The organism is Mycobacterium sp. NGS50 (assembly GCF_059812545.1).
The window spans coordinates 1-43,198 of sequence record NZ_JCALCW010000042.1; the positions used below are offsets into that span (position 1 = coordinate 1).

The 43,198-nt window shown below is 68.5% G+C and carries 37 protein-coding genes, 3 tRNA genes and 1 pseudogene; 19 read left to right on the forward strand and 22 right to left on the reverse strand.

Features of this window, described 5'->3' with window-relative positions:
* Positions 1 to 707: 707 nt before the first annotated feature.
* Positions 708 to 1,235, reverse strand: a complete 528-nt coding sequence (locus AC5Y36_RS22610; protein ID WP_500043207.1) for a MarR family winged helix-turn-helix transcriptional regulator — start codon at positions 1,233 to 1,235, stop codon at positions 708 to 710.
* A 185-nt stretch (positions 1,236 to 1,420) separates the two neighbouring features.
* A tRNA-Leu gene (locus AC5Y36_RS22615) sits at positions 1,421 to 1,506 on the reverse strand.
* A 234-nt stretch (positions 1,507 to 1,740) separates the two neighbouring features.
* Here AC5Y36_RS22615 and AC5Y36_RS22620 point away from each other — a divergent pair.
* From AC5Y36_RS22620 to pknB, 7 genes and pseudogenes are all read left to right on the forward strand, one after another.
* Positions 1,741 to 3,417 (forward strand): FHA domain-containing protein, encoded by a 1,677-nt coding sequence (locus AC5Y36_RS22620; RefSeq protein WP_500043208.1) that lies wholly within the window; start codon positions 1,741 to 1,743, stop codon positions 3,415 to 3,417.
* Positions 3,418 to 3,544: 127 nt separating this feature from the next.
* The gene (locus AC5Y36_RS22625) at positions 3,545 to 4,012 is read left to right on the forward strand and encodes an FHA domain-containing protein FhaB/FipA (RefSeq protein WP_500043209.1); all 468 of its coding nucleotides are present in this window, start codon (positions 3,545 to 3,547) and stop codon (positions 4,010 to 4,012) included.
* Entirely contained in the window at positions 4,009 to 5,496 is a 1,488-nt protein-coding gene (locus tag AC5Y36_RS22630) for a PP2C family protein-serine/threonine phosphatase (protein WP_500043210.1), read from the forward strand. Before AC5Y36_RS22625 ends, AC5Y36_RS22630 begins: the two co-directional genes overlap by 4 nt.
* Positions 5,493 to 6,938, forward strand: coding sequence for an FtsW/RodA/SpoVE family cell cycle protein (locus AC5Y36_RS22635; protein WP_500043211.1), 1,446 nt, complete (start codon positions 5,493 to 5,495; stop codon positions 6,936 to 6,938). The genes AC5Y36_RS22630 and AC5Y36_RS22635 overlap by 4 nt, the downstream gene beginning before the upstream one ends.
* Positions 6,935 to 8,410 (forward strand): D,D-transpeptidase PbpA, encoded by a 1,476-nt coding sequence (gene pbpA, locus AC5Y36_RS22640; RefSeq protein ID WP_500043212.1) that lies wholly within the window; start codon positions 6,935 to 6,937, stop codon positions 8,408 to 8,410. Before AC5Y36_RS22635 ends, pbpA begins: the two co-directional genes overlap by 4 nt.
* Positions 8,407 to 9,573 (forward strand): annotated as a pseudogene (locus AC5Y36_RS22645) (protein kinase domain-containing protein); the annotation flags it as partial. The gene pbpA and the pseudogene AC5Y36_RS22645, both read left to right, overlap by 4 nt.
* Positions 9,573 to 11,453, forward strand: coding sequence for a Stk1 family PASTA domain-containing Ser/Thr kinase (gene pknB / locus AC5Y36_RS22650; RefSeq protein ID WP_500043213.1), 1,881 nt, complete (start codon positions 9,573 to 9,575; stop codon positions 11,451 to 11,453). The pseudogene AC5Y36_RS22645 and the gene pknB, both read left to right, overlap by 1 nt.
* Here pknB and AC5Y36_RS22655 read toward each other — a convergent pair.
* Positions 11,431 to 12,114 (reverse strand): aminodeoxychorismate/anthranilate synthase component II, encoded by a 684-nt coding sequence (locus AC5Y36_RS22655; RefSeq protein ID WP_500043214.1) that lies wholly within the window; start codon positions 12,112 to 12,114, stop codon positions 11,431 to 11,433. The genes pknB and AC5Y36_RS22655 overlap by 23 nt on opposite strands.
* Positions 12,115 to 12,128: 14 nt before the next feature.
* Complete coding sequence (locus tag AC5Y36_RS22660) at positions 12,129 to 12,869, reverse strand: DUF881 domain-containing protein (RefSeq protein WP_500043215.1); 741 nt, start codon at positions 12,867 to 12,869, stop codon at positions 12,129 to 12,131.
* Between the two features lie 78 nt (positions 12,870 to 12,947).
* On the opposite strand from AC5Y36_RS22660, the gene crgA reads away from it, so the two are divergent.
* On the forward strand, positions 12,948 to 13,229 hold the full coding sequence (gene crgA, locus AC5Y36_RS22665) for a cell division protein CrgA (protein ID WP_500043216.1): 282 nt from the start codon (positions 12,948 to 12,950) through the stop codon (positions 13,227 to 13,229).
* A 144-nt stretch (positions 13,230 to 13,373) separates the two neighbouring features.
* Entirely contained in the window at positions 13,374 to 13,787 is a 414-nt protein-coding gene (locus AC5Y36_RS22670) for a PH domain-containing protein (RefSeq protein ID WP_500043217.1), read from the forward strand.
* A 59-nt stretch (positions 13,788 to 13,846) separates the two neighbouring features.
* Here AC5Y36_RS22670 and AC5Y36_RS22675 read toward each other — a convergent pair whose 3' ends face one another.
* Positions 13,847 to 14,395: a peptidylprolyl isomerase gene (locus AC5Y36_RS22675; protein ID WP_500043240.1), complete on the reverse strand. Its 549-nt coding sequence runs from the start codon at positions 14,393 to 14,395 to the stop codon at positions 13,847 to 13,849.
* Between the two features lie 108 nt (positions 14,396 to 14,503).
* Between AC5Y36_RS22675 and cwsA the strand changes: the two genes are divergently transcribed.
* Positions 14,504 to 14,932, forward strand: coding sequence for a cell wall synthesis protein CwsA (gene cwsA / locus AC5Y36_RS22680; protein WP_500043218.1), 429 nt, complete (start codon positions 14,504 to 14,506; stop codon positions 14,930 to 14,932).
* A gap of 126 nt (positions 14,933 to 15,058) precedes the next feature.
* Here the strand turns inward: cwsA and AC5Y36_RS22685 are convergent.
* The 9 genes from AC5Y36_RS22685 to dnaA all read right to left on the reverse strand — a co-directional run bounded on the left by AC5Y36_RS22685 (position 15,059) and on the right by dnaA (position 25,852).
* Positions 15,059 to 15,131: transfer RNA gene (locus AC5Y36_RS22685), tRNA-Ala, on the reverse strand.
* Positions 15,132 to 15,272: 141 nt separating this feature from the next.
* Positions 15,273 to 15,346, reverse strand: a tRNA-Ile gene (locus AC5Y36_RS22690).
* 60 nt (positions 15,347 to 15,406) lie between these two features.
* Complete coding sequence (locus AC5Y36_RS22695; protein ID WP_500043219.1) at positions 15,407 to 16,147, reverse strand: DUF3566 domain-containing protein; 741 nt, start codon at positions 16,145 to 16,147, stop codon at positions 15,407 to 15,409.
* Between the two features lie 27 nt (positions 16,148 to 16,174).
* Entirely contained in the window at positions 16,175 to 18,685 is a 2,511-nt protein-coding gene (gene gyrA / locus AC5Y36_RS22700; RefSeq protein WP_500043220.1) for a DNA gyrase subunit A, read from the reverse strand.
* Between the two features lie 44 nt (positions 18,686 to 18,729).
* Positions 18,730 to 20,760, reverse strand: a complete 2,031-nt coding sequence (gene gyrB / locus AC5Y36_RS22705; RefSeq protein WP_500043221.1) for a DNA topoisomerase (ATP-hydrolyzing) subunit B — start codon at positions 20,758 to 20,760, stop codon at positions 18,730 to 18,732.
* Positions 20,761 to 20,984: 224 nt separating this feature from the next.
* Positions 20,985 to 21,491, reverse strand: a complete 507-nt coding sequence (locus tag AC5Y36_RS22710) for a DUF721 family protein (RefSeq protein WP_500043241.1) — start codon at positions 21,489 to 21,491, stop codon at positions 20,985 to 20,987.
* 14 nt (positions 21,492 to 21,505) lie between these two features.
* On the reverse strand, positions 21,506 to 22,651 hold the full coding sequence (recF, locus tag AC5Y36_RS22715) for a DNA replication/repair protein RecF (protein WP_500043222.1): 1,146 nt from the start codon (positions 22,649 to 22,651) through the stop codon (positions 21,506 to 21,508).
* Between the two features lie 20 nt (positions 22,652 to 22,671).
* Complete coding sequence (gene dnaN / locus AC5Y36_RS22720; protein WP_500043223.1) at positions 22,672 to 23,871, reverse strand: DNA polymerase III subunit beta; 1,200 nt, start codon at positions 23,869 to 23,871, stop codon at positions 22,672 to 22,674.
* A 532-nt stretch (positions 23,872 to 24,403) separates the two neighbouring features.
* Positions 24,404 to 25,852, reverse strand: coding sequence for a chromosomal replication initiator protein DnaA (gene dnaA, locus AC5Y36_RS22725; protein ID WP_500043242.1), 1,449 nt, complete (start codon positions 25,850 to 25,852; stop codon positions 24,404 to 24,406).
* A gap of 523 nt (positions 25,853 to 26,375) precedes the next feature.
* Between dnaA and rpmH the strand changes: the two genes are divergently transcribed.
* The 9 genes from rpmH (at position 26,376) to AC5Y36_RS22770 (ending at position 32,583) form a co-directional block, all read left to right on the forward strand.
* Positions 26,376 to 26,519, forward strand: a complete 144-nt coding sequence (gene rpmH, locus AC5Y36_RS22730; protein WP_500043224.1) for a 50S ribosomal protein L34 — start codon at positions 26,376 to 26,378, stop codon at positions 26,517 to 26,519.
* A gap of 16 nt (positions 26,520 to 26,535) precedes the next feature.
* Entirely contained in the window at positions 26,536 to 26,907 is a 372-nt protein-coding gene (gene rnpA, locus AC5Y36_RS22735) for a ribonuclease P protein component (protein WP_500043225.1), read from the forward strand.
* The gene (yidD, locus tag AC5Y36_RS22740; protein ID WP_500043226.1) at positions 26,904 to 27,203 is read left to right on the forward strand and encodes a membrane protein insertion efficiency factor YidD; all 300 of its coding nucleotides are present in this window, start codon (positions 26,904 to 26,906) and stop codon (positions 27,201 to 27,203) included. Before rnpA ends, yidD begins: the two co-directional genes overlap by 4 nt.
* Before the next feature lie 43 nt (positions 27,204 to 27,246).
* Positions 27,247 to 28,266, forward strand: a complete 1,020-nt coding sequence (gene yidC, locus AC5Y36_RS22745) for a membrane protein insertase YidC (protein ID WP_500043243.1) — start codon at positions 27,247 to 27,249, stop codon at positions 28,264 to 28,266.
* A 46-nt stretch (positions 28,267 to 28,312) separates the two neighbouring features.
* Positions 28,313 to 28,846, forward strand: a complete 534-nt coding sequence (locus AC5Y36_RS22750; protein ID WP_500043227.1) for a Jag family protein — start codon at positions 28,313 to 28,315, stop codon at positions 28,844 to 28,846.
* Between the two features lie 57 nt (positions 28,847 to 28,903).
* Positions 28,904 to 29,614 carry a 16S rRNA (guanine(527)-N(7))-methyltransferase RsmG gene (gene rsmG / locus AC5Y36_RS22755; RefSeq protein ID WP_500043228.1) on the forward strand — a complete coding sequence of 237 codons (711 nt, stop codon included), beginning with the start codon at positions 28,904 to 28,906 and terminating at the stop codon, positions 29,612 to 29,614.
* Entirely contained in the window at positions 29,611 to 30,564 is a 954-nt protein-coding gene (locus AC5Y36_RS22760) for a ParA family protein (protein ID WP_500043229.1), read from the forward strand. Before rsmG ends, AC5Y36_RS22760 begins: the two co-directional genes overlap by 4 nt.
* 40 nt (positions 30,565 to 30,604) lie before the next feature.
* On the forward strand, positions 30,605 to 31,579 hold the full coding sequence (locus AC5Y36_RS22765; RefSeq protein WP_500043230.1) for a ParB/RepB/Spo0J family partition protein: 975 nt from the start codon (positions 30,605 to 30,607) through the stop codon (positions 31,577 to 31,579).
* A 287-nt stretch (positions 31,580 to 31,866) separates the two neighbouring features.
* On the forward strand, positions 31,867 to 32,583 hold the full coding sequence (locus AC5Y36_RS22770; protein WP_500043231.1) for an acetyltransferase: 717 nt from the start codon (positions 31,867 to 31,869) through the stop codon (positions 32,581 to 32,583).
* Here AC5Y36_RS22770 and AC5Y36_RS22775 read toward each other — a convergent pair.
* From AC5Y36_RS22775 to AC5Y36_RS22810, 8 genes are all read right to left on the reverse strand, one after another.
* On the reverse strand, positions 32,570 to 33,793 hold the full coding sequence (locus AC5Y36_RS22775; RefSeq protein WP_500043232.1) for an N-acetylmuramoyl-L-alanine amidase: 1,224 nt from the start codon (positions 33,791 to 33,793) through the stop codon (positions 32,570 to 32,572). The genes AC5Y36_RS22770 and AC5Y36_RS22775 overlap by 14 nt on opposite strands.
* A 151-nt stretch (positions 33,794 to 33,944) precedes the next feature.
* On the reverse strand, positions 33,945 to 34,283 hold the full coding sequence (trxA, locus tag AC5Y36_RS22780; protein ID WP_500043233.1) for a thioredoxin: 339 nt from the start codon (positions 34,281 to 34,283) through the stop codon (positions 33,945 to 33,947).
* On the reverse strand, positions 34,280 to 35,251 hold the full coding sequence (gene trxB / locus AC5Y36_RS22785; protein ID WP_500043234.1) for a thioredoxin-disulfide reductase: 972 nt from the start codon (positions 35,249 to 35,251) through the stop codon (positions 34,280 to 34,282). Before trxB ends, trxA begins: the two co-directional genes overlap by 4 nt.
* A 122-nt stretch (positions 35,252 to 35,373) precedes the next feature.
* Positions 35,374 to 35,871 (reverse strand): RsmA family anti-sigma factor, encoded by a 498-nt coding sequence (locus tag AC5Y36_RS22790; RefSeq protein WP_500043235.1) that lies wholly within the window; start codon positions 35,869 to 35,871, stop codon positions 35,374 to 35,376.
* A gap of 16 nt (positions 35,872 to 35,887) precedes the next feature.
* Positions 35,888 to 36,442: an RNA polymerase sigma factor SigM gene (gene sigM, locus AC5Y36_RS22795; RefSeq protein WP_500043236.1), complete on the reverse strand. Its 555-nt coding sequence runs from the start codon at positions 36,440 to 36,442 to the stop codon at positions 35,888 to 35,890.
* Positions 36,443 to 36,495: 53 nt separating this feature from the next.
* The gene (gene murJ, locus AC5Y36_RS22800) at positions 36,496 to 39,933 is read right to left on the reverse strand and encodes a murein biosynthesis integral membrane protein MurJ (protein ID WP_500043237.1); all 3,438 of its coding nucleotides are present in this window, start codon (positions 39,931 to 39,933) and stop codon (positions 36,496 to 36,498) included.
* Positions 39,933 to 42,290 (reverse strand): hypothetical protein, encoded by a 2,358-nt coding sequence (locus tag AC5Y36_RS22805; protein ID WP_500043238.1) that lies wholly within the window; start codon positions 42,288 to 42,290, stop codon positions 39,933 to 39,935. Before AC5Y36_RS22805 ends, murJ begins: the two co-directional genes overlap by 1 nt.
* Positions 42,287 to 43,054: an NUDIX hydrolase gene (locus tag AC5Y36_RS22810; protein WP_500043239.1), complete on the reverse strand. Its 768-nt coding sequence runs from the start codon at positions 43,052 to 43,054 to the stop codon at positions 42,287 to 42,289. Before AC5Y36_RS22810 ends, AC5Y36_RS22805 begins: the two co-directional genes overlap by 4 nt.
* Between the last annotated feature and the right edge of the window lie 144 nt (positions 43,055 to 43,198).

The window sequence follows — 43,198 nt, forward strand, 5'->3', positions numbered from 1 at the left end:
ACCCGTGAGCTGCACAGCCGGGGACACAAGCTCAGCCAACGGCACCACCACCGGCGTAACCGCGAACAAACCACTCCCGGCCAGAACAAGCCCGGCAGTGACATAGGGACGAAGGGTGCGTTGCAAGACAGTCTCCTAAGCGAGTGGTTTGGTATCGCTGCTGAGCGACGAAATTAGCTGAGGAGACTCTGAGCGTCGAGAATTACGGCCCGTTGCGCGGTGATCCGTTCCGATACGACGACAACAGCTACCTCGCACCGTTCCAGGACGCACTGGTCATGACCTGTCTTTCACGCTGTCCGCGAACAGCGAAATAGGCCCGATTATTTCAAGTGGTAATTACCGGTGGGTAATACTGAAACGTGTTCACACCGCCCCCGGTTTCTCTGGCTGCTTCGTTTAGCTCGTGGTTCACCGCGGTGAACGTACTCGCCGGCGCAATCGCGCACGAACGCCCGTCGCAGCCCCGGCGAGACCGCGTTCGCGGTCGAGATAGCGAATTGTGCAAACGAGCGTTCTTAACATGCGTCTGTTCTATCGGGCGTAATAGGACCTCCGCACGCGCACGTTGGGAGACCTCGGTGTTTCCGATCGCAAACACATTCAGGGGCTGAGACACAGTTAAGAAGGAAGCCGGGTCGCTCGCCGCAGCGGCGCGCTGTCAGCAACCTAGCGCGGACAACCACCGTCGCGCCCGGGACGGCGCCTCAGTCCGCGGGGCCCACGGCCTGCAGCGCTTCATTGATGCGCCAGCAGTTCGTCGCGATGGTGCCGACCTGGCGGGCCGACAGCGATCCGACCAGATGGGTCTGAATGCCGTGCGCGTACGTTACTCTCGCCTCGCCGACCATCGCCCGGCCGTCGTCGGTAATGACGGCGACGACACCGCGGCGGTCCTGCGGATCCGGCCGGCGCCGCACCAGGCCTCGCTCCGCGAGGCGGTCGATCCGCTTCGTCATCTGCCGCGGTGTCGCAGCCAATGCCCCGGCGAGGTCACCCATGCGTGCGGATCCGTCCGCGGACTTGGCCAGGATGTCCAGCACCCGCAGGTCGATCACCGACAGGTGGTGCGACTCGGTCAACATCTGGTTCAGTGCCGCGTCGAACCGCAGCACGGCATCCAAATAGTGTTGCCACGACTGCCGCTCGGCGAGATCCAGGCCCGGCAGGTCGCTCCCCGTCCGACGGTGGTCACGGCGCTGCACGGCGTAATGGTAAACGACATCGCGGATCACGCGGTCGGATTCGCCGCCAGTAGCTGCCGGGACTAACGGCATCCCCGACGCAGAGATTCACTGTGCGGGCATGGCCCGATCTCGGCGGCAGATCCCGCCCTCAGCGCACAGTCGACGGCGGAATCACGCCAAGAGGCCGCCGCCAAAACAGAAAACCCCGGCCAGGGGCCGGGGTGATCCGTTCATGGTGGGCGAAGGGGGACTTGAACCCCCACGTCCCGAAGGACACTGGCACCTGAAGCCAGCGCGTCTGCCATTCCGCCACTCGCCCAGAACGACCGCTGGAGCCTATCAGGTGGCGACGGCGCCTCCCAAACCGTCGCTGACCACCTCCGACCGCAGCCGAATCGTGACCTGCGCGGACCGATTCTCAGAGTTTGCACGGTGCCGCCCCGCTGCGCAGTCCCGATACCATTCCTGTGGCGATACGGGTAGTGCGACACGCGGAGACGCTGTCCACCCGACAAGGCGAGAACCCAGAACGGTGGGTGAGACAGGCGGTGAGATGGGCAGCCACAAAGGGCTGGTGGAACGCCTCGAGCGCAAACTCGAGACCGCGGTTGACGACGCCTTCGCCCGCGTCTTCGGCGGTTCGGCCGTTCCCGAAGAACTCCAGACCGCGCTACGCCGCGAAGCGGCCGACGGAGTGCGCTCGCTGCCAGGCAATACCCTGTTGGCACCCAATGAATACGTTATTACCCTCAGCGGGCACGATTACGGCAAAGTGGTCGCGGACCGAGGCGTCACCGCCAGCACGTTTAACGAGCACTTGGCGGGATACATCAGTGAGCGAGGGTGGCAAACTTATGGTGAGTTGGTCGTCCGGTTCGAGCCGTCAGCGAACCTGCACACCGGCCAGTTCCGCGTTCACGGCACGGTCAACCCCGACGTCAACCCGGCACAAACGAAGCATCATGCGTCTCACGCAGAAACAGGAGCAGCGCCGATGACCGACAACCCGAGCTACCACACCGGCCAAGGCCAGGGGCGGCCCGGCGAGGAGCACTACGACGACCGTTACGGTCGGCAGCAGGACGATCCGCGCGGCGGACCCGACCCGCGCGGTGCTTACCCCCCTCCCCCTCCCCAGCAGGCTCCTCCGCAGCAGGGCGGCTACCCGCCTCCTCCCGGCCAGGGCTACCCGCCGCCCGACCAGGGCTACGGCGATCAGGGTGGCTACCAGCAGCAGTCCTATGAGCAGCGCCCGCCCGCCGGCTACGGCGGCGGCCAAGGCTACGACCAGGGATACGGCCAGCCACCCGCCGGCTACGGCCCGCCCACCGGCGGCCAGCAGGGCTACGGCGACTACGGCCGCGGCCCGGCGCGGCCCGACGACTCCGGCTACGGCCAGCCCGAGCAGCGCTCCTACCAGGAGCACGGCGGCTACGACCAGGGCGGGCATGACCAGGGCGGCTACGATCAAGGCGGTCACGACCAGGGCGGCTACGGTCAAGGTGGCTACGACCAGGGTGGCTACGACCAGGGCGGCGCCTCCTATGGCGGCCAGCCGGACTACAGCCAGCAGGACTACGCCCAGCCCGACTACAGCCGCGGCCAGGCCGGCGGCGGCTACGGCCAGCCTCCCGCGAGCGGCTACGACTACGGTCAGCCTCCGGCCAGCGACTACGGCCAGCCCAGCGGCGGCTACCCGCAGGCACCCGCCGGCGACTACGGGCAGCCCAGCGGTGGCTACGGCCAGCCCCCGGCCAGCGACTACGGCCAGCAGAGCGGCTACGGCGGCCCGCCCACCATGGGCGGCTACGGCCAGCCCCCGGCCACCGACTACGGCCAGCAGAGCGGCTACGGCGGCCCGCCCACCATGGGCGGCTACAACGAGCCCGCCGCTTATAACGAGCCGGCCGGTTACAGCGACTACGGGCAGGGCTCCTACTCGTCGACCAACGTCACCCTGCAACTCGACGACGGCAGCGGCCGCACCTATCAGCTGCGCGAAGGCACCAACGTCGTCGGCCGCGGACAGGACGCCCAGTTCCGGCTTCCCGACACCGGGGTTTCACGCCGTCACCTGGAAATCCGGTGGGACGGGCAGGTCGCGCTGCTGTCCGACCTGAACTCCACCAACGGCACCACGGTGAACAACGCACCGGTGCAGGAATGGCAGTTGGCCGACGGCGACGTGATCCGGCTGGGTCATTCCGAGATCGTCGTCCGAGTCCACTGACATCGCAGCTCAAGGCGAACTCGCCCGCTTCCACCCGCGTCGACCACCGCCCAAGTATCGTGACGTAGCCACGTACTCGGTGACGCGGCCGAACCACAACTGCACCAGGGACGGAGGGAGGCGCGGGATGCAGGGACTCGTGCTGCAACTGACGCGTGCCGGGTTTTTGACGCTGCTGTGGCTGTTCATCTGGTCCGTGCTGCGGATCCTGCGTACCGATATCTATGCACCGACCGGTGTGGTCATGGTGCGGCGCGGGCTGTCGTTGCGCGGAGCGTTATTGCCGTCGCGTCCGCACCGCACTACCGCACGCAACCTGGTGGTCACCGACGGAGCGCTGACCGGCGCACGGATCACCTTGAGCGGGCAGCCGGTGCTGATCGGCCGCGCCGACGATTCCACCCTCGTGCTGACCGACGACTACGCTTCGACGCGCCACGCCCGGCTCTCCCAACGGGGCTCCGAGTGGTATGTGGAAGATCTAGGATCGACCAACGGCACTTACCTTGACAGGGCGAAAGTGACTACCGCTGTACGAGTTCCGCTAGCAACGCCGGTCCGGATCGGCAAAACCGTAATCGAGTTACGGCCGTGAGCCGGGGCCTGAGGTACGTCGCGCGCAGCGACGTCGGCTTGGTCCGCGGCAACAACGAAGACTCCGTGTACGCCGGGGCGCGGCTGCTGGCGCTGGCCGATGGCATGGGTGGGCACGCCGCCGGCGAGGTCGCCTCCCAGCTGGCGATCGCGGCGCTGGCCCACCTCGACGACGACGAACCCGGCGGCGACCTGCTGTCCAAGCTGGACGCCGCGGTCCGGGAGGGCAACGCCGCCATCGCCGCGCACATCGAGGCCGAGCCCGAGCTCGAGGGCATGGGCACCACGCTGACCGCGATCCTGTTCGAAGGCAATCGGCTGGGGCTCGCGCACATCGGCGACTCGCGTGCCTACCTGCTGCGCGACGGCGAGCTCACCCAGATCACCAAGGACGACACCTTCGTTCAGACCCTGGTCGACGAGGGCCGCATCACCCGCGAAGAGGCGCACAGCCACCCGCAGCGCTCACTGATCATGCGGGCGCTGACCGGACACGAGGTCGAGCCGACGCTGACCATGCGGGAAGCCCAGGTCGGCGACCGCTACCTGCTGTGCTCGGACGGCCTGTCCGACCCGGTCAGCGACGAGACCATCGAGGAAGCGCTGCGGATCCCCGACGTCACCGCCAGCGCCGACCGCCTGATCGAGCTGGCGTTGCGCGGGGGCGGACCCGACAACGTGACGGTGGTGGTCGCCGAGGTCGTCGACCACGACTACGTCCAGACCCAGCCGATTCTGGCCGGGGCGGTGTCCGGCGAGGACGGTCACTCCAGCACGGTGCCCAACACCGCGGCGGGCCGGGCGTTCGCGATCACGCCGCGCAAGGAGGCGGCCAAAAGCACCCGCCCGCAGGTCGAGGTAGCCGCGCCCCCGCCCAGTCCGCGGCGCCGCATCATCCTGCTCTCGGTGGTCGGGCTGCTGGTCCTGGTGGCCGGCCTCGGGATCGGCTGGACGTGGATCCAGGCCAACTACTACGTCGCCGCCCGCAACAACGTCGTGTCCATCATGCGCGGGGTGCAGGGTTCACTTCCGGGCCTGCCGCTGCACCGTCAGTACATGTGGGCCTGCCTGTCCAAGACCCACCACGTCTCGACGATCCCCGCCAACGAGTCGGGTGACAATCTGGGCTGCCAGCCGATGAAGCTCACCGACCTGTGCGAATCGGCGCGCGCGTCGGTGGAGGCCGGGCTGCCGGTCGGCACCCTCGAGAACGCCAAGGCCCGCCTCAACGACCTGGCCCGCGATTCGCTGCTGCCCAAGTGCGCCGGGTCGACGCCGCCGGCCACCACCACCGAGAAGCCGACCAGCACCACCTCCCGCACGCCCACCTCCCCCGCCGAGGCTCCCGCGGAAGAACCCAGCGCAGAGACCCCCGCGCACCCGTTTTCGCCGAACACCACCACCGGCGCTCCCCAGTCGTCGACGCCGGGCGCCGAGCCGGCGGCACCGCATCATCCGGGGAAGAAGCGCCGGACGGTGGCATGACGACGCAGACTCCGACCCAGCCCCAGTCGCCGGTCGCGGTCACGCCGCCGCTGCCGACGCGGCGCAACGCCGAACTCCTATTGCTGTGCTACGCCACCGGGATCACCACGGTGGCTTTACTCGTCGTGGAGGCAAATCAGGCGCAGGGGCTGCGCTGGGACCTGGCCGGCTTCGCGGCCGCGTATCTGGCGGTGTTCGGCTGCGCGCACCTGGTCATCCGGCGCTACGCCCCCTACGCCGACCCGCTGCTGCTGCCGGTGGTCGCCCTGCTCAACGGACTGGGACTGGTGATGATCCACCGCCTGGACCTCGGCGTCGACGTCGGCGGTGACACCAACCACCCCGCCGCCTACCAGCAGATGCTGTGGACGCTGCTGGCCGTCGCCGGGTTCGGCCTGGTGCTGATCTTTTTGAAGGATCACCGCCAGCTGGCCCGCCGCGGCTACATCTGCGGGCTGGCCGGGCTGGTGCTGCTGGCCATCCCCGCGCTGCTGCCCTCGTCGTTCTCCCAGCAGCGCGACGCGTCGTTCGTCAAACAGAACGACGCCAAGATCTGGATCCAGCTGCCGGGCTTTTCCATTCAGCCCGCCGAGTTCTCCAAGATCCTGCTGCTGGTGTTCTTCGCCGCCGTGCTGGTCGCCAAGCGCGGCCTGTTCACCAGCGCCGGCCGCCACGTGCTGGGCATGACCCTCCCCCGTGCTCGCGACCTGGCCCCGCTGCTGGCGGCGTGGGTGATCTCGGTGGGCGTGATGGTGCTCGAACGCGATCTGGGTACCTCGTTGCTGCTGTACGCGTCGTTTCTGGTGATCGTCTACATCGCCACCCGCCGGATCAGCTGGATGCTCATCGGCCTGGGCTTGTTCGCCGTGGGATGCCTTGTGGCATACCGGCTTTTCGCTCACGTCCGAATCCGCGTGGAAACCTGGCTGGACCCGTTCGCCGATCCCGAAGGCAGCGGCTACCAGATGGTCCAGTCCTTGTTCAGCTTCGCCACCGGCGGCGTTTTCGGCACCGGGCTCGGCAACGGGCAGCCCGGCAACGTGCCGGCGGCCGCCACCGACTTCATCATCGCCGCGTTCGGCGAGGAACTCGGCCTGGTCGGCCTGGCCGGCATCCTGATGCTCTACACGATCGTCATCATCCGCGGTCTGCGGACCGCGATCGCGGTGCGCGACAGCTTCGGCAAGCTGCTGGCGGCGGGCCTGGCATCCACCCTGGGCATCCAGCTGTTCATCGTCGCCGGTGGTGTGACCAAGCTGATCCCGCTGACCGGGCTGACCACCCCGTGGCTGTCCTACGGCGGGTCATCGCTGGTCGCCAATTACGTCCTGCTGGCCATCGTGATCCGCATCTCCAACAACGCGCGCCGCCCGCTGGTCACCGGTCCGGACCGCACAGCCCCGATCGCGTCGGCGACCACCCAGGTGATCGAGCGGGTATGAACACGACGCTTCGCCGCATCGCGGTGGCTCTCATGGCGCTGATCGTGCTGCTGCTGGTCAACGCCACCCTGACGCAGGTGTTCACCGCCGACGGGCTGCGCGCCGACCCCCGAAACCAGCGGATCCTGCTCGACGAGTACTCCCGTCAGCGTGGTCAGATCACCGCCAGCGGGCAGCTGTTGGCCTATTCGGTGGCGACCAACGATCGGCTGCGCTATCAGCGGGTATACCCCAATTCTGAGATGTATGCCCCGGTCACCGGCTTCTATTCGCTGCGCTACTCCAGCAGCGGCCTGGAGCGCGCCGAGGACCCGCTGCTCAACGGGTCCGACGACCGGCTGTTCGGGCGCCGGCTGGCCAACTTCTTCACCGGCCGCGACCCGCGCGGCGGCAACGTGGTGACCACCTTGGACCCCCGCGTCCAACAGGCCGGCTGGGATGCGCTGCAGCGCGGCTGCAGCGGGCCGTGCCGAGGCGCGGTGGTGGCGTTGGAGCCCTCCACCGGCAAGGTGCTGGCGCTGATCTCCGCGCCGTCCTATGACACCAACCTGCTGTCCTCGCACGACGTCGACGAACAGGGCCGGGCCTGGCGGCAGTTCCGCGACGACCCCGCCTCCCCGCTGACCAACCGCGCCGTGGCCGAGACCTACCCGCCCGGCTCGACGTTCAAGGTGATCACCACCGCCGCCGCCCTGGAGGCCGGTGCACGCATCGATGAGCCGCTGACCGCCGCCGCACAGATCGCGCTGCCGAACAGCACCGCCACGCTGGAGAATTACGGCGGCGCCGCGTGCGGGCCCGGCTCGACGGTGTCCCTGCAGGTCGCCTTCGAACATTCCTGCAACACCGCGTTCGTCGAGCTGGGGATGCACACCGGAACCGACGCCCTGCGCAACACCGCCCGGGCGTTCGGCTTCGACCGCTCCCCGGACCCGATCCCGCTGCAGGTCGCCACGTCCACCGTCGGCCCGATCCCCGACGCGGCCGCGCTGGGGATGTCCAGCATCGGCCAGAAGGACGTCGCGGTCACCCCGCTGCAGAACGCGTTGGTCGCCGCTACGATCGCCAACGGCGGGGTCGCCATGCAGCCCCATCTGATCAGCAGCCTGCAAGGCCCCGACCTCGCCGATATCACCACCACAACGCCGCACGAGCAGCGCCGTGCGGTGTCAACGCAGGTCGCGGCTAAACTGACTCAATTGATGGTCGGCGCCGAAAAGGTTACGCAGCAGGAAGGGACGATCCCCGGCGTGCAGATCGCGTCCAAGACGGGTACCGCAGAACACGGCACCGATCCCCGCAACACGCCACCACACGCGTGGTACATCGCCTTCGCTCCGGCGCAGGCCCCGCGGGTTGCTGTCGCGGTAGTGGTGGAGGACGGCGGTGACCGGCTGTCCGCGACCGGCGGTGCGCTGGCCGCGCCGATTGGACGGGCCGTGATCTCGGCCGCGCTGCAGGGGGAGCCATGAGCCCGCGAGTAGGTGTGACGCTGTCCGGGCGATACCGGCTGCAGCGCCTGATCGCCACCGGCGGCATGGGTCAGGTGTGGGAGGCCGTCGACAACCGGCTGGGTCGCCGCGTCGCGGTCAAGGTGCTCAAGAGCGAGTTCTCCACCGACGCCGAGTTCATCGAACGGTTCCGGGTCGAGGCCCGCACCACCGCGATGCTGAATCACCCCGGTATCGCCAGCGTGCACGACTACGGCGAAACCGACATGAACGGCGAGGGCCCCACCGCCTACCTGGTGATGGAGCTGGTCAACGGGGAACCGCTGAACTCGGTGCTCAAGCGCACCGGTCGGCTGTCCCTGCGGCACGCCCTGGACATGCTCGAACAGACCGGCCGGGCACTGCAGGTCGCGCACAGCGCCGGCCTGGTGCACCGCGACGTCAAACCCGGCAACATCATGATCACCCCCACCGGGCAGGTGAAGATCACCGACTTCGGCATCGCCAAGGCGGTCGACGCCGCCCCGGTCACCCAGACCGGCATGGTGATGGGCACCGCCCAGTACATCGCCCCCGAGCAGGCGCTCGGCCACGACGCCACCCCGGCCAGTGACGTGTACTCGCTGGGCGTCGTCGGCTACGAGGCGGTGTCGGGCCGGCGGCCGTTCACCGGCGACGGTGCGCTGACGGTGGCGATGAAGCACATCAAGGAGCCTCCTCCCCCGTTGCCGGCCGACCTGCCGCCCAACGTGCGGGAGCTGATCGAGATCACCCTGGTCAAAAACCCGGGCATGCGCTATCGCAGTGGCGGCCCGTTCGCCGACGCCGTGGCCGCGGTGCGGGCCGGTCGCCGGCCCCCGCGGCCCAACCAGGCGGCCGCGGGCGGGCGGGCCACCCCGTCGGCGATCCCCTCGACCGGCGCGCAGACCCGGGTGGCCGCCGATCTGGCGCCCCGACCGGCCACCACCCGGCGGCCCGCGGTGGGCAGCCACCGTCCTCCCCCGGCACGTAGCAGCTTCTCGGCCGGCCAGCGGGCCCTGCTGTGGGCCGCGGGCGTGCTGGGCGCGCTGGCGATCATCATCGCGGTGCTGATCGTGGTGAACTCCCGCGACGACGGCCCCGCCCATCCGGCCACCGTCACCGACACGGTCACCGACACCGTCACGACGTCGTCAGGCACCCCATGACGACCCCGCAGCGGCTGTCCGATCGCTACGAGCTCGGCGAGATCCTCGGCTTCGGCGGGATGTCCGAGGTCCACCACGCGATCGACAGCCGGCTGCACCGCGAGGTGGCGGTCAAGGTGCTGCGCGCCGACCTGGCCCGCGACCCCAGCTTCTATCTGCGGTTCCGGCGCGAGGCCCAGAACGCCGCCGCGCTGAACCACCCGGCGATCGTGGCGGTGTACGACACCGGCGAGGCCGAAACCCCGGCCGGACCGCTGCCCTACATCGTGATGGAGTACGTCGACGGGGACACCCTGCGCGACATCGTGCACAGCGACGGCCCGATGGCGCCCCAGCGCGCCATCGAGGTGATCGCCGACGCCTGCCAGGCGCTGAACTTCAGCCACCAGCACGGCATCATCCACCGCGACGTCAAACCGGCCAACATCATGATCAGCACCGCCAACGCGGTCAAGGTGATGGACTTCGGTATCGCCCGCGCGCTCGCCGACTCCGGCAACAGCGTGACCCAGACCGCCGCGGTGATCGGAACCGCGCAGTACCTGTCCCCCGAGCAGGCCCGCGGCGAAGCGGTCGACGCCCGCTCCGATGTCTATTCGCTGGGCTGCGTCCTTTACGAAATGCTCACCGGTGAGCCACCTTTCGTCGGTGACACGCCGGTGGCGGTGGCCTACCAGCACGTCCGCGAGGACCCGGTCCCGCCGTCGCAACGCCACCCCGGCATCTCCGCAGACCTGGACGCGGTCGTGCTCAAGGCGTTGGCGAAGAACCCGGAGAACCGGTATCAGACCGCCGCCGAGATGCGCAACGACCTGGTGCGGGTGCACAACGGCGAGGCGCCCGAAGCGCCCAAGGTGCTCACCGAGGCCGAGCGCGACGTGCTGATGGCGGCCGAGCATCCGGCCGGGCTGGGCAGCACCCGCACCAACCCGCTGCCCCGCCAGCAGCTGGACTTCGCCTCCGACCGGATGGGCGGTTCGGTGGGCCGCTGGCTGATCGCGGTGGCGGTGCTGGCGGTCGTCACCGTCGTGGTCTCCCTGGTGATCAACAACTACGGCGGCATCACCCACAAGGTGCAGGTGCCCGACGTGCGCGGCAAGGTCTCCGCCGATGCCGTCGCCGAATTGCAGAACCGCGGCTTCGAGGCACGCACCCAGACCAAGGTCGACTCCGTCGTCGCGCCCGACCACGTCATCGACACCGACCCGCCGGCCGACACCTCGATGCACGCCGGCGACACCATCACCGTCAACGTGTCGGTCGGCCCCGAGCAGCGCCAGATTCCCGACGTGGCCTCGCTGAGTTACTCGGCGGCGCTCAAGAAGCTCAAACAGGCCGGCTTCGAACGCTTCAAGCAGCAGCCGTCGCCGTCGACGCCGGAGCTCAAGGACCGCGTGGTCGGCACCTACCCGCCGGCGAATCAGACCTCGGCGGTCACCAACGAGATCACCGTGATCGTCGGCACCGGCCCGGCCACCAAACCGGTTCCCGACGTCGCCAACCAGTCCCCCGAGGAAGCCCAGAAAACCCTGACGCTCAACGGGTTTACCAAGATCAATCAGGTGTCGGTGGACAGTCCGCGGCCCGCCGGCACCGTGCTTGGAACGATGCCGGCCGCGGGGGAGACCCAGTCGGTGGACACCGTGATCGAACTGCAGGTGTCCAAGGGCAACCAGTTCGTCATGCCCGACGTGCGCGGCATGTTCTGGACCGACGCGGAACCGCGGCTACGCGCGTTGGGCTGGACCGGTCAGCTCGACAAGGGAGCCGATGTGGATGCCGGCGGGTCCAATCACAACAAGGTGGTCGCGCAGAGCCCGTCGGCGGGGGAGGGCACCAACCTCAACGCCAACGTCACGCTGACGTTCGGTCAGTAGCCACCGGCGCCTGGGTCGCCCGGCGCACCGCCCCGGCCACCTCGTCCTCGAGCTTTTTCACCAGCGTCTCGTCGCGTGGCTGCCCGCAGTCGGCCAGCCAGTTCGCCAACATCCGGTGTCCACCCTCGGTCAGGATGGATTCGGGATGGAACTGCACGCCGTGGATCGGCGACGTCTGGTGCCGCACAGCCATGATCACGCCGCCGCTGGTGCGGGCGGTGACCTCCAGCACGTCGGGCAACGTGTCCGGCATGATGGTCAGCGAGTGATAGCGGGTCGCCGTGAAGGGATCCGGAAGTCCTTGCAGCACACCCTTATCCGTGTGGAACACGGTGCTGGTTTTGCCGTGCAGCAGTTCGGGCGCGCGGTCCACCACGGCACCGAACGCCACCCCGATCGCCTGGTGTCCCAGGCAGACCCCAAGCAGCGGGGTGCCCGACGCCGCGCAGGCCCGGACCACGCCGATCGAGGCGCCGGCACGTTCGGGTGTGCCCGGACCCGGGCTCAGCAGGACCCCGTCGAATTCGGCGACGGCCGCGGCCGGGTCGGCCAGCCGCGCGTCGTCGTTGCGCCACACCGTCGCCTCGACACCGAGTTGCCCCAGGTATTGCACCAGGTTGAACACGAAGCTGTCGTAGTTGTCGACGACCAAGACCTGCATCGTCACAGGCTAGCTCAGTACGGGAGAGGTCCCGCGGGCACGGCGAACTGCATGCGCGCTGCCACCGGGGACCCGGCGACCTGCACGTCGGGGGAGACCTCCTCGGTGTAGCCGAGCCCGAAGCGCACCACGTACTGCTTGTAGAGGGTGAGCAGCGGGGCGTTCTCCAGGGCGTCCTGCATCGCCGTCGCGTCGCCGATCGCGGTGATGACGTAGGGCGGGCTGTAGGTGCGGCCGTTGAGCAGCAGCGTGTTCCCGATGCAGCGGGGCGCCGACGTGGCGATGATCCGCTGATCCTGCATCTGGACGGCCTCCGCACCCGCGCTCCACACCGCGTTGAGTACCGCCTGGATGTCCTGCTGGTGGACCACCAGGTCGTCGGGGGAGGCGTCGCGGGGGAAGCGGCCGTTGGCGTCGCGCTGCGCGTCGGTCAGGCTGATCACCAGGCCGGGCCCGTGCACCGGAGTCAGCCCGGCGTCGGCGGCCAGCTCCGCGGTGCGGCTCTGCATCGCCGCCAGGGCGGTGCTGCCGCCGCGGCCGTGGGTGGAGTCCACGCCGCCGGCCAACGCGTTGCGCTCGACAATGAGGGTGTCCACGGCGGTCTGGGTCTCGCGGACCAGGTCGACCAGCCGCGGCGCGTCGCTGCGCCGGATCTCCGAGCCCCCGGAGACCCCGTGGGTGGCGCCGAGCAGCAGTCCGGCCAGCAGGCACACCACCGGGACGCCGTAGCGCCAACGCCGCGCGCTCGTGTCCACCGGCTCTCCATTCCCTGATCTGGACCGTGCTGGGTTAACCTCGTATCCGAACTATGCCCGCACTGTCCTGAGGTATCGATGCCCAAGTCCAAGGTACGCAAGAAGTCCAGTTTCACCCCCAGCCAGGTGAGCCGGACACCGGTCAAAGTGAAGGCCGGTCCGTCCAGCGTCTGGTTTGTGGCATTCTTCTGCGGCCTGATGCTGATCGGGCTGCTGTGGCTGATGGTCTACCAGTTGGCGGCCACCGGTCTGGATGCTCCCGCCGCGCTGACCTGGATGGCCGAGCTCGGTCCCTGGAACTACGCCATCGCGTTTGCCTTCATGATCTCGGGTCTGCTGCTGACAATGCGCTGGCGCTGAGCCGACTGCGGTGTTGGTGGATGTCGGTCGTCCGGCCAAGCGGCCAACCAAGCAGTTGCACAATCACACGCGTGTGATTCATCCCCATTGTTGATAGCGCCTGTGGATAACTCCATCGGTGAAGGTAGAGCGGCTAAGAATTCAATGCAGCAAACACAGTGGGCGCCCCGTTCCAGCGGCATTTTTGTTTGCGCTGTGGTGGGTCTGGCGGTGGCCGGAGCCGCTGTGATGCTGGTCACAGACCCGCCCGGTCGCTTCTTGGGTGGCCTGGCCGGGTTTGGTTTGCTGGTGTTCGCCGCCGTCTCGTGGCGCGCGCGGCCCAAGCTGGCAATCACCGAGGACGGTTTGGCGATCCGCGGCTGGCTGCGGGATCAGGTGCTGGGACGGGCCGACATCGCCCGGATTCGGATCACCGAGTTCCGCCGGATCGGGCGCACCATGCGGCTGCTGGAGATCGAGACGACCGACGACCGGTTGATCATCCTGTCCCGCTGGGATCTAGGGACCGATCCGGTGGACGTGCTCGACGCGCTCACCCTGTGGCGCGAGCAGACGTGAAAGTGCCCTAAAACCAGCGGTTTAGGGCACTTTCGCGTCTGCTCGCGGGGTGTCTAGGGTCAGGCGATGGTGATGGACTCGATCACCACCGGGTCGGTGGGCCGGTCGGCGCCATCGGTGGCGGTGGTCGCGATGGCGTCCACAACCTGCTGCGAGGCCGGGTCGACGACCTCGCCGAAGATGGTGTGCTTGCGGTTGAGGTGCGGCGTCGGGCCGACCGTGATGAAGAACTGCGACCCGTTGGTGCCGGGGCCGGCGTTGGCCATGGCCAGCAGGTAGGGCTTGTCGAATACCAGCTCCGGGTGGAACTCGTCGGCGAACTTGTAGCCCGGGCCGCCGCGACCGGTGCCGGTCGGGTCGCCGCCCTGGATCATGAAGCCGTTGATCACGCGGTGGAACACGGCGCCGTCGTAGAACGGGCCCGAGGAGCCGCCGGAGGCGTTGGCGGTCGAATAGTCCTTGGTGCCCTGCGCCAAGCCGACGAAGTTGCCGACGGTCTTGGGGGCGTGGTTGCCGAACAGCGCGATCTTGATGTCGCCGCGGTTGGTGTGCAGGGTGGCGGTGGCGGTCTGAATGGGGCTCGTGGTCACGGGATGACAGTCTGCCATCCGGTCGGCGGTGGGGGAGCGCGGGCACCCGATCGTCACTCTTGCCGCACGATGATCGTGGAGATGGCAGGCTGGGCACACAGGCGCAGATCGGCAGGAAGGGCGGAGATGAGGCAGAAGACGGAGTCCCGGTTGACACCGCGGGAACGACTGACCCGTGGCTTGACCTACACCGCGGTCGGGCCGGTGGACGTCACGCGCGGTGTGCTCGGGCTGGGCGCCCATACCGCGTCCGCCGGTGCGGCCGGCGTGCGCCGCCGCTACCGGGAAAGCCGGCTGGCCCGTGAGCTCGCGGCCGCCCCGGACGCTCTGGCCGCCGAGTTCGCCGCCGCCCAGGAAGTCGTCGCCGGGCTGCCGCAGGCGATGCAGGAGGCCCGCCGCTCACAGGGCCGCAGCCGGCGGCCCCTGCTGATCGCCAGCGTCGCCGTCGGGGTGCTCGCCACCGGGGCGGTGGCGTTCTCGGTCATCCGCCGCACCAAACGGGCACAGGAGCCCTCGCCGCTGCCGCCCAGTGTGGATATCCATCCCCAGCCGTAGGGCTGCTACCCGGGGTACCGGCTGAAAACGACCGCCCAGCGGCGCAACCCCCCGGATTCCGGGGCCGTGTGTCAGCTGGGCGGTCGTTTTCAGTCAAGAGCCCGGATACCGCGCTCATCACATTTGTGGAGCCTAGGGGAATCGAACCCCTGACACCCGCCTTGCAAAGGCGGTGCTCTACCAACTGAGCTAAGGCCCCGAGTCCGCTGCCGTGTGCCAAACCTCGACCCGGCCCCTCGATCGTGCGATCGCGACGGCGATCGCGACCAGCGTCACCAGCACCGCCAGTCGCTTCACCAGCACCCCCACCCGATCCGGGCTGCCGACACCGCCGGCATTGTGGGCCTAGGAGGACTCGAACCTCCGACCTCTTCGTTATCAGCGAAGCGCTCTAACCGCCTGAGCTATAGGCCCGCACATACATACGACCGAGCGACGAGATTACCGCACCGGGCCTCAGCGACCCAAACGCGCTCAGTCGCGGTCGGCCAACGTCACTTCCACACCACCGATCAGGTCGGTGGTCAGGTTGTAGATCAGGGCGCCGACGGTGGCCATCGCGGTCAGCACCACGATGTTCACCAGCCCGATCAGGATCGCCCCGCCGAAGATGGAGCTGGTGGACACCAGCTCGGCGCCGCCGCTGGCGTTGTTCAGCAGGTCACCGACGTTGCTGTTGAGCTTGCTCCACACGCCCATGCTGCCCAGCACCACGTAGAGGAACGCCACCGCGATCATCCAGACGAAGAACAGCGCCACCGACAAGATCAGCGACACCTTCAGCGTGCTCCACGGGTCGATCCGGCGGATCTGCATGCTGGCCCGCACCGGGCCCCGCGACCGGCTGCTGACCTGGGTGCGCCGGGCGGGGGGAGCGGTCTTGGTCTCCGCGGCGGCGGTGCGTGCCGAACGGCGTGACGGGCCGGACAGGTCCGGCAGCTCGCTGGCGTAGGCGTCGCTCTGCTGCGCTGCCTCGGCCTCTGCCTTGGCGGCGGCCTCCTTGGCGCCGGGCGCGGCCGTTCCGGAGATGATCCTGCTGGTCCGGGCCTCGGAACCGCTGGGGCGCGCCGGCGCCTGCCGTGGCGGGGGAGTGCCGCCGTGCCAGGTCGCCGCCTCGCCGGTGCCGGTGCGGGGCTTGGGCCGCGGGGTGGCGCCGGTCCCGCCCGACGCCTTCCCGTTGCCGACGCCGTCGCCCGGCTCGTTCGGTGTAGTCACCCAGGGCTCCTCACTACCTGCTCAGCGTCACGCCTCATCCGATGCGGCGTCCACCTCGTCGGCGTCTCCGCTTTCCTCGGCGTTGCGCGCGATGGCTATCAGTGTGTCGCCCTCGCCCAGGTTCATCAACCGCACCCCCTTGGTCTGGCGTCCGGCCTTGCGCACCTGGCGCGCCGCCGTGCGGATCACGCCGCCGCCGGAGGTGATGGCGTAGAGCTCGCTGTCGTCGTCGACGATGAGCGCCCCGACCAGGCTGCCGCGCCGGTTGTCGTACTGGATGGTCAGGATGCCCTTGCCGCCGCGGCCCTGCACCGTGTACTCCTCGATCGCGGTCCGCTTGGCGTACCCACCGGACGTCGCGACCAGCAGATAGGTGCCTTCCCGGACCACGTTGAGCGACAGCAGCCGGTCCTCGGCGTTGAACCGCATCCCCTGCACCCCGGAGGTGGCGCGGCCCATCGGCCGCAGCGCCTCATCGGTCGCCGAGAACCGGATCGACTGCCCGTTGGCCGACACCAGCAGCAGGTCCTCTTCCGCCGAGCACAGCACGGCACCGACCAGTTCGTCGCCGTCGCGCAGGTTGATCGCCACGATGCCGCCGGACCGGTTGGAGTCGAAGTCGGTCAGCTTGGACTTCTTCACCAGCCCGTTGCGGGTGGCCAGCACCAGATACGGCGCATCCTCGTAGCTCTTGATCTGGATGACCTGGGCGATCCGCTCCTCGGGCTGGAAGGCGAGCAGGTTGGCGACGTGCTGACCGCGCGCGGTCCGCTGTGCCTCCGGCAGGTCGTAGGCCTTGGCCCGGTACACCCGCCCCTGGGTGGTGAAGAACAGGATCCAGTCGTGGGTCGAGCAGACGAAGAAGTGCGCGACGATGTCGTCCTGCTTGAGCCCTGCGCCCTGCACACCCTTGCCTCCGCGCTTCTGACTGCGGTACAGGTCGGTCTTGGTGCGTTTGGCGTAGCCGGTTTCGGTGATCGTCACGACGACGTCTTCGCGAGCGATCAGATCTTCGTCGCTGACGTCGCCGTCGGCGGCGATGATCCGGGTGCGCCGGTCGTCGCCGTGCTTCTCGACGATCTCTGCCAGCTCGTCGCGGACGATGGCCCGTTGCCGCTCCGGCTTGGCCAGAATGTCTTCCAGATCAGCGATTTCGGCTTCGATCTTGGCCAGGTCGTCGATGATCTTCTGACGTTCCAGTGCCGCCAGCCGGCGCAGCTGCATGTCCAGAATCGCTTGCGCCTGAATTTCGTCGATATCCAGTAGCTCGATCAGGCCTTGCCGGGCGACGTCGACGGTCGCCGACGCCCGGATCAATGCGATGACCTCGTCCAGCGCGTCGAGTGCCTTGACCAGACCGCGCAGAATGTGGGCCCGCTCGTTGGCTTTTCGCAGCCGGTAGGTGGTGCGCCGCACGATCACGTCGAGTTGGTGATCGACGTAGTGCCGGATCATCTGGTCCAGGCGCAGCGTGCGCGGCACCCCGTCGACGATCGACAGCATGTTGGCGCCGAAGCTGGTCTGCAGCTGGGTGTGCTTGTAGAGGTTGTTCAGCACCACCTTGGCCACGGCGTCGCGCTTGATGTCGACGACGATGCGCAGCCCGACCCGATCACTGCTCTGGTCTTCGACATTGGAGATGCCGGCCAGCTTGCCGTCGCGGACCTGCTCGGCGATCGAGGTGATGAAGTTGTCGTGGTTGACCTGATACGGCAACTCGGTGATGACCAACGAGGTGCGTCCCCGCGAGTCCTCCTCGATCTCGACGACGCCGCGCATCCGGACCGAGCCGCGGCCGGTGGTGTAGGCGTCGTGGATACCCTGCGAGCCGACGATCAGACCGGAGGTGGGGAAGTCGGGGCCCTTGACCCTTTCCATCACCGCGGCCAGCGTCGCTTCTTCGTCGGCGTCGAAGTTCTCCAGGCACCAGAACACCGCTTCGGCGAGCTCACGCAGGTTGTGCGGCGGGATGTTGGTCGCCATGCCGACCGCGATGCCGCCCGAACCGTTGGCCAGCAGGTTCGGGAACCGGCTCGGCAGCACCGTCGGCTCTTGCACCCGGCCGTCATAGTTCGGTGTGAAATCGACTGTCTCTTCGTCGATTTCGCGCAGCATCTCCATCGCCAGCGGCGTCAGCCGCGCCTCGGTGTACCGCATCGCGGCCGCCGGGTCGTTGCCCGGTGAACCGAAGTTGCCCTGGCCGTCGACCAGCGGGTAACGCAGCGACCACGGCTGCGCCATCCGGACCAGGGTGTCGTAGATCGACGCATCGCCGTGCGGGTGGTAGTTACCCATGGTCTCGGCCACCGAACGGGCCGACTTGGCGTGGCTGCGGTCGGGCCGGAACCCGGAATCGAACATCGCGTAGAGCACCCGGCGGTGTACCGGCTTGAGGCCGTCGCGCACCTCCGGTAGCGCGCGGCCCACGATCACGCTCATCGCGTAGTCGATGTAGCTGCGCTGCATCTCCTGCTGGATGTCTACCGGCTCGATCCGGTCGACAGAGTCGTCGCCGGGCGGCAGCGTGGTGTCGGTCATCTGCTCCTCGTTCGTCTCTACGTCAGTTCGTCAGTGCGCAATCGCTAAACGTCCAGGAAGCGAACGTCCTTGGCGTTACGGGTGATAAAGCTGCGCCGAGCCTCGACGTCCTCGCCCATCAGGATGGAGAACAGCTCATCGGCGGCGGCCGCGTCGTCGAGGGTGACCTGCCGCAGGACCCGAACCGACGGGTCCATCGTGGTTTCCCACAGCTCCTTGGCGTCCATCTCGCCCAGACCTTTGTAGCGCTGGATGCCGTCGTCCATGTTGATCTTCTTGCCGGCGGCCTTGCCCGCCTCCAGCAGACCGTCGCGTTCCCGGTCGGAATAGGCGAATTCGGGGTCGGTCCCGCGCTGCCACTTCAACTTGTACAGCGGCGGCTGCGCCAGGAACACGTGCCCGTGCTCGATCAGCGGCCGCATGAACCGGAACAGCAACGTCAGCAGCAGCGTCGAAATATGCTGGCCGTCAACGTCGGCGTCGGCCATCAGCACGATCTTGTGATACCGCAGCTTGGAAATATCGAACTCGTCATGGATTCCGGTGCCCAGCGCGGTGATGATGGCCTGGACTTCGGTGTTCTTCAGCACCCGGTCGATGCGAGCCTTCTCGACGTTGATGATCTTGCCGCGCAGCGGCAGGATCGCCTGGAACATCGAGTCACGGCCGCTCTTCGCCGAACCCCCGGCCGAATCACCCTCCACCACATACAACTCCGAGCGGCTCGGGTCGGTGGAACGGCAGTCGGCCAGCTTGCCGGGCAGCCCGCCCAGATCGGTCGCGCTCTTGCGGCGCACCAACTCTCGCGCCTTGCGTGCGGCGATGCGGGCCTGCGCGGAGGAGACCGCCTTGTTCACGACGGTCTTGGCGTCGGCGGGGTTGGCTTCGAACCAGTGCGCCAGCTGCTCGTTGCAGACCTTCTGCACAAAGGATTTGACCTCGGTATTACCGAGCTTGGTCTTGGTCTGACCCTCGAATTGCGGCTCGCTGACCTTCACCGAGATGACCGCCGCCAGGCCCTCGCGGATGTCGTCGCCGGTCAGGTTGGGGTCTTTGTCCTTGAGCAGTTTCTTGTCTTTTGCGTACTTGTTGACCACGGTCGTCAACGCCGCACGGAAGCCCTCCTCATGGGTGCCGCCTTCGTGGGTGTTGATGGTGTTGGCGAAGGTGTGCACCGATTCGGAGTAACCGGCGTTCCACTGCATGGCGATCTCGACCTCATGGCCGGTGCCCTTACCGGAGAAGTCGACGATGCTGCTGTGGATGGCGTTCTTGGTCCGGTTGATGTGCTTGACGTAGTCGACCAGCCCGCCCGGATAGTGGAACGTCCGGTGCTTGACCTTATGCGGCGCAACGGATTCGGCGGCCTGCTCCTCAGCGGATTTGGGTGCCTCGGCGACGTCGCTGACGACCTCGTCGACGACCTCGTCCTGGCTGACGCGTTCGTCGGTCAGGTTGATGGTCAGACCCTTGTTGAGGAACGCCATCTCCTGCAGCCGCCGCGCGACTGTCTCGAAGTCGTAGGTGGTGGTTTCGAAGATGTCGGGGTCGGCCCAGAATCGAACCGTAGTTCCGGTCTTCTGGGTGGCCCCGCCCTGCTTGAGGGTGCCGGGCACCGAACGGTCGTAGAACTGGGTCCACTCGTGTCCGCTGACGGAGATCTCCACCTCCAGCCGAGTGGACAGCGCGTTGACCACCGAGACGCCGACGCCGTGCAGTCCGCCGGAGACGGCGTAGGCGTCCGAGTCGAATTTGCCGCCGGCGTGCAGCTGGGTCATGACGACGTCGACGGTGGGGATCCCGGAGGCGTGCATCTCGACCGGGATGCCGCGGCCGTCGTCGCGGACCTGCACACCGCCGTCGGCCAGCAGTTTGACGTCCACGGTGGTCGCATATCCGGCCATCGCCTCGTCCACGGCGTTGTCGACGACCTCCCACACCAGGTGATGCAGACCGCGCTCCCCGGTGGAGCCGATATACATGCCGGGGCGTTTGCGGACGGCCTCGAGCCCCTCGAGGATGGTGATGGACTGTGCGCCGTATTCTTGCTGTGGTTTCTTCTTCGAGGCAGCCACGATCGGAAAGCTCTCCTTGGGGGTCGCGTGCGAGCGGTCCAATCACCGCAGCAAGTCGTCTCCGTCAGTCTACCGGTAATGAGCGCTGGCACCGATGCTGTGGGGGCGTTTCTACACAGCTATTCGCGCTGTGCGCTCGATATCTTGATAACCGGTGCGTCCCGACGCTCGACGAACGCGATTTGATCGTCCTGACGGCTCTGAGCGGGTCGCCCGAAAATCCGCTATCCGTAGGTGTCGCGGGGTCCGCGACCGGCGATATGGCGTGGTCCTTTACGCCAGGACGGTGCCGACGGGCCGGTGATCTTCAGGGCGGTCACGACACCGTCCCCGACGCCCGCGGCGATCTTAGCCAGCAGTTGGGCCTGGACCAGGCGCAGCTGGGTCGCCCAGGCGGTGGATTCGGCCGCCACGGTCAGCACCCCTTCGCGCAGCTGGACCGGGTTGGCGTGATCGGCGATCTGGGCGCCGACCACGGTCGGCCACTGGGCGAACACCGCGCCTTCGGCGACCCGCGGCGACCAGCCCCGCGCTTTGGCGAGATCGCGGGTGGCGGCGCTGAGCGGCTGTGGATCCCGGGAGTCCGGTCCGGGTCCCGACCAGCGGCGGCGGCGACCCGCCGGGGTTGCCGCCCGCCGCGGCAGTGGCGTGCTGCGGCCGCGGCCGACATCCTTGCCTTGGACGCGGGCCGCGCCGCGCGCCTCCTCCAGGGTGCGTCGCACCAGATCCATCGCGTCGTCGTCGTTCACGTTGCCACCACCGACATGCGTCCGGCCTCGTCCTCCCGCAGCGCGATGTTGATCTGTCTGGCGTCCCAATCCTGCGGGACATCGTCGACCACCGCGGCCGTCACCAATACTTGTTCGGCGGAGACCGCCACCCCGGCCAACGCCCGCCGGCGCGCGCTGTCGAGCTCGGCGAACACGTCATCGAGCAGCAGCACCGGCTCGGGCCCCTCGGCGCGCAGCAGCTCGTAGGCGGCCAGCCGCAGCGACAACGCCATCGACCATGATTCACCGTGGCTGGCAAACCCTTTCGCCGGCGCATCACCGAGTCGCAGTTCCAGGTCGTCACGGTGCGGACCGACCAAGCAGACGCCACGTTCGATCTCCGCGCGCCGGCGCTGGGCCAGGGCATCGAGCAGCGCGGACTCCAACGACACCGGGTCATGGGCACCCGAAACGCCGTCGACGCTCGGCCGGTATTCGATCGCCGCAGGCCGCGACGCCGGCGCCAGCAGCTGGTAGGCCTTCTCCACCTCCGGCGCCAACTGGTTGACCAGGTCGATGCGCGCGGCCGTCAGCTCCGCCCCGTGGGTTGCCAACTGGGCGTCCCAGACCTCCAGCGTGTCGAGCACATTGCGCTCACCACGGTGAAGTGCGCCCGCCGCCGATTTGAGCAGGGCGGTTCGTTGGCGCAGTGCCTTGTCGTAATCGGTTCGCACCCCGGCGATCCGGGGACGCCGGATGGTTGCCAATTCGTCGAGGTAGCGCCGTCGCTCGGAGGGATCTCCGCGCACCAATGCCAGGTCCTCGGGCGCGAACAGCACCGCACGCAACACCCCGATGACTTCGCGGGGGCTGCGGACCGGGGAGCGGTTCAGCCGCGCCTTGTTGGCCCGGCCGACCGCGACCTCGAGGTCGACGGCCAATTCACGGCCCTCGTTGACGATGATCGTCGAGACCACCGCGCGCTCGGCGCCGGCCCGGATCAGCGGTGCCGTCGAGGCGACTCGATGTGAGCCGAGGGTCGACGAATACCACAGGGCTTCAACCAGATTCGTCTTCCCGTAACCGTTGGGGCCGACGAAAACGGTTCGGCCCGGCTCGAGGTCGACGTCCGCGGTCGGCCACGAGCGGAAGTCACTCAACCCCAGGTGGCGGACGAACAATGTGAATCCTCGTCCCAGCGTTATCCAGGCAGCCGGACCGGCATCAGCAGGTACACGTATTCGGAGTTCTCGGCCGGGAACGGACCCGGGCCCTGCGGCGCCGACTCACCCTCGAAGACCGGCCGCAGCACCGCGGGCCGTTTCGGATTGGTGAATCCGAACGAGACCCGCGACGTGTGCAACGAACCGAGCCCGTCGGTCAGATACGTCGGATTGAACGCGATGGTCAGCGGCTCGCCGGCGAAGTTGACCTCGAGATCCTCTTCGGCGCGGCCCACATCGTCGGCGCCGGCCGAGAGGCGCAGCACGCCGTCACCCAACTCCATTCGGACCTGGGCGCCACGGTCGGCGACCAACGCCACACGCTTGATCGCCTCGGTCAGCTCGGCGACATCCATCTCGGCGACCGCGGTGTGCTCGGTCGGCAGCAGCTGACGATATTTCGGGAACTCCGCGTCGATCAGCGCGGTGGTGCTGCGCTTGCCCTGACCGCTGACACCCATCAGCCGTTCCTGCTCACCGGAGGCCCCGGTGCCCAGGAACAGATGGATGTCGCCCCCACCGCCACCCCACGTCTTGGCGATCTCGGCCATGGTCTTGGCCGGCGGCAACACCGCGGTGTCGATGGTCGCGCTCGCCGACCAGGTCAACTCCCGGACCGCCAGCCGGAATCGGTCAGTGGCAGCCAGCACCACTCGATCGCCGGAAATCTCCACCCGCATCCCGGTCAGCATCGGCAAAGTGTCGTCTTTGCCGGCCGCCACCGCGACCTGCGCAATCGCCTCGGCGAACACGTCGGCGGGAACAACCCCGGTTTCCTCCGGCAGCGACGGCAACGTGGGGTAGTCCTCCACCGCCATCGTCGGCAACGAGAATCGGGCGCTGCCGCAGGTCAACGAGACCCGGGTGCCCTCGGCGCTCACCTCCACCGGCTTGGCCGGCAACGCCCGGGTGATCTCGGATAGCAGCCGACCGGATACCAAAACGCTTCCCGGAGAAGCGATTTCAGCGGCCACACGGACCTGGGCGGAAACTTCGTAGTCGAATCCGGAGACCGTCAGGCCCTCGTCGGAGCCGGTCAGCAGCACGCCGGCCAGCACCGGTTGCAGTGGCTTGCTCGGCAGGTTCCTGGCTACCCAGGCCACCGCGTCGGCGAAGTCCTCCCGTGCCAACCGAAACTTCAGGTCGGTCACACCGACTGCGGTAGTCGCCACATCCATAGCGTCCCTGCGTCCCTTCTGTCCTGACAGACCCGACAGCTCATTCTGGCCGCAAACGGGGGACACCCCGTGACAGGCACTTGAGAGACAACCGTAGAGCCTTCGACGGCAAGTTGAAAGCTAATCGATTGCCCCGGCTGGGGACGGGGTCGGGGTCTGCAGAGCCCGGAGGGATCGGTGTGGATCAGGCGCTCCCCAACGGTTGTGTTCTGAAGAACATTCGAGGGAGAGATATCAGTAACAGTATTAAGGGCTGTGCAATCTGGGGACAACATGGCATCGGTGCTGGCTGAACGGCGTGGCGGTGTGTGCATGGTCGCTGAGTACCGACGGGCGCGGTGGTGGCGGGCTGGGGACGGGGCATCGTCTGTGCACCGGGGGAGCGCAATGCCCGGAACGATCATGAATGTTCTGCACAGCACTGTGCACAGCCGAGGCTTGTGACTAGTGATACGCAAGTGTGAGAAGTTTTTGAAGATTTTCGGCCGACGCCGCGCAAAACCGGGAACGACGCGCTTAGGACAGAGCGGAATCAGCGCTTGGCGCGTTGCCGGATGCGCGTGGTGAGTTCCTTGACTTGATCGAAGATGTCGCGGCGCTGAGCCATCTCGCCGCGGATTTTGCGTTCGGCGTACATCACCGTGGTGTGGTCGCGGCCGAAGGCTTGACCGATCTTCGGCAGGGACAGATCGGTGAGCTCACGACACAGATACATCGCGATCTGGCGGGCCTGGGCCAGTGCGCGGGTCTTACCGGGACCGCGGAGTTCCTCGACGGTGATCTCGAAGTACTCCGCGATGGCGGCCATGATGTTGGCCGTGCTGATCTGGATCGTGCTGGCATCAGCGATCAGATCCCGCAACACGATCTCAGCCAGTGCCTTGTCGATCGGGGTCTTGTTCAACGACGCGAACGCGGTGACCCGGATGAGGGCGCCTTCGAGTTCGCGGATGTTGCGATCGATGCTGCTGGCGATCAACTCCAGAACGTCGCCGGGAACGTCGAGCCGTTCGACCTGGGCCTTCTTACGCAGAATCGCGATGCGGGTTTCCAGGTCCGGCGGCTGGACGTCGGTGATCAGCCCCCACTCGAACCGGGTTCGCAGCCGGTCTTCGAGGGTGGCCAGCTGTTTGGGCGGCCGGTCGGAGGAGATGACGATCTGCTTGTTGGCGTTGTGCAGGGTGTTGAAGGTATGGAAGAACTCTTCCTGGATACCTTCCTTGCCCTCGATGAATTGGATGTCATCGACCAGCAGCACGTCGACGTCGCGATAGCTGCGCTTGAACGCGACCTTGCGGTCATCACGCAGCGAGTTGATGAAGTCGTTGGTGAATTCCTCGGTCGACACGTACTTCACCCGCATCCCCGGGAACAGGCGCTGGGTGTAATTGCCGGCCGCGTGCAGCAGGTGTGTCTTACCCAGCCCGGACTCACCCCAGATGAACAGCGGGTTGTAGGCGCGGGCGGGGGCCTCGGCGATGGCCAGGGCGGCCGCGTGCGCGAACCGGTTGGAGGCGCCGATGACGAACGTGTCGAACGTGTAGCGGCGGTTGAGGCTGATGTCGCTGGGATCGGAGGTGTCGGTGCTGGCGGGCCGCTCGGTGAAGTAGTTCGGCCAGCTGTCGCCGGCGTTGGCCGGGACGGGCATGTCCTCGTCGGCGTCATCGATGTCGAGACCGGATTCGTCGGCGGTCGCCTCGTCGGCGTCGTTCGGGGCGGAGGCGGGCGCGATGCGCACACCGAGCTCGATCTGCTGACCCAGCCGCCGACTCAGTGCGTCGGTGATCGGTAGCCGCAGGTGGCGGTCGATCTCGGACTGCACGAAGCTGCTGGGCACCGACAGCAGCGCGAAACCCTCGACGATGGTCAGCGGCTGAACGAGGTTTAACCAGGCCCGTTGCTGGGGTGTGATGCCGCCGTTGAGTTCGGTGACGACGGCGTCCCATACCACCGGAAAATCGGAGCCGGGGTCATCGGTCAACGACAAAACCCCCCTGCTTCGCGACGTGACCGGCTGTAAGGGAGGACGAACTGTCCACACAGTTATCCACAGGTGTGGACAGGACGGATGTCCTGGTGTCGTGACCGCGGGGCCACCGTGTGTGGAGTCGGCGCTCGAGACAACCCGCCTGGGCCATCTGGGCAGTGAGCCTGTTCGCCATCCTCGCAGCGTTTCCGGGCGCCGTTCCGATCCGAAACGGCATTGGCAGAAGCTAACAGCTTTTGGTGCGGGGAACCAATCGTTTCGCGAACATTGTGGACGGTTCCCCGGCGTGTCGCTGCCGGGTCGTGACGGCTGTGACGAAAGTTGCGGAGTGGTTGCAGTCTGGTGGTGCGGGCGGACGAGGTTTGACCGGGTGAACTCCCATCAGTACCCTCGAACAGTCGCCCGAACGTCGGCGATACGACAGCGACCCGGTGTAGCAGCCGGGGACCGCGTCGGTCACCAGCAAGACGCAGAGTTTACTGCTAAGCGATGCTAGAAGCATTGAGGAGAGTGTGCCGTGGCCAAGGGGAAGCGGACCTACCAGCCGAACAACCGGCGCCGGGCGCGGGTGCACGGCTTTCGGCTGCGGATGCGGACCCGTGCCGGGCGCGCGATCGTCTCGGGCCGGCGTCGTAAGGGCCGTCAGTCGCTGACCGCCTGATCCGGATACCAACGCGGTGCTTCCCGCGCGTAACCGGATGCGTCGGTCAACGGAATTCAGTGCGACGGTCAAGCACGGAGTCCGGACCGCGCAACCCGATATCGTGATCCACTCTCGCCGCTGTGCAGACAGCGACCTACCCGAGGGACCCCGGGTGGGCTTCATCGTGGCCAAATCCGTTGGTTCCGCCGTCGAGCGCCATCGCGTCGCGCGCCGGCTGCGGCACGTGAGCCGGTCGGTGCTCTCCGAACTGGACCCCGACCAGCAGGTGGTGATCCGGGCGCGGCCCACCTGCCGCCACGCGGCGTCCGCGCGGTTGGAGCAACAGCTGCGGACCGGGCTGCGGCGCATCGACAACGGCCACCGGGCCAAGGACGCGGCCCGGTGAGCAAGGGTCGGGGTTGGCGGACCGCGCAGGTACGCGCGCTGATCTTCGTGATCCAGCTGTACCGTCACATGATCTCGCCGCTGCGTTTGCCGAGCTGCCGATTTGCCCCGACGTGTAGCCAGTATGCGGTGGAGGCGTTGGGGGAGTACGGACTGATCCGAGGGAGCTGGTTGTCTGTTGTGCGGCTCGCCAAGTGCGGGCCCTGGCACCACGGCGGATGGGACCCCGTGCCCGAGCGGGTTCGATGTGCGGCCGAGCCCGCGAAGCGAGGGGAGAGTGAGTTCGTTGTCCTTTGACCCATTCAGTCTGGACTACTTCTACTACCCGGTATCGGGGATTATGTGGTTGTGGTACAAGGCATTCGGCGCCGTACTAGGACCGTCCAGCTTCTTCACCTGGGTGCTGGCGGTGATGTTCCTGGTGTTCTCGCTGCGCGCCCTGCTCTACAAGCCGTTCGTCAAGCAGATCCGCACCACCCGGCAGATGCAGGAGCTGCAGCCGCAGATCAAGGCGCTGCAGAAGAAGTACGCCAAGGACCGCCAGCGCATGGCGCTGGAGATGCAGAAGCTGCAACGCGAGCACAACTTCAACCCGTTGCTGGGGTGCCTGCCCATGCTGGCGCAGGTGCCGGTGTTCCTCGGGCTGTTCCACGTGCTGCGCTCCTTCAACCGGACCAGCCACGGCGTGGGTCAGCTCGGGCTGAGCATCGAGGAGAACCGGCAGCACGGCAACTACTTCTTCACCGCGGCCGACGTCGGGCACTTCCTGGATGCCAACCTGTTCGGTGCACCGCTCGGCGCCACCATGATCCAGACGACCGGCCTGGATGCCTTCACCGAATTCAACCGGCTCGCGGTGGTCGCGGTCGGGGTGCCGGTGATGATCCTGGCCGGCGTCGCCACCTACTTCAACAGCCGGGCATCGGTGGCGCGGCAGAGTCCGGAAGCCGCCGCCAACCCGCAGACGGCGTTGATGAACAAGCTGGCGCTGTACGTGTTCCCACTCGGCGTCGTCGTCGGTGGACCGTTCCTCCCGCTGGCGATCATCTTCTACTGGTTCTCCAACAACATCTGGACGTTCGGCCAGCAGCACTACGTGTTCGGGATGATGGCCAAAGAGGAAGAAGAGAAGAAAGAAGAGGCGATACGGCGGCGGGCGGCCAACGCCCCGGCGCCGGGCGCCAAGCCCCAGCGCGCACCGAAGCGTTCCGGCGGTTCCGCGACGAACCCGGGGGGGAAGCCGGCGGACGCCGACTCGACCGCGGTGGAGTTGTCGGGCCCGGACCCGAACGAAGCCCAACGGCCCGGTGCGGACCGCACCCCGCGGCCGGGTGCCAAACCCAAGAAACGGAAACGGTGACCGCGGCCCGGTAGGCGGCGGTGGCCGGTGAAAAAGGGAGACACAGATGACAGACGCCGAGACCACAGAACGCGAAGAAGCGGTGCAGAGCCCGACCGAGGACAAGGGCACCGACCTTGAAGAGCGACTGGTTGCCGAGGGCGAGATCGCGGGCGACTACCTCGAGGAGTTGCTGGACCTGTTGGACTTCGACGGCGACATCGACCTCGATGTCGAAGGCGACCGCGCGGTGGTGAGCATCGACGGCGGCCAGGACTTGAGCAAGTTGGTGGGCCGCAACGGCGAGACCCTCGACGCCCTGCAGGAGCTGACCCGGCTCGCGGTGCACCAGAAGACCGGCGAGCGCAGCCGGCTGATGCTCGACGTCGCGGGCTGGCGGCGTCGCCGGCGCGAGGACCTGACCGCCCTCGGCGGCGAGGTTGCCCGGCGGGTGCAGGAGAGCGGCCAGGACGAGCGGCTGTCGCCGATGAGCCCGTTCGAGCGCAAGATCGTGCACGACGCTGTCGCGGCGGTCTCGGGCGTGCGTAGCGAGAGCGAGGGCACCGAGCCGTCGCGCCGCGTCGTAGTCCGGCCGGCCTAGTACTTACAGGGATGTAATTCATCCTGCGATGCGGGGCGTCCCCGGAAGACCGGAGGAATGTTTCACGTGAAACAGGACAACCAGACCCCCGCGGCCGAGCCGCCCGCCGCGGGAGACGCCTTCGGGGAACGCCTGGCTCTCGCCCAGCGATACGCCGGCGTGCTCGCCGGTGCCGGGGTGGAGCGCGGCCTGCTGGGTCCCCGGGAAGTGGACCGGCTCTGGGACCGGCATCTGATGAACTGCGTCGCCGCGGCCGAACTGCTCGAGCCGGGGGAGCGGGTGGTCGACATCGGAAGCGGGGCGGGGTTGCCCGGCGTGGTGCTGGCCATCGCCCGCCCGGACCTTCAGATGACGCTCGTCGAGCCCCTGCTGCGCCGCAGTACGTTCCTCAACGAGGTAGTCGAGGAACTCGGACTCCAGGTCGAGGTGCTGCGGGGCCGAGCGGAGGAGCCGTCGGTGCGCAAGCAGGCCGGCGGTGCCGACGCGGTGGTGTCGCGGGCGGTCGCGGGGCTCGACAAACTGACCAAGTGGAGCCTGCCGCTGCTGAGGCCCGATGGCCGGATGCTGGCGATCAAAGGCGACCGGGCGACCGAGGAAGTCGAGGAGCACCGGCGTGTGATGATCGCATTGGGCGTAGACGAGGTGAGGGTGGTGAGATGTGGCGTGAACTATTTGACACCGCCCGCAACCGTGGTGGTGGCTCGGCGCGGAGAACGGAAACGACCCCCGCTGAGGGGAAGAGCGGGAACGGCGAGGAGAACACGATGAGTGCGCCCCAGGCGGGAAACGGAGGCGGCCCGCGGCCGCCGCAGACCGCCAATGTTTCACGTGAAACATCGACGGAATTCGACACCCCGATCGGCGCCGCTGCGGAGCGGGCGATGCGGGTGCTGCACACCACCCACGGTCAGCTCGCCCGGCCGCGGCACCGGCGGGTGTTCACGGTGGCCAACCAAAAGGGCGGGGTTGGCAAAACCACGACGGCGGTGAACCTGGCCGCCGCATTGGCGGTGCAGGGGCTCAAGGTGTTGGTGGTCGACCTGGACCCGCAGGGCAATGCCAGCACCGCGCTGGGCATCTCCGATCGGCAGTCCGGAACCCCGTCGTCCTACGAGGTGCTGCTGGGCGAGATCCCGCTGCAGGAGGCGCTGCGGCAAAGCCCGCACAGCGAGCGGCTGTTCTGCCTGCCGTCGACGATCGATCTGGCCGGCGCCGAGATCGAATTGGTCAGCATGGTGGCCCGTGAGAACCGTCTGCGCAACGCGCTCGACCAGCTGGCGGAATTCGACTTCGACTACGTGTTCATCGACTGCCCGCCGTCGCTGGGCCTGCTGACCATCAACGCGCTCGTGGCGGCCCCGGAGGTCTTGATCCCGATCCAGTGCGAGTACTACGCGTTGGAGGGGGTGTCCCAGCTGATGCGCAACATCGAGATGGTCCGGGCGCACCTCAATCCGCGGCTGGACGTCACCACGGTGCTGCTGACGATGTACGACGGCCGTACCAAGCTGGCGGATCAGGTGGCCGAGGAGGTCCGCCGGTTCTTCGGGGACAAGGTGTTGCGGACGGTGATCCCGCGCAGCGTCAAGGTGTCAGAGGCACCTGGTTACAGTATGACGATCATCGACTACGACCCCGGTTCGCGCGGGGCGATGAGCTATCTGGACGCCAGCCGGGAGCTCGCCGACCGCGACCACCCGCCGGCCGGAAGGGCGTGACGAGGATGCACAGCGAAGCGACGGACAAGGAGCGGTACCGATGACACAACCGTCGCGCAGAAAGGGCGGCCTCGGCCGCGGCCTGGCCTCGCTGATTCCGACCGGCCCCGCGGACGGCGGGCCCGGATCCTCGCCGCTCGGCCCACGGATGGGCGACGCCGCCGCGGATGTGGTCCTCGGCGGGCCGGCGCCGGCGCCGGTCGGCGACGTGGGTGCGGTCTACCGGGAGATCGACCCGGCCCTGATCGAGCCGAACCCGCGCCAGCCGCGGCAGGTCTTCGACGACGAGGCACTGGCCGAACTCGTGCACTCGATCCGCGAGTTCGGGTTGATGCAGCCGATCGTGGTCCGGCCGCTGGATGGCGCGCGCTACCAGTTGGTGATGGGGGAGCGGCGCTGGCGCGCCTCCCAGGAAGCGGGCCTGAAGACGATTCCGGCGATTGTTCGGGAGACCGAGGAGGAGAACCTCCTGCGGGATGCCCTACTGGAGAACATTCATCGGGCTCAGCTGAACCCCCTTGAAGAGGCGGCCGCCTATCAGCAACTGTTGGACGAGTTCGGCGTCACCCACGATGAACTGGCGTCGCGCATCGGCCGGTCCCGGCCGTTGATCTCCAACATGATCCGCTTGCTGCGGTTGCCGATCCCGGTGCAGCGCCGGGTGGCGGCGGGTGTCCTGTCCGCCGGGCACGCGCGCGCCCTGCTGTCGCTGGAGGCCGGCCCGGAGGCGCAGGAGGAGTTGGCCGCCCGCATCGTCGCGGAGGGGTTGTCGGTTCGCGCCACCGAGGAGGCCGTCACTCTCGCCAATCGGGCGGGGGTGAGCCCGCCCGCCCCGCCGCGGCGGAAGCCGATTCAGATGCCCGGACTCCAGGACGTCGCCGAGCGACTGTCGACGGCCTTCGATACCCGGGTCACGGTGAGCCTCGGGAAGCGCAAGGGCAAGATCGTCGTCGAGTTCGGTTCCGTCGATGATCTGCAGCGCATCGTGGGGCTGATGAGTGGCGAAAACGGCTGATCAGGCCCCATACGGCCACACGCGGTAGTTACGTCACTGTGACACCACGGTGACCCACGGCGCCACCGGATCTCGCTAGAATGAACAAAACAGCTGCCGCCCAAGCTATTTCGCTCACCACCCGGTGGCCGAACGCGGGTCGCGGCAGTCCGCGTCCAGCGGTAGCCCGCGGACGCCGGACTCCCTATCCTTAGAAGCATTGTGATGCCCCTATTGTTCGGTCCGCGACCCGTGCCGCCCGGTGGGTGGGCGCGGTTCGAATCGGTGCCGCGGGACCCGGGGGACTAGTGGCCGGCCGAATCACACCCCTGTTACTTGAAGCCTTCGATCAGCTGCCGAAGCATGCCCGCCGCTGTGTCTTCTGGGAGGTCGACCCGGCGACGCTGGGCGATGATGACCACCTGGTGGACCCGGAGTTCGAGAAGGAAGCCTGGCTGTCGATGGTCATGCTGGAGTGGGGTTCGTGCGGGCAGATCGCCACGGCGCCGCCACCGCTTCCGGCATGTCTGGGATACGTGCTTTACGCGCCGCCGCGCGCCGTGCCGCGTGCCCAGCTGTTCCCCACCGGACCGGTATCGGCCGACGCGGTGCTGCTGACGTCGATGGGTGTGGATTCCGGGCATGCTCCCGAGGACCTGCGACACAGCCTGATCGCGCGCGTCGTCGACGATCTGGTCCGCCGCGGGGTGCGGGCGCTGGAGGCCTTCGGTCGGACGCCGGCAGCCGCCGAGCTGCAGAACCCGCTGGCCGTGGAGCCCGGTCTACAACGGGTACTGGAGGCTCCGGGAGACTGTTCGGTTGAACACTGCGTGATCGACGCGGACTTTCTGCTCGAGGTGGGGTTCACCGTGGTGGCGCCGCACCGCTACTTTCCGCGGCTGCGGCTCGAGCTGGACAAGGGCCTGGGCTGGAAGGCCGAGGTGGAAGCGGCGCTGGAACGGCTGCTGGAGAACGCGCAGCTGCAGGCGCCGATCGGTGCCGGCGCGTCGGCTACGAACCGCTGAGCCGGCTGGCCTGCTCCACCGCCAGCTCGTGCGCCAGCAACTCGGCGAACGTGAAAGTTCCGGTGGGCCGGTCGTTCTTGCCGAGCAGATACAGGCGTTTGACCGCCGCCAGCATGCCCTCGGCGATCGCATCGCGGGTTTGGCTGGTGATCAGCAGGTCGCGGTCGCGCGGGTTGGTGATGTAGCCGAGGTCCACCTGCACGGTCGGCATCCGGGTCAGCCGCAGCAGATCCCAGGTCCGGCCGTGGCTGCGGCAGTCACGTAAGCCGGTGCGCGCCACGATCTCTCGTTGGATGAAGTCGGACAGGTTGCGGCCGATCGTGGACACCGAGCCATGCGAATTGCCGAAGTGGAAGGACGCCACCCCGCTGGCCGCCGGGCTGGAATGCGACGCGCAGCGCAGGCTGATCATCAGATCGGCGCCGACGGCGTTGGCGGTCGCGGCGCGTTCGATATCGGTGGGGCTGCCGGAGGTGGGGCGGGACAGGAACGTCTCCATCCCGATGGCGGTCATCCGGCCCTCGAGGCGACTGGCCAAGTCCCACAGCACATCTGCCTCGCTGATCGGCCCTTCCGGACCGTGCGCGATCATGCCGTGGTCGGAGCCGCCGCGGCCCGGATCGATGATGATGCGCTTGCCGGACAGCTTCGGCCCGGACCGGCGCACCAATTCCTCCTCGCGGATGGCGTGCGGAGATCCACCGGACACCCGTGATGCCAGGAAACTCAAGGAGCGCAACGTTTCCGGACCGCAGATGCCGTCGGCGTACAGGCCGTACTCCCGCTGGTACGACATCAGCGCGTTGTGGGTCTGCAGACCGAAGTAGCCGTCGACCAGTCCGGTGTAGAAGCCGAGGTCCTGCAGGCGGGCCTGCAGGGTGGCGACGTCGTCGCCGTACATCGGCGCACCGAACTGGTGATTGAGGGTGCGGGCGCCGAGTCGGTAGGACGCCTCTTTGAGGGCCCGGTAGGTGGCGGCGCCGACGATGCCGTCGACCAGCAGGCCACGCTGCTGCTGGAACGCGCGCACCGCCTGGTCGAGGTCCGCGTCGAACATGTCCGGCGCGACATGCTTGCCGGTCGTCAGGTCTGCATCGGGGCTGTCCACCAGACCCAGCGCGGTCAGCGCCTCGCGGATCTCGATGACCGCGGCGCTGCGGTCACCGCGACGTAGCGGGTCGCCCGCGCCTCGACGCAGACTCGGCGGCATAGGCTCAGTCCCCTCCGATAACAGTTGTGAGCAGCACAGACAGTGCCGATGGTGGCAAGTCAGCTTGCCAGCATTGTCGCAGACACCCGATGATTTTCGAAAAACACCAGGCGAATAGTGACGTGATCGCGATATGGCCGCGACGGACCGGTTAGACGTGGTCGGCGAGTTCGCGCAGCAGCGCCGCCTTGCCCTTGGCTCCCACGATTCGGGTGACCGGCTGGCCGCCCTTGAACAGGATCAACGTGGGAATCCCGGACACCTGGAATTCTCGCGCGGTCTCGGGGTTGGCGTCGACGTCGATCTTGGCGACGGTGAGCTGGCCGGCCTTCTCGGCGGCGATCTCCTCGAGCACCGGGGCGACCATCTTGCACGGTCCGCACCAGGTGGCCCAGAAGTCAACCAGCACAGGGGTATCGCTGGCGAGGACATCCGACGCGAAGGAGGCGTCGGTGACGGCCACGGTGGCGGAGTTGTTGGTGTCAGTCATCGCGATGCTCCTGTCAATTCGGTGCTGTCACTCTCGGTTTCGGCCAGCCAACGTTCGGCGTCGATCGCCGCCGCACACCCGGTGCCGGCCGCGGTGACCGCCTGACGGTAGGTGCGGTCCACCAGGTCGCCGGCGGCGAACACGCCTTCCAGCGAGGTGGCGGTGGTGGGCTGCTGCACCAGGACGTATCCATCCGGGTCGACATCCAGTGCCCCCCGCACCAGTTCCGAGCGCGGATCGTGACCGATCGCCACGAAGACACCGGTGACCGCCAGCGTGGATTCCTCGCCAGTCCTGGTGTCGCGCAACCGGAGTCCGGCCACCGCGTCGTCGCCGTCGACAGCGACGACGGCCTGGTTGGTCAGGAAGCGGATCTTGTCGTTGCTGCGGGCGCGTTCCAGCATGATCTTGGAGGCGCGGAACTCGTCGCGGCGGTGCACCAGCGTCACGCTACGGGCGAAGCGGGTCAAGAAGGTGGCTTCCTCCATCGCCGAGTCGCCGCCGCCGATCACCGCGATGTCCTGGTCGCGGAAGAAGAAGCCATCACAGGTCGCGCACGAGCTGACACCCCTGCCCAGCAACTCCTGCTCGCCGGGGACCTGCAGGTAGCGCGCCGCGGCACCCATCGCCAGGATCACCGCGCGCGCCCGGTAGGTCTCGCCGTCGGCGGTCACCACCGACTTGATCGGGCCACTCAGCTCGACCGACTCGACATCCTCCATGCGCAGGTCGGCGCCGAACCGCAGCGCCTGCTCGCGCATCTGATCCATCAGCTCGGGACCCTGGATGCCCTCGCGGAAACCGGGGAAGTTCTCCACCTCGGTTGTGGTCATCAACGCACCCCCGAATGATGTCCCCTCGAACACCACCGGCGCGAGTTGCGCCCGAGCGGCGTAGAGGGCCGCGGTGTACCCGGCGGGGCCGGATCCGATGACGATCAGGTCTGCAACGGTGGGTTCGGCGGTCATGGGAGCCTTTCGAGGGTGTGCCGGGCGGCGGATACCGCGTGTACCAACGTCAGCCTAGGCCGCGCTGTTCCCGAGGGCGCCAACGGTGCGATCCACACCACCGCGGCGCTTTACCGCCAGCGCTACGGGCGGCGGACCGAGGTGTCGGCCACCAACCCGGTGTCGACAGAACTGCAGTTGGGGGCCACCGCGAGGGCCAGCACGGTGTTGACCGAGTCACCGGGAAGCAGCAGCAGTACCGCCTCGCGGCCGCGGATCTGTAGTGGCTGGGCCCCCAGCACCCGGATGTCGGGCGGGTAGTCCAGTCCGCGCAGGCACGACGCCAGCCGCTGGGGGTCGCCCAGCGCGCCGCCGTAGTCGGGGCTGCGGTCCAGCAGCGCGAGGATGTCCGCGTCGGAGAGCGGGATGACCGCGGCTGCGGAGGTGACGGTGATCTCCCGCAGCGTCTCATGCGTCGACGGCGTCGGGGGTGGCGCGCTGATCAGGGCGGCGGTGCCCAGCCCGATCGCGGCGATCGCCGCGCCGGCCCCGGCGATCGCGGCCACCCGCCGCGGACGGGTACGCGGGCGAATCGAGTGCGCCGGCCCGGCCCGTTCGGTCGACTGCTGCTCTTCGTCCATCACGGTTCAGTGTGCGTTATCCACAGCCGGCCGGTTCCGCAGAGGTGTCCAGCAGCACCGCCAGCCGCGCCCGGGCCCGCGCGCAGCGGCTCTTGATCGTGCCCTCGGCAACACCCAGGGCGCGCGCGGCGTCGGCGATCGAGCGGCCCTGCATGTGCACGGCCACCACCGCGGCCCGCTGCTCGGCCGGCAACCGCATCAGCGCCTGTCGGACCAGCACCGCGGTATCGACCTGCGCGGTGCGGTCGGTGACCGGTACAGCGTCGTCGTTGAGTTCGGCGGTGGGGTGAGTCCGGTTGCGGCGCCGCCGATCCAGGCACGCGTTGACCACGATGCGGTGCAGCCAGCTGCTGACCGCAGCGTCCCGGCGAAACGACGCCGCGTTGCGGTGTACCGACAGCATGGCGTCCTGCACGGCGTCCGCGGCGTCCTCGGGGCAGGCGCTGGTCCGCCGCGCCACCCGGTGCAGACGCTGCCGGTGGCGGGAGAACAACTCCTCGAAGGCGCGCCGGTCCCCGGCGACATGGGCGGCCAGTAGTTCGCTGTCACTGCGGGCTTGGTGGCACCCCATGGCCGGACAGTAGCCAATCGGATGCCGGCGGGCACTTCACCCGCGCGGCGGCGCTAAGAGGCGGCCCGAACCGTGATCTCGGAGACGTCGACGCGGCTTTCGCCGCCGGTGGTGCCCATCGTGGAAATCCACACCAGCAGATTCGACGTCGGCGATGTGGCGTCCACCCGGATCGTGTTGTGGCCGGGCTGCAGGGCCATCGGCTTGGTCAGCGCCGTGGTGTCCTCCAGCGTGGCCGGCGTCGACGTCGGCGCGGAGCGGATCTCGACCTTGGTCCCGGTGCTGGACACGTCGATGGTGACCGCACCCACCTGCGTCGGTTTGGGCAGCAGCAACAACAGCCCCACCCCGCTTTTGAAGTTCGGGAACGGGACGGGGTCGTGGTAGGTGTCGGTGGCCCACACGGTGCCCGGGTTTCCGTCGATCGCCTTGTCGGCGTCGTTCGGGTGGTCCGGGTCTTCGCCGGGGGAGAACACGATCGCGCGCTGCGGTTTGACCAGGCTGCCCGACGGCGCCGACTCAGTTGACGTCGTCGACGAGGACGGGCCGTTCAGTCCGAGGCGGTCCTCGTCGAAGCCGCCGCCGACATCCCCGAAGATCCGGTTCAGCACCGATGCCAGGGCCACCAGGGCCACCACCAGGATGACGGCGCCCACCCCGATGCCGACCATCAGCGCGCGCCGACGCCGGTCCCGCAACTGCGGGTCCTCGGTGGCGGCGGCGCGCCGTGGCGGCGGCGCGGACTCGTCGATCGGGCTGATCAGATCGGTGCGGTCGGCCACCGCGGTGGCCTGTTCCAGCAGGTTCAGCAGCGAGGCGGCGTTGCGTATCCCGCCGTCGGATTGCACCGCGTGGAAGGCGGCCGAGGAGATCTGGAACGGGATGTCGGGGTCCACGTTGTGGGGTTCACGCGGTGCACCGGACGCGTCGCGTTGGGCCGGCTGCAGGCCGCTGGGCACCCCGGACTCGCGCAGCGGCCAGCGGTTGACCAGCAGGGCGTACAGGGCGGCACCGATGCCGCGGACGTCGTCGCCGGGACTGGCGTCGGGCAGGGTCGCCGGGAACGCCAGCGACACGTCGCCTTCGATGCTGACCCGCACCCGGCTGGGATGATCCAACGACAGTGCGACCCCGGCCGCATGTGCGGCGGCGGCGGCCGCCGCCAGGGACTGCACGGCCCGCGCGGCCCCGATCGGCGACGGCGCGGTGTCGGCGACTTCCCTCAGCGACCCGCCGCGAATCCACTCGGCGACCACCAAGCCGCCGGCCCCGATGTGCACGACGTCGAGCACCCGGGCGATGCCCGGCATCTCGATCCGGCTCAGCCGCAGCGTTCGGGACAAGATCTCGTGCAGCTGGTCGTCGACCAGGGTGCCGTCCGGATCGACGAAGGTCAGCGCCACCTGCCGGTCCAGGGCGGTGTCCAGCGCCTGCCAGAACCGCAGGATGGGGCTGCCGCCGTGCGGCACCAGCAGCCGGTAGCGGCCACCGGCGATGCTGGCGCCGGGGACCAGCGCGACATCCTCGGATCCGGGGTCGCGGGGGCTGTCGAACGCGATCGTCCCCGCGGAGTCGGCGGCGGCGACGTCGGGATGGAAGTCGTCGGCAGCAGCCTGCCGGGGCGGGCTCGCTCCGTCCGGAGCAGTGCTCGAGGGGGAGTTACCCGACTGGTTCTCGGTCACCGCCGGCCCCTTCCTTGTCGTCCCGCTGTGCGCCGGTCTCCCGCCGTGCGCCGAAAGCTCGCCTCGGGCAGGTCCCGCGGCCGGATGCCCCCGCTGCGCCGACGAATCCTTGCGGATAGCGTACGTGACCTGCGGCTGCTGGGTCGGCTGGTCGAGCACACGGGCGTCGCCGAAACGGCGCCGAATCGCGGCCAGCGCCGCCTGGGCCTCGGGGACCCCGGCACGCAGCAGCACCACCGCCACGATCGGCAGCATCATCGCCGCGAGGACCGCCAGGCGCAGCAGGGAGCCGATCGCGCCATGCGAGGTCAGCGTCGACAGCCCCAGCATCCGGTCGGCCACGTGTGCGACCAACGCGGCCAGCAGGGAGGCGGTCAGGGTGACCAGAATGGTGCGGACCACGGCCAGGTCGACCAGCTGCCCGCCGGTGGGCAGCAGGCTGCGCCGCAGCAGGTAGTAGCCGAGGATCGCGCCGGCCAAAAATCCCAGCCCGTTGGCCAGGCCCAGATAGCCCGCGACGAGCTCGGGGTTGTCGGTCAGGTGCGGGGCCACCAGCGACGCCGCGATCTTCACCGCGGTGATGACCACGATGATCGCGATCGGCGTCCACGGCTGCTCGCGCGCGTAGAAGACCCGCAGCTGCAGCAGCACCAGCGAATAGGGGATCAACGTGAACGCCGACAGGGCGATCGCCGCACCCAGGTAGCCGGCGTCCACGTCGCCGAAGTTGCCGTAGGCGAACAGGGCGCTGCCAAGGGCCGGACCACCGACCGTCATGAACGCCACCGTCGGGATCAACGTGATCAGCGTGAGCCGGGTGGCCAGCGACAGATCGCCCAGCACCGCGGGAATGTCCTCGGCGGCGGCGTTGCGGCTCAGCCGCGGCATCACCACGGTCAGCACCGTCACCCCGATCATCCCGAACGGGAGCATCAGCACCAGCCAGGTGTAGTTGTAGATGGCGGGGCCGGAAGCGGCTGCGGTACTGGCGATCTGGTTGGTGACGATCAGCCCGATCTGGCTGATCAGCACGTAGAGCACCATCGCGCCGGCCATCGTCCCGAACCGTTTGAGCCGGTCGTCGATGCCCCACAGCGGGCGCAGACTGACGTGTTCGCGGCCGATCGCCACCAGCAGCACCGCGGCCTGCGCCACCACACCCAGCGTGGTACCCACCCCCAGCACCAGCAGCTTGGTATTGCCCATCTGTACGGGATCGACCGAGAGTTCGCCCGGCACCAGCAGATACGCCACCAGCGTCACGATCGCGACCGCATTGTTGACCACCGGCGCCCACGCCGGGGGACCGAACACGTTGCGGTTGTTCAGGATTGCCATGAACACCGACGACAGGCCGTAGAAGACGACCTGCGGCAGCAGCAGGTAGGCGAAGGCGGTGGTCAACGCCTCGTTGACCTGCGGATCATCGCCGAGCATCAGACGCACCAGCAGCGGAGCGGCGGCCACCGGCACCACGGTGGCCACCAGCAGCAGCGCCGTGGCCAGCGTGACCAGCCGGCGCACAAAGGCCGTGCCGCCGTCGGCGTCGTCACGTTCGGCGCGGGCCAACACCGGCACGAAGATCGCGGTGAAGGTGGCCTCCAGCACCAGCGCGGCGATCAGGTTCGGCAGCTGATTGGCGACCGAGAACGCGCTGGACAGGGCCGCACCCAGGATCGCCGCCAACAACACGATCCGGATAAAGCCGGTGATCCGGCTGACCAGCGTCGCCAGCGCCATCCCCCACGACCGCGACACCACCGCGGCGTCGGACAGCTCCGCGCGCCGCCGCTGATCCGGCGCGGCCATCAGGACTCCTCCTCGTCGTCGGCCGGGTGCTCGTCGGCGAACCGACTCGCCACCTCCACCGGATCGGGGCGGTCCAGGTCGGCGGGGTCGGGCTGGCCGCGGAAGCGGTGCCACAGCCGGCGCCCCGCCAGGCCCACCAGCACCGCGGCGGCCGACAGGGTCAGCGCGAACAGCACCTTGCCGTAGGCGTTGGCGTGCACCGACAGCCGGGCCGGCTCGCCCAGCGGCAGGCCGTCGGGTGTGCGCAGCGCGACGTCGACGGCGACGCGCTGGTTGAAGTTCACCTCGACCGGCACCCGCAGCGGCAGGAATCCCGGCGGCAGCTCGATCTCGCCGACGTCGGTGACCGTCATGCCGGGTGGGGCCGCGACCTGCAGCCGGACCCGGATCGGGACAGCCAGGTCGTTGCGCAGCGCCAGCGGCAGCGGGCTGTGCTCGGTGGCCAGCGTGTAGGACCCGCCCGGGTTGACGATCGTCACCGAGGCGAACATGTCGTCGACGGCGGTGCCCACCAGGTTGAGCCGGTGATGGGCCAGCCCGTTGCGGGTGTCTGGCGGGTCGGCCTGGCTGAGCGCGCGCAGCATGTCCTCACGCAGCGGCGCGGTGTAGCCGACCCCGGTCAACCCGGTGCGCACGTCGGTGGTCAGCGCGGCGGTCAGGCCCCACAGCCGGGCCGCCTGGTCGGTGATCTGCCCGATGACCGCGGCGTCGAAGGTACCGGGAGTGGTCGGCCCGGAGTGCCGCGGCTGCGGCCCGCGGGTGACGCCGCGGGCGTCGGCGATCACCGATCCCAACGGGCGGGGCACCGCCAGACCGGCATGGATGGTGCTGGCCAGCGTGGTCAGGATGGCCTGCGCGTCGTCGGGCTGCGGACCCCACGACCCGGGTGGCAGCAGAATCTCGACGCGCGGCGCGACGGCCGGCTCCAGTGCGCGCCACAGCATGGATCCGAGCGCGTCCTGGCGCCGGGCGGCCACCGAGGAGTGGCGCAGCCGGACCGCCAGCGAGGTGTCCAGGTAGGTCGGGGCGATCGGATCGGGACCGGTCGCGGCCAGCGCAGCGCCGACGGCAGGGTCAAACGGTGCGGTGATCACATGCGGGGAGGCCCGCCACGGCGTGACATCGGCGATGGGCGGGGCGCCGGCGGTCGAGTCCTGCGCCGAACAGTCCGCGGCGGCGATCGCGACGGTGTCGTCCTGGGTGCCGAGCAGGTCGACGGTCGCCCCGGTCAGCGGGCCGTCGCCGAGCAGGGTGGCGCCGCGGGTGGAGGTGACACCGAGGATGTGATCGACGACGTCGGCGGGACTGGTGACCGCGATCGCGGTCAGGCCGGGATCGGCCACCCGGTGCAGTGCGTCGAGGTCGGCCTGGGCGTAGGGGATGGCCGCCACGCACATCCGGTGTGCCAGGCGGCGCAGCCGGTCCAGCCAGCCGGTGGCGGCCGCCTGCCCGTTGCCGGGGTGGGTGGTGGTGCTGTCGGCGGAGTCCGCCACGACGTAGCCGCCGGTCATCGCATTGACGGTGACCAGCAGGTCGGGGTCGACGGCCAGACACAACGCCCGGGTGACCGCGCCGTCAGGGTCGACGGCCGGGCCGGTGGCGAAGTCGGCCGCGGACAGCAACGTGTCGAGTCGGCCGCCTTCGGCCAGCGAGGTGGCCAGGTCGTCATCGGTCAGCCGGACCGGTTTGCTGCCGCCGGGCGCGCCGGGCGCCAGCCGGGGCCGATCGGCCAACGGCCACAGCATGGTGAGCTGCAGCGGTTTGGAGGTGTCGGGCGGCGCCACCGCGGTCAGCGGATCGGCCGCCGACTCCTCCGGGTTGGGCGGAACACCCAGCACCGGCAGCAGGAAGCGGGCGTCGTCGAGCCGGGCGGGGGCGCCGTAGTCCGGTGTCCCGTTGACGTTGACCAGCAGCGGATAGATCCCGGGCCGGTCGATCTCCAGTGACTGGTGTTCCAGCGACCGCACCGGGGCGGACAGGCTGAACCGGGCGTTCTGCCCGCGCTGCAACTGGTCGGCCACCGTCACGAAGGCGTCCACCGGCCGGAACTGGTCGTTGGTGCCGTCGAGGTTGGTGCGCAGCCCCGCCGACGAGGCGACCGCCGCCGCATGCTCGAGCCGGACCACCACCTCCCGCACCGGGCGGTCACCGACGTTGGTCACCGTGCCGGTCACCGTGACGACCGGTTCGCTGGTGGTGGTCACCACGTTCGGGGTCACCCGTTCGATCTGCAGGTGCAGGAATGGCGCCGTGCCGGGTTCGCCGGCGGCGGCATTGGGTGGGGCCAGCAGCGCGCCAATGACCGCGACGGCGCCGGCCACCGCGGAGAGACGCAGGGCGGCCCACCGATACTTCACGGCGACGGCCCGCGACCGTTCTTTCGGCCTGGCGCGGGTTTGTCGAGTCGGTGGGTGCGGGCGTGTGAATGGGTCTGCGGGCGTCGTCGCGGGGCGCTCGGCGGCAGCGGGGGCAGCGCCGACGGGCCGTCGGCCTGCAGCCTGTCGAGCAATTCGTCGGCTACCTGCGCCAGCCGCCGTTCGTCGGCGTAGGCCAGCCGAGAGGCGAGGTCCTTGAGCGGCACCCAGGCCACCTCGGTGACCTCGACGTCGTCGTCGGACAGTTCGCCGCTGGAAAACCGCATCAGGTAGTGGTGCACCGTCTTGTGAACGCGCCGGCCCTCGGTGACAAACCAGTAGTCGATGCTGCCCAGCGACGCCAGCACGCTGCCCTGAACACCGGTCTCCTCGGCGACTTCGCGGATCGCGGTCTGCTCGGCGGTCTCGCCGACCTCGATGTGGCCCTTGGGCAGCGACCACAGCATTCGGCCGCGCCGGTCGACGCGGCCGATCAGCGCGGCCACCTGTTCGTCACGCGGCCCGCCGATACCGTCGATGACCAATCCGCCGGCGGAGGTCTCGTGCACGGTGCGCAGCCGGTCCGGGCCGTGCCGGGTGGAGCGGGGCCGCGACGGCTTGGCCGGGACGTTGGTGCTGTCGGCGGCGCTGGCGGGCGCCGGCTGCGAGCTGGTGTCGTCGGAGCGAGTCTCGGCGGACGGACTACCGCGCCGACCACGGCGCCGGCCCCGGCGCCGTCTCGGTTGGGCCCTTTCGCCATCCGACACCATTGCGATATTAGTTGGCGGTGCTGCGCGTTCCCGGCACAGTCGCCTGTCGGGGCGGTTCGTCGCGTGTTCGTCGCGTGTTCGTCGCTGGTTCGTGATCCCCGATCTGTCGAGATTGCATCCAGGTACGGAAAGTGCGAGAGG

Coding starts and splice junctions, on each gene's coding strand:
- AC5Y36_RS22620 (WP_500043208.1), top strand. CDS start 1,741: ATGGGCAGCCACAAAGGGCTGGTGGAACGCCTCGAGCGCAAACTCGAG.
- AC5Y36_RS22625 (WP_500043209.1), top strand. CDS start 3,545: ATGCAGGGACTCGTGCTGCAACTGACGCGTGCCGGGTTTTTGACGCTG.
- AC5Y36_RS22635 (WP_500043211.1), top strand. CDS start 5,493: ATGACGACGCAGACTCCGACCCAGCCCCAGTCGCCGGTCGCGGTCACG.
- pbpA (WP_500043212.1), top strand. CDS start 6,935: ATGAACACGACGCTTCGCCGCATCGCGGTGGCTCTCATGGCGCTGATC.
- pknB (WP_500043213.1), top strand. CDS start 9,573: ATGACGACCCCGCAGCGGCTGTCCGATCGCTACGAGCTCGGCGAGATC.
- AC5Y36_RS22655 (WP_500043214.1), bottom strand. CDS start 12,114: ATGCAGGTCTTGGTCGTCGACAACTACGACAGCTTCGTGTTCAACCTG.
- crgA (WP_500043216.1), top strand. CDS start 12,948: ATGCCCAAGTCCAAGGTACGCAAGAAGTCCAGTTTCACCCCCAGCCAG.
- AC5Y36_RS22670 (WP_500043217.1), top strand. CDS start 13,374: ATGCAGCAAACACAGTGGGCGCCCCGTTCCAGCGGCATTTTTGTTTGC.
- AC5Y36_RS22675 (WP_500043240.1), bottom strand. CDS start 14,395: ATGGCAGACTGTCATCCCGTGACCACGAGCCCCATTCAGACCGCCACC.
- cwsA (WP_500043218.1), top strand. CDS start 14,504: ATGAGGCAGAAGACGGAGTCCCGGTTGACACCGCGGGAACGACTGACC.
- gyrA (WP_500043220.1), bottom strand. CDS start 18,685: ATGACCGACACCACGCTGCCGCCCGGCGACGACTCTGTCGACCGGATC.
- AC5Y36_RS22710 (WP_500043241.1), bottom strand. CDS start 21,491: ATGGATCTGGTGCGACGCACCCTGGAGGAGGCGCGCGGCGCGGCCCGC.
- dnaN (WP_500043223.1), bottom strand. CDS start 23,871: ATGGATGTGGCGACTACCGCAGTCGGTGTGACCGACCTGAAGTTTCGG.
- yidC (WP_500043243.1), top strand. CDS start 27,247: ATGTGGTTGTGGTACAAGGCATTCGGCGCCGTACTAGGACCGTCCAGC.
- AC5Y36_RS22750 (WP_500043227.1), top strand. CDS start 28,313: ATGACAGACGCCGAGACCACAGAACGCGAAGAAGCGGTGCAGAGCCCG.
- rsmG (WP_500043228.1), top strand. CDS start 28,904: ATGTTTCACGTGAAACAGGACAACCAGACCCCCGCGGCCGAGCCGCCC.
- AC5Y36_RS22760 (WP_500043229.1), top strand. CDS start 29,611: ATGAGTGCGCCCCAGGCGGGAAACGGAGGCGGCCCGCGGCCGCCGCAG.
- AC5Y36_RS22765 (WP_500043230.1), top strand. CDS start 30,605: ATGACACAACCGTCGCGCAGAAAGGGCGGCCTCGGCCGCGGCCTGGCC.
- AC5Y36_RS22775 (WP_500043232.1), bottom strand. CDS start 33,793: ATGCCGCCGAGTCTGCGTCGAGGCGCGGGCGACCCGCTACGTCGCGGT.
- trxA (WP_500043233.1), bottom strand. CDS start 34,283: ATGACTGACACCAACAACTCCGCCACCGTGGCCGTCACCGACGCCTCC.
- trxB (WP_500043234.1), bottom strand. CDS start 35,251: ATGACCGCCGAACCCACCGTTGCAGACCTGATCGTCATCGGATCCGGC.
- AC5Y36_RS22790 (WP_500043235.1), bottom strand. CDS start 35,871: ATGGACGAAGAGCAGCAGTCGACCGAACGGGCCGGGCCGGCGCACTCG.
- sigM (WP_500043236.1), bottom strand. CDS start 36,442: ATGGGGTGCCACCAAGCCCGCAGTGACAGCGAACTACTGGCCGCCCAT.
- murJ (WP_500043237.1), bottom strand. CDS start 39,933: ATGGCCGCGCCGGATCAGCGGCGGCGCGCGGAGCTGTCCGACGCCGCG.